This is a genomic window from Nitrospira sp. Nam80 (genome assembly GCF_965152575.1).
Window position 1 is genome coordinate 1,317,038 of record NZ_OZ224216.1, and the last position, 57,671, is coordinate 1,374,708.

Annotated in this window: 52 protein-coding genes and 4 pseudogenes (2 of these 56 running past the window's edge); 35 read left to right on the forward strand and 21 right to left on the reverse strand. The window is 56.7% G+C overall.

The annotated features are described in order from the left end of the window. The 3 genes in view from ACWGXE_RS06165 to ACWGXE_RS06175 are tightly spaced (at most 13 nt apart) and all read right to left on the reverse strand, a layout consistent with a single transcriptional unit that may run on beyond the window. On the reverse strand, positions 1–528 hold the 5' portion of the coding sequence (locus tag ACWGXE_RS06165; RefSeq protein ID WP_447602170.1) for a ribonuclease Z. 489 nt of this gene lie to the left of the window's left edge; only the first 528 of its 1,017 coding nucleotides appear in the window; it begins with the start codon at positions 526–528; the stop codon falls past the left edge of the window. Positions 529–541: 13 nt separating this feature from the next. Then, positions 542–1,222: a CPBP family glutamic-type intramembrane protease gene (locus tag ACWGXE_RS06170; protein WP_447602172.1), complete on the reverse strand. Its 681-nt coding sequence runs from the start codon at positions 1,220–1,222 to the stop codon at positions 542–544. A gap of 6 nt (positions 1,223–1,228) precedes the next feature. Further along, positions 1,229–2,773, reverse strand: coding sequence for a TolC family protein (locus ACWGXE_RS06175; protein ID WP_447602174.1), 1,545 nt, complete (start codon positions 2,771–2,773; stop codon positions 1,229–1,231). A gap of 108 nt (positions 2,774–2,881) precedes the next feature. Between ACWGXE_RS06175 and ACWGXE_RS06180 the strand changes: the two genes are divergently transcribed. From ACWGXE_RS06180 to ACWGXE_RS06205, 6 genes are all read left to right on the forward strand, one after another. Beyond that, on the forward strand, positions 2,882–3,274 hold the full coding sequence (locus ACWGXE_RS06180; RefSeq protein WP_447602176.1) for a hypothetical protein: 393 nt from the start codon (positions 2,882–2,884) through the stop codon (positions 3,272–3,274). Between the two features lie 428 nt (positions 3,275–3,702). Next, positions 3,703–4,782, forward strand: coding sequence for a glycosyltransferase family 4 protein (locus ACWGXE_RS06185; RefSeq protein WP_447602177.1), 1,080 nt, complete (start codon positions 3,703–3,705; stop codon positions 4,780–4,782). Between the two features lie 35 nt (positions 4,783–4,817). Next, the gene (locus ACWGXE_RS06190; protein WP_447602179.1) at positions 4,818–6,101 is read left to right on the forward strand and encodes an MFS transporter; all 1,284 of its coding nucleotides are present in this window, start codon (positions 4,818–4,820) and stop codon (positions 6,099–6,101) included. A 401-nt stretch (positions 6,102–6,502) separates the two neighbouring features. Next, a complete protein-coding gene (locus ACWGXE_RS06195; protein ID WP_447602181.1) occupies positions 6,503–7,429 on the forward strand; it encodes a BON domain-containing protein in 927 nt (308 codons plus the stop codon). A gap of 153 nt (positions 7,430–7,582) precedes the next feature. Next, positions 7,583–8,815, forward strand: coding sequence for an MFS transporter (locus ACWGXE_RS06200; RefSeq protein ID WP_447602182.1), 1,233 nt, complete (start codon positions 7,583–7,585; stop codon positions 8,813–8,815). A gap of 139 nt (positions 8,816–8,954) precedes the next feature. Beyond that, on the forward strand, positions 8,955–11,120 hold the full coding sequence (locus tag ACWGXE_RS06205; RefSeq protein ID WP_447602184.1) for an amylo-alpha-1,6-glucosidase: 2,166 nt from the start codon (positions 8,955–8,957) through the stop codon (positions 11,118–11,120). 122 nt (positions 11,121–11,242) lie between these two features. Here ACWGXE_RS06205 and ACWGXE_RS06210 read toward each other — a convergent pair whose 3' ends face one another. Further along, a complete protein-coding gene (locus ACWGXE_RS06210; protein WP_447602186.1) occupies positions 11,243–12,754 on the reverse strand; it encodes a M20/M25/M40 family metallo-hydrolase in 1,512 nt (503 codons plus the stop codon). A 204-nt stretch (positions 12,755–12,958) separates the two neighbouring features. On the opposite strand from ACWGXE_RS06210, the gene ACWGXE_RS06215 reads away from it, so the two are divergent. From ACWGXE_RS06215 to ACWGXE_RS06230, 4 genes are all read left to right on the forward strand, one after another. Beyond that, complete coding sequence (locus ACWGXE_RS06215; protein ID WP_447602188.1) at positions 12,959–13,210, forward strand: hypothetical protein; 252 nt, start codon at positions 12,959–12,961, stop codon at positions 13,208–13,210. A 182-nt stretch (positions 13,211–13,392) separates the two neighbouring features. Beyond that, entirely contained in the window at positions 13,393–14,211 is an 819-nt protein-coding gene (locus ACWGXE_RS06220) for a hypothetical protein (RefSeq protein ID WP_447602190.1), read from the forward strand. A 377-nt stretch (positions 14,212–14,588) separates the two neighbouring features. After that, a complete protein-coding gene (locus ACWGXE_RS06225; protein ID WP_447602192.1) occupies positions 14,589–14,888 on the forward strand; it encodes an RNA recognition motif domain-containing protein in 300 nt (99 codons plus the stop codon). A gap of 130 nt (positions 14,889–15,018) precedes the next feature. Further along, complete coding sequence (locus ACWGXE_RS06230) at positions 15,019–15,570, forward strand: FKBP-type peptidyl-prolyl cis-trans isomerase (RefSeq protein ID WP_447602194.1); 552 nt, start codon at positions 15,019–15,021, stop codon at positions 15,568–15,570. Between the two features lie 10 nt (positions 15,571–15,580). On the opposite strand, the gene ACWGXE_RS06235 is transcribed toward ACWGXE_RS06230, so the two are convergent. The 3 genes from ACWGXE_RS06235 to lexA all read right to left on the reverse strand — a co-directional run bounded on the left by ACWGXE_RS06235 (position 15,581) and on the right by lexA (position 17,822). Further along, positions 15,581–15,775 (reverse strand): hypothetical protein, encoded by a 195-nt coding sequence (locus ACWGXE_RS06235; protein WP_447602196.1) that lies wholly within the window; start codon positions 15,773–15,775, stop codon positions 15,581–15,583. A 204-nt stretch (positions 15,776–15,979) separates the two neighbouring features. After that, positions 15,980–17,158 (reverse strand): DNA polymerase Y family protein, encoded by a 1,179-nt coding sequence (locus ACWGXE_RS06240; RefSeq protein ID WP_447602198.1) that lies wholly within the window; start codon positions 17,156–17,158, stop codon positions 15,980–15,982. 118 nt (positions 17,159–17,276) lie between these two features. Next, a complete protein-coding gene (lexA, locus tag ACWGXE_RS06245; protein ID WP_447602200.1) occupies positions 17,277–17,822 on the reverse strand; it encodes a transcriptional repressor LexA in 546 nt (181 codons plus the stop codon). 477 nt (positions 17,823–18,299) lie between these two features. Here lexA and uvrB point away from each other — a divergent pair, with 477 nt between their 5' ends. Next, positions 18,300–20,297, forward strand: coding sequence for an excinuclease ABC subunit UvrB (gene uvrB / locus ACWGXE_RS06250; protein ID WP_447602202.1), 1,998 nt, complete (start codon positions 18,300–18,302; stop codon positions 20,295–20,297). Between the two features lie 6 nt (positions 20,298–20,303). Here the strand turns inward: uvrB and ACWGXE_RS06255 are convergent, their stop codons facing one another. Next, entirely contained in the window at positions 20,304–20,564 is a 261-nt protein-coding gene (locus ACWGXE_RS06255) for a DUF4321 domain-containing protein (protein ID WP_447602204.1), read from the reverse strand. Positions 20,565–20,819: 255 nt separating this feature from the next. On the opposite strand from ACWGXE_RS06255, the gene ACWGXE_RS06260 reads away from it, so the two are divergent. The 12 genes and pseudogenes from ACWGXE_RS06260 (at position 20,820) to ACWGXE_RS06315 (ending at position 31,034) form a co-directional block, all read left to right on the forward strand. After that, positions 20,820–22,073 carry an ISNCY family transposase gene (locus tag ACWGXE_RS06260; RefSeq protein WP_447602206.1) on the forward strand — a complete coding sequence of 418 codons (1,254 nt, stop codon included), beginning with the start codon at positions 20,820–20,822 and terminating at the stop codon, positions 22,071–22,073. Between the two features lie 183 nt (positions 22,074–22,256). Continuing rightward, a complete protein-coding gene (gene ffh, locus ACWGXE_RS06265) occupies positions 22,257–23,606 on the forward strand; it encodes a signal recognition particle protein (RefSeq protein WP_447602208.1) in 1,350 nt (449 codons plus the stop codon). Between the two features lie 78 nt (positions 23,607–23,684). Further along, positions 23,685–23,972, forward strand: coding sequence for a 30S ribosomal protein S16 (gene rpsP / locus ACWGXE_RS06270; protein ID WP_447602210.1), 288 nt, complete (start codon positions 23,685–23,687; stop codon positions 23,970–23,972). A 22-nt stretch (positions 23,973–23,994) separates the two neighbouring features. Next, the gene (gene rimM / locus ACWGXE_RS06275; RefSeq protein ID WP_447602212.1) at positions 23,995–24,519 is read left to right on the forward strand and encodes a ribosome maturation factor RimM; all 525 of its coding nucleotides are present in this window, start codon (positions 23,995–23,997) and stop codon (positions 24,517–24,519) included. Further along, positions 24,519–25,313 (forward strand): tRNA (guanosine(37)-N1)-methyltransferase TrmD, encoded by a 795-nt coding sequence (gene trmD, locus ACWGXE_RS06280; protein WP_447603877.1) that lies wholly within the window; start codon positions 24,519–24,521, stop codon positions 25,311–25,313. Before rimM ends, trmD begins: the two co-directional genes overlap by 1 nt. Beyond that, a pseudogene (gene rplS, locus ACWGXE_RS06285) lies at positions 25,310–25,645 on the forward strand (50S ribosomal protein L19); the annotation flags it as partial. The gene trmD and the pseudogene rplS, both read left to right, overlap by 4 nt. A 162-nt stretch (positions 25,646–25,807) precedes the next feature. Beyond that, positions 25,808–26,488, forward strand: a complete 681-nt coding sequence (locus tag ACWGXE_RS06290; protein ID WP_447602214.1) for a ribonuclease HII — start codon at positions 25,808–25,810, stop codon at positions 26,486–26,488. Then, the gene (locus ACWGXE_RS06295; RefSeq protein ID WP_447602216.1) at positions 26,481–26,867 is read left to right on the forward strand and encodes a YraN family protein; all 387 of its coding nucleotides are present in this window, start codon (positions 26,481–26,483) and stop codon (positions 26,865–26,867) included. Before ACWGXE_RS06290 ends, ACWGXE_RS06295 begins: the two co-directional genes overlap by 8 nt. Positions 26,868–26,908: 41 nt before the next feature. Beyond that, positions 26,909–27,577, forward strand: coding sequence for a cell division ATP-binding protein FtsE (gene ftsE / locus ACWGXE_RS06300; protein ID WP_447602218.1), 669 nt, complete (start codon positions 26,909–26,911; stop codon positions 27,575–27,577). Beyond that, positions 27,574–28,473 carry a permease-like cell division protein FtsX gene (ftsX, locus tag ACWGXE_RS06305; protein WP_447602220.1) on the forward strand — a complete coding sequence of 300 codons (900 nt, stop codon included), beginning with the start codon at positions 27,574–27,576 and terminating at the stop codon, positions 28,471–28,473. The genes ftsE and ftsX overlap by 4 nt, the downstream gene beginning before the upstream one ends. Beyond that, positions 28,470–29,651, forward strand: a complete 1,182-nt coding sequence (locus ACWGXE_RS06310; protein ID WP_447602222.1) for a murein hydrolase activator EnvC family protein — start codon at positions 28,470–28,472, stop codon at positions 29,649–29,651. The genes ftsX and ACWGXE_RS06310 overlap by 4 nt, the downstream gene beginning before the upstream one ends. Before the next feature lie 24 nt (positions 29,652–29,675). Further along, positions 29,676–31,034 (forward strand): S41 family peptidase, encoded by a 1,359-nt coding sequence (locus ACWGXE_RS06315; protein WP_447602224.1) that lies wholly within the window; start codon positions 29,676–29,678, stop codon positions 31,032–31,034. On the opposite strand, the gene ACWGXE_RS06320 is transcribed toward ACWGXE_RS06315, so the two are convergent. Beyond that, on the reverse strand, positions 31,012–31,500 hold the full coding sequence (locus ACWGXE_RS06320) for a helix-hairpin-helix domain-containing protein (protein WP_447602226.1): 489 nt from the start codon (positions 31,498–31,500) through the stop codon (positions 31,012–31,014). The two genes, ACWGXE_RS06315 and ACWGXE_RS06320, sit on opposite strands and share 23 nt — an antisense overlap. A 155-nt stretch (positions 31,501–31,655) precedes the next feature. Here ACWGXE_RS06320 and thiS point away from each other — a divergent pair, with 155 nt between their 5' ends. The 11 genes and pseudogenes from thiS to ACWGXE_RS06375 all read left to right on the forward strand — a co-directional run. Beyond that, a complete protein-coding gene (gene thiS, locus ACWGXE_RS06325) occupies positions 31,656–31,877 on the forward strand; it encodes a sulfur carrier protein ThiS (protein ID WP_447602228.1) in 222 nt (73 codons plus the stop codon). 23 nt (positions 31,878–31,900) lie between these two features. Next, positions 31,901–32,683 carry a thiazole synthase gene (locus ACWGXE_RS06330; RefSeq protein WP_447602230.1) on the forward strand — a complete coding sequence of 261 codons (783 nt, stop codon included), beginning with the start codon at positions 31,901–31,903 and terminating at the stop codon, positions 32,681–32,683. A 151-nt stretch (positions 32,684–32,834) separates the two neighbouring features. Then, positions 32,835–33,470 carry a thiamine phosphate synthase gene (thiE, locus tag ACWGXE_RS06335; RefSeq protein ID WP_447602232.1) on the forward strand — a complete coding sequence of 212 codons (636 nt, stop codon included), beginning with the start codon at positions 32,835–32,837 and terminating at the stop codon, positions 33,468–33,470. 149 nt (positions 33,471–33,619) lie between these two features. Beyond that, complete coding sequence (gene arc, locus ACWGXE_RS06340) at positions 33,620–35,389, forward strand: proteasome ATPase (RefSeq protein ID WP_447602234.1); 1,770 nt, start codon at positions 33,620–33,622, stop codon at positions 35,387–35,389. Between the two features lie 14 nt (positions 35,390–35,403). Beyond that, positions 35,404–36,903 carry a depupylase/deamidase Dop gene (gene dop, locus ACWGXE_RS06345; protein ID WP_447602236.1) on the forward strand — a complete coding sequence of 500 codons (1,500 nt, stop codon included), beginning with the start codon at positions 35,404–35,406 and terminating at the stop codon, positions 36,901–36,903. Positions 36,904–36,916: 13 nt separating this feature from the next. Further along, on the forward strand, positions 36,917–37,747 hold the full coding sequence (gene prcB, locus ACWGXE_RS06350; protein ID WP_447602238.1) for a proteasome subunit beta: 831 nt from the start codon (positions 36,917–36,919) through the stop codon (positions 37,745–37,747). A 5-nt stretch (positions 37,748–37,752) separates the two neighbouring features. Next, on the forward strand, positions 37,753–38,439 hold the full coding sequence (gene prcA, locus ACWGXE_RS06355) for a proteasome subunit alpha (protein ID WP_447602240.1): 687 nt from the start codon (positions 37,753–37,755) through the stop codon (positions 38,437–38,439). Positions 38,440–38,570: 131 nt separating this feature from the next. After that, positions 38,571–39,947, forward strand: a complete 1,377-nt coding sequence (gene pafA / locus ACWGXE_RS06360) for a Pup--protein ligase (RefSeq protein WP_447602242.1) — start codon at positions 38,571–38,573, stop codon at positions 39,945–39,947. 2 nt (positions 39,948–39,949) lie between these two features. After that, positions 39,950–40,969: a M23 family metallopeptidase gene (locus tag ACWGXE_RS06365; protein WP_447602244.1), complete on the forward strand. Its 1,020-nt coding sequence runs from the start codon at positions 39,950–39,952 to the stop codon at positions 40,967–40,969. A gap of 345 nt (positions 40,970–41,314) precedes the next feature. After that, the gene (locus ACWGXE_RS06370; RefSeq protein ID WP_447602246.1) at positions 41,315–41,767 is read left to right on the forward strand and encodes a GNAT family N-acetyltransferase; all 453 of its coding nucleotides are present in this window, start codon (positions 41,315–41,317) and stop codon (positions 41,765–41,767) included. A 110-nt stretch (positions 41,768–41,877) separates the two neighbouring features. Beyond that, a pseudogene (locus tag ACWGXE_RS06375) lies at positions 41,878–42,293 on the forward strand (transposase); the annotation flags it as partial. A gap of 58 nt (positions 42,294–42,351) precedes the next feature. On the opposite strand, the gene istB reads toward ACWGXE_RS06375, so the two are convergent. The 3 genes and pseudogenes from istB to istA all read right to left on the reverse strand — a co-directional run. Then, positions 42,352–43,134 carry an IS21-like element helper ATPase IstB gene (gene istB, locus ACWGXE_RS06380; protein ID WP_447599474.1) on the reverse strand — a complete coding sequence of 261 codons (783 nt, stop codon included), beginning with the start codon at positions 43,132–43,134 and terminating at the stop codon, positions 42,352–42,354. Further along, positions 43,131–43,469 (reverse strand): Mu transposase domain-containing protein, encoded by a 339-nt coding sequence (locus ACWGXE_RS06385; protein ID WP_447603793.1) that lies wholly within the window; start codon positions 43,467–43,469, stop codon positions 43,131–43,133. Before ACWGXE_RS06385 ends, istB begins: the two co-directional genes overlap by 4 nt. Positions 43,470–43,570: 101 nt before the next feature. Then, positions 43,571–44,464: pseudogene (gene istA / locus ACWGXE_RS06390) on the reverse strand (IS21 family transposase); the annotation flags it as partial. Positions 44,465–44,537: 73 nt separating this feature from the next. Between istA and ACWGXE_RS06395 the strand changes: the two are divergent. Continuing rightward, positions 44,538–44,867 (forward strand): annotated as a pseudogene (locus ACWGXE_RS06395) (transposase); the annotation flags it as partial. Positions 44,868–45,322: 455 nt separating this feature from the next. Here the strand turns inward: ACWGXE_RS06395 and ACWGXE_RS06400 are convergent. The 9 genes from ACWGXE_RS06400 to ACWGXE_RS06440 form a co-directional block, all read right to left on the reverse strand. Beyond that, the gene (locus ACWGXE_RS06400; RefSeq protein ID WP_447602248.1) at positions 45,323–45,694 is read right to left on the reverse strand and encodes a pentapeptide repeat-containing protein; all 372 of its coding nucleotides are present in this window, start codon (positions 45,692–45,694) and stop codon (positions 45,323–45,325) included. A 342-nt stretch (positions 45,695–46,036) separates the two neighbouring features. Continuing rightward, complete coding sequence (locus ACWGXE_RS06405; RefSeq protein WP_447602250.1) at positions 46,037–49,174, reverse strand: TIR domain-containing protein; 3,138 nt, start codon at positions 49,172–49,174, stop codon at positions 46,037–46,039. Positions 49,175–49,331: 157 nt separating this feature from the next. Beyond that, positions 49,332–50,390, reverse strand: coding sequence for a hypothetical protein (locus ACWGXE_RS06410; protein ID WP_447602252.1), 1,059 nt, complete (start codon positions 50,388–50,390; stop codon positions 49,332–49,334). A gap of 26 nt (positions 50,391–50,416) precedes the next feature. Then, complete coding sequence (locus ACWGXE_RS06415; protein WP_447602254.1) at positions 50,417–52,108, reverse strand: trypsin-like peptidase domain-containing protein; 1,692 nt, start codon at positions 52,106–52,108, stop codon at positions 50,417–50,419. A 95-nt stretch (positions 52,109–52,203) separates the two neighbouring features. Beyond that, the gene (locus ACWGXE_RS06420; RefSeq protein WP_447602256.1) at positions 52,204–53,229 is read right to left on the reverse strand and encodes a pentapeptide repeat-containing protein; all 1,026 of its coding nucleotides are present in this window, start codon (positions 53,227–53,229) and stop codon (positions 52,204–52,206) included. 896 nt (positions 53,230–54,125) lie between these two features. Continuing rightward, a complete protein-coding gene (locus ACWGXE_RS06425; RefSeq protein ID WP_447602258.1) occupies positions 54,126–54,491 on the reverse strand; it encodes a hypothetical protein in 366 nt (121 codons plus the stop codon). Between the two features lie 88 nt (positions 54,492–54,579). Then, a complete protein-coding gene (locus tag ACWGXE_RS06430) occupies positions 54,580–54,735 on the reverse strand; it encodes a hypothetical protein (RefSeq protein ID WP_447602260.1) in 156 nt (51 codons plus the stop codon). Positions 54,736–54,997: 262 nt separating this feature from the next. After that, entirely contained in the window at positions 54,998–56,665 is a 1,668-nt protein-coding gene (locus tag ACWGXE_RS06435) for a hypothetical protein (protein ID WP_447602262.1), read from the reverse strand. 946 nt (positions 56,666–57,611) lie between these two features. Continuing rightward, on the reverse strand, positions 57,612–57,671 hold the 3' end of the coding sequence (locus ACWGXE_RS06440) for a hypothetical protein (protein WP_447602264.1). It continues 180 nt past the right edge of the window; 60 of the gene's 240 nt are visible here — the last part of the coding sequence; its start codon lies off the right edge, out of view; it ends in the stop codon at positions 57,612–57,614.

A 57,671-nucleotide genomic window follows, 5' to 3' on the forward strand; every position in this document is an offset into this window, starting at 1 on the left:
CTGCAGTGCGTAGGCCAATGACGGGATGCGATGATTCAGCGCGACGGCGGAGACGGTGAACATGGAGTCATCGAGCACGGGAAAAATATTGGACTTGCCGCTTCGTTCCGACGGGGCAGGTGGTTCTACCCGTCGGCAAAATCCTTCCGTCGCGAGAAAGGTTGCCGTCCTAATCTCGCTTTCATGAAATTCTCGGACCTGAATCGAGAGGGGATAACCATCGACCAAATTCCAGGTATACCCGTTTAGCTTTCCTTGGACGTTGGCGATGAGACCCGGCGGACCGTAAAGGCGCAATGTTTTGCCCCGACCCAACGCGACACGCAGCAGCGCATCGAATCCGATGAAGTGATCCATATGGGTGTGGGAGATGAAAATATCATTCGCGCGCAACAGTCTGGTCGGACCGAGGGCTTCGTTGTGGCCGAGATCGAACAACAGGGCGCGTTTCGACCAGCGCACCTCGACATAGACGCCCGGGTCGCCGAACACGTCATTGACGAGATACGAGGAAAAAGAAGGAGTCATGGCAATTCAATTTCTAGCTCAGCGCCGCTCGGACAAGAGAATACATAATGATGACCTCTACCGCATGGGCTGCAATCACGGCATAGAGATTACCAAGCCTGATCCACATCATACCCCAGACAATCCCGTCCCAGACGGCGATCCAATGAAGGTATTTGAATGTGGCCACCATGAACGGGTCGAACGAAAAGAGAAGCGCGCTGAAGAGCACCGCCAAGGGAGGAGGAACGGACAGGGCCAGCAATCGGCCCAGGATAAATCCCCGAAAGTTCAGTTCGACGAAGATCGCGATCACACAGACAAACCAGGGAATCATCAGCCATAAGGGCTGGCGGGCATGGGGTGTCTGCGTGAGAAACGTGATGTCGTATCCAAGCCACGGCACCACTTTAAGGATGACGAGGATATTGCTCGCCCCGAGTACCGTGCCGGCGGCGGCGCCCCAGACGAGCCCGGACGCCAATTGGTCTGATTGCAGGCCGAGCCTCCAAACCAGCCGGCCGTTCAGTCTTCCCCATACAAGAAACCCCACGTAGGACAAGGCCTGCGGTAGAAACTGCGCAAGGATGTTGTCCTGCAATCCGACCGGAGAGAGATAGAAGAACAGAGTCGAGAGAATTGGAAGGAGAACCAGGCCGGCTGCGCGCTCCGGAAGGAGAAGCGGGGAGGAAGCCCAACCTGTCAGCCCCGTCATGCGACACTATTGCAGCTGAAGGTTGTACCGTTCCAGGGTCGTCGCTTTATTCCGCGCCAGATTCGACAATGATTTGTTGTAATCGACAATCGCGCGTAACTCGTTGCCCTGGGCGGTCGCCAAATCGCGTTGGAAATCGAGCACGAAACGAGTCGTGCTCAGGCCGACCTTCAACCGCTCCTGTTCGGCTTGAAGCTGCTTCTCGGCCATGATACGGGCGGACTTTGTCGTTTCAATGCGCTTGAAGTCGGTCTGCACCCGGCGCACCGCTTCTCTCACGCCGACAATCACTTGTTGCCGCACGCTTTGCAGGGTGGATTGGGCATTGCGCGCTTCGAGCTGCCGCTTGTTGTACGTGCTGTAGGCGGAACGATTGCCGAGCGGATAGCTGAGGACCACGCCCGCGCCGTAATTATAAAACTCGCCGCCGAAGTTGCGGTTGAAAGAATCGCTGTAGTCGGACCCCAGGCCCGATAGACCCATCGTTCCTTGGACCGACAAGGTCGGCAAGAGCTGGTTCCGCGCGAATTTGACGTTTAACTCACTGGTATCGATGTTTTTGCTGGCCTGCAAGACTTCAGGCCGCCGTTCAATGGCGATATCGATGGTTTCTTGCAGGCTCAGCGGTTCCAGCGCCGTGACCGGCGGGTCGGTCGGCACCAGTCGCAAATCCTGGCGGAGGTCTTCCTCGCCGGGATTCAACAAGCGACGAACGAGATCTTCTTGATCGCGAATCGCTTTTTCAGCCACGATGATCTGTTCGATGCGGGACGCGACGGCGGCCTCCGCTTGGAGAACATCAACAATGGACATGACGCCGGCTTTGGCTTTAGCGCGATTGGTAGCCAGGAGTTCCTCCGCGGCTTTCAACGCCGCTTGCGCCACTTTGAGGTTTTCGTTAGCGAAGACCATTTCCCAAAAGGTCTGTTCCACGTTCGCAATGACCGTCATGACGCGGTCGAGAAAGACGTGCTGCTCCACCGTCGCATTGTTCTGGGCGATGTAGATGAACGTCTTATTGATATCAATGCCGAAGTTCTTGAGGAGAGGTTGAGTCGCGGTGAACGCCAAACCGCCGGTGTAGCCAGGGTTGAAGAGAAAAGTATTGGGGCCGCCGACAAATGTCCGCTGGGGGCTGTAGTTCAAATCGACGTTCGCGCCCGTATAGAGATTTTTCGTGATGTCGGCCGTGGCGCTCCAGACGTTCTGATCGAACTTGGTGATCTCTTGGAGATTCGCGCCGGTAAAGCCGAGCACCGGTCGATTGAGCGGCGAGACTTGGCGATTATATTGACTGTTGAGACTGATGGTCGGATCGAACTTGGCTTGTTCGATGATGATATCGGCCAACCGGCTGTCTTTGGTTTGGCGGCTGATGCTGATATCGAGATTGTTCTGCAGCGCCTTCACCACGGCATCGGCCAGCGAAATGGCCTCGCGCCGTTCGCCGGATGACTTGGCGGCATCGAGCGCCCAGGCGACCGGAGCCGGTGAAATTAGCATGCTGATCATGAAGACACAGAGAACGCTTACCCAACGTTGTCCGCGCATGCTAGACTCCTTGAACAAAGCATGAATGGCGCTTACTATATGTTCAAATCTGCGTCGGTACTACCATAATTTGAATTTTCTGTCCAAACTCAATTCATGGAGCGAAGCATGTTGATTCATCTGGTGCCGGCCATCGCGTTCACGGCCATTGTCATCCTGGCACCGACGGCGCAGGCACAGTCGGTGTCCGGTGTGCGTGCGTTCGGAGGCGGGGTCGCGCCGCTCTTTAATTTAGTGGGACCGGGAAATTTGTATCTCGATACACAGGGAACGCAGGGCTATGTCTATAATTTTGGGAACAACTTCGAATCGTTCAATTTCCGCAATCCGGCCACCGGTCAGGCATGGAACGGTGCCATGATGACCCTCGGGCCGCAACTTTCTATCGGACTCATTCAAGGGGCGAATCAAGCAGGGACTCCGCTCGTGTTGCCTCCCATTCCAAGGGACGTGCCTCCGCTTCCGCCGATCCAGTCCACGATTCTGGACGAAATTCCTTAAACGAACCGGCTCCATTAAAAGATTCGGTATGTGGCGGTTTAGCAGCTCGCGACAGAGCTGTCACATGCCGGTTGGACTTATCCAGCGGTTATCCACAGTTTGCACAGGTCGAGAATGCCTGTTTCTACCCTCGCATGTCGGATCGAAACCCGCAGAACTTAATGGAATGATCGCGCATTGTCTTCGTAACGCGGGATCAGGCTTCATGCGCGAAGATGACGGTATGTAGCTTGCTTTTGCTACGGAATCGTGACGACCACGATGGGAGGGGAATCAGTCCTGGACAAAAAGGAAGGCGTGCAATCAAAGATGTCAATTGCCTCTGACATCCGGAAGCAGGTAGGAAGTAGCCCACAACCGGGCCGGTCGGTCTGCATCAGCGCACTCACCTGTTAGACACCATAAGTCTTCTAAAAGGAGTTGTTCCGATGAAAATCGCGCAAGTGTCACCCCTCTGGGAAAGCGTCCCTCCGAAGTTATACGGCGGAACCGAACGCATCGTCTCCTATCTCACGGAAGAGCTCGTTCGCCAGGGACATGACGTGACCTTGTTCGCCAGCGGCGACTCAGTGACCGATGCCAAGCTTGAAGCTCCATGCCATCAAGCTCTGCGTCTCAACACCGGGATCTTCAATCGGGAAGCCCCGCTGATTTCGATGATGGAGCAGGTCTTCAGTTCGGCCGAACGGTTTGACGTGATTCATTCGCATCTCGATTTCCTGGCATTCTCGCTCTCCCGGCGCTCTCCGGTCCCGGTGGTCACCACCCTGCACGGCCGTCTGGATTTACCTGAATTGGTGCCGGTCTTTCGTGATTTCTCCGACCTGCCGTTGGTGTCCATTTCAGATTCACAACGTCGTCCCTTGCCCTGGTGCAACTGGATGGGCACGGTCTACCACGGATTGCCGGGCAATCTGTACACCGGTCATCCGGAGTCTGGTCAGTATCTGGCCTTCCTCGGACGAATTTCGCCGGAAAAGTGTCCCGATCAGGCCATCGAGCTGGCCAAACGGGTCGGCATGCCGTTACGCCTCGCGGCGAAGGTTGATCCGGCGGATCGGGCTTACTTCGAGCGAGTCGTCGAACCGCTCTTGGATCATCCCCTGGTGGAATTCGTCGGCGAAGTCACCGATGCCCAGAAGAATGATTTTATCGGAAACGCCCACGCATTGGTTTGTCCGTATGATTGGCCGGAGCCGTTCGGCTTGGTGTTGATCGAGGCGATGGCCTGTGGTACGCCTGTCCTCGCCTACCGGCGGGGCTCTATTCCTGAAGTCATTGAACATGGTGTGACTGGTCTGATCAGCGAAAGCCTTGACGAGATGACCGCGCAGGTTCAGGACATCCCGTCGATCGACCGCCGGCGATGCCGGGACATGTTCGACGAGCGGTTTACTGTCGAACAAATGGTGCGGAACTATGTGCAACTGTATCACCATATCTTGAACGAACCGAGCGCGTTTCCGGGGCACAAAGGCCGGCGGCTTGCCCTCGAAAAGGCAAGCTGAACGCGATACATCATCGCAGAAGGGATGACGACGGAATGGCTATGACGGAAGAGAGCGCCGCAGCTTCGGAATCCAACACATCCGGTTGGCGACTGCTGAGGACGAAAGATTTCGGGTTCCTGTGGGCCGGGCAGGCGGTGTCCCAGATCGGCGACGGATTGAATAAGGTGGCGCTCCTGTGGTTCGTGTATGAACTGACGGGATCCGCGCTCAAGATGACGGTCATCGGGCTCTTGCAGACCATTCCACCGTTGGCGTTTGGGCCGTTGATTGGCATCTATTTGGACCGCCTTCCGAAAAAGACGGTCATGATCGTGGTCGACCTGCTGCGAACGCTCACCGTGTTGCTGATCCCGCTCTTTTACGCGTTCGACCTGCTGACGCTCGAACGCCTCTATGTTCTCGTGTTTTTGAATTCCATTGTTTCGACCATTTTCGGGCCGGCCCTCTCCTCTGCCGTTCCATTGATTGTAGAGCGACCGCAACTTACGTCTGCCAACGCCTTGATTCAAAGTACGAACAATATTGGAGTGTTGCTGGGGCCTGCGTTGAGCGGCCTTGGAATCGCCTTGATCGGGGCGCAGAACGTGCTGTACTTCGATGCCGCCACGTTCTTTATCTCGGCGCTCTGCATCATTCCGATTTCCGTCCGGGACAATCGGGTGGCCCTCCAGGCTCTGTCTACCCCGATCATCAAGGACCTGGCCGTGGGCTTCCGATTCGTCTTCGTACAGCATCGCGTGGTGTTCGCGCTCATGATCACGGCCGTTCTCTATAATTTGGCCATCAGCGCGTTTGTATTTTTGCTGCCTGTGGTCGCGAAAGAGGTGCTTCAAGTCGGCCCGCTTGAGCTGGGCTGGATTTGGTCGGCGCTGGGAATCGGAATGTTAGCGGCTTCACTATGGTTGGCCTGGGTGCCGCAAGGCGATTTTCGCAATCGCATCGGCCGTATCGCCAAGTCGCTGGCCGTGGGTGGGCTGGCGGTCTGCAGCCTGGGCTTGATTCAGACGCCGGTTTTGCTTAACACCATGTTATTGATCATCATCATCGGCGGCACGACGTCGCTCTACTACCCGGTCGTGTGGGCGATGCTCCAAGAAGTGACCCCCGAACATCTCTTAGGGCGTGTCTTCACCACCTTCAGCACCGGTGGGATGGCGTCCGCCATGGTTGGGATGGCGGGATTCGGATGGGCCGCCGACGAAATCGGCCCGGCCGCAAGCCTGGTCGGTATTGGGTTGGTCCTATTGCTCACCGCAGTAGTGACGGTTCATGTCAGTCGCCGCGATTTTTCATTGTTGAAACCGGCCACCGCGTAGTGTAGTCCAGTGCCCGGCGAGCTACGCGCTGTTCCAGCGCGCAGGCCTCGCCGGGTGGTGTCGTCCGCTCCCTGGTTGCTTTCCCCCGCTTTCTCACGATATGTCTGGGTTTCTCGATAGCGAATCGAGTACCATGGCTTCGCCATGGCAGGCACAATAAGGGGAACTTCTCCGGTGCAGACTGCACCGGCCGTTTACTTCATGAAAGACGTGAAATCATGATCGCTTCCTTGTCTGCATCAAGACTATTCGTATCGATGGCGGTGGCGTGCAGCCTCGCCCTAGCCGGGTGGTCGGCGCGTGCGGCCGATGCTCCTTCGGAGTCGAGGTCCGATGCACCCGCTAAGAAGGAGTCGGAATCGAAGCCGAAAGAGTCGGACACCAAAGCGACGGATCAGAGAGTGAAGGACTCCGAGCCAACGACCAAGGAATTGGAACAGAAGCTCAAGGAACTGGAACAGAAGGTCAATCAACTGGAACCAAAACAGAAAGAGCCGGAATCGAAGCCCAAAGAGCCGGAGTCCAAACCGAAGGAGCCGGAATCCAAAACAAAAGAGGCGGAACAAAAGCCGAAAGAGCCGGAGCCGAAACCGAAGGAAGCCGAATCGCGTCCGAAAGAACCGGAGGTCAAGCCGAAGGAACCGGATTCCAAACAGAAAGAAGGGATAAAGGCCAAGGAAGCCGACGGTAAAGCGAAAGAGCCGGAACAAAAGCCAAAGGAATCGGAGGCCAAAGTACAGGAAGCGGAGGCGGTCGAGCGACCATGTCCTCAGCCGAACCAGCCCGCGGATAGTAAACCGGCGTTCGACGGACAACCGCCCGCGGAAACTCCGCCAGGAGACAAGCCCAAGGCGGCTGAAGCCGAGACGAAGAAGCCGATGCGCTCTCCCATGGTGACGGCCAAGTTGGCCTTGATGGCGGATGCCCGATTGTTTCCATACGAGATCGAAGTCGATACCAAGGACAAGGATCTGGTCCTTCTGGGCAAGGTCGGCAACGATATGGAAAAGCGCGCGGCGACCGATATCATCCGTTGTCTGGACGGGGTGCATGCGGTTGAAAATCGACTCAAAGTCGAACCGGACGCCTCTCACGGGCTTGTCGTTGAGCGCGACAAGATCATCACGCACCTGGTGAAAGAACGATTCGAAAAGAGCAAAACGTTGCAAGCGGTGAAGTTTGACGTGAAAACAGAGGAAGGAATCGTGACACTGACCGGTTCAACGAGATTCCAAGTCATTATCCTTGAGGCGGCACAGGCCGCCCGCCAGGTCCCCGGCGTGAAAGCCGTCCATACTGACGCCGTGCGGCTGGTCACAGGTGACTAAGCGATCCACATGGCCTCTCAGGATAAGAATTTCCCTCATGGCCCCTAACCCCCCAGGGAGCGTTGCGGAGTGAATGGAGCAGGGGCACGCCCGAAGGTTATCTGGTCGCCGCAGCTTCTGACTCGCGATTTTACGCTCGTGTGGTGGGGCCAGATGGTCTCGCAAGTCGGCGACGGCGTGTCCAAGCTGGCGCTGCTCTGGTTCGTCTACGCGATCACCGGCTCCCCGCTCAAAACGACGATCATCGGATTACTCCAGACCCTTCCGCCGATTCTGTTCGGACCCTTTATCGGGGTCATCGTCGATCGGTTACCCAAAAAGCTTCTATTAATCTGCAGCGACCTGGTCCGCGCGGTCGTCCTGGGTGTGATTCCTTGTTTGATCTCGGTGGAATCTTTCAGTATTGAACGGTTGTATATCCTGGTTTTTGTCCATGCTATCGCCTCGGCGATATTCGGCCCGGCGCTGACGGCCTCTATCCCGAACCTGGTGGCGCGGCATGAATTTACGGCGGCCAATGCGCTGCTGCAAACGACGACGAGCATCGGAATTATCATCGGTCCCGCCTTGAGCGGCGTCGGCATCGCGACGATGAGCTCCCAGGAAGTGTTGTGCGTCAACGCGGTGAGCTATGTCGTTTCGGCCGCTTGCTTTCTGTTCGTTCGGTTTCCGCAGTCGGAATCGATCTTCCAGACCCACCATTCCCTTGCCGATACCCTTCAGGATGTGAAAATGGGATTCCGCTATGTGCTGCTCGATCAGCGGATGATTCTGTTATTGATCGGCGCCGCGTCGATGTATACGTTTGCCTCCAGCGCGTTCAGCACTCTGTTTCCTGTCTTCGGCCAGAAATTATTGGACCTCGGTCCGATTGAAGTGGGATACCTCTGGTCCGCATTCGGCGTGGGACTGCTTCTGGTGTCACTAGGGTTGATTTCTTTGTCCGGCCGGCCGCTGTATCGGCGCATTCAGATCATGTCGGTGTCGAGTCTGGTCAGCGGGTGCGCCATGATCGGCATGGTGTGGACGTCGAATCGCTTTGTCGCCGCGTTGCTGATGATGGTGATCGGGATGGGGGCTGGGACGCTGACTCCAATCGCCTGGGGGGTCTTGCAGGAAATTTCGCCGGCGTCGCTGCTTGGCCGGGTGCTGGCGATCTATAATCTGGGAGCCATGACGTCGGCTATTGCAGGGATGACGTTGTTCGGGTGGACGACGCAGGAACTCGGCGAGCGTCTGAGCGTGGTTGGCATCGGGATCGGATTTCTATTAACGGCCCTGGTTGCGGCTCGCTTGGTCCGGTGGATCAGGGCGAACTGGACGGGAAAGACCGTGGCCGAAGAGCCGGAGCCGATCGCGCTGACGACGCAGCCGACAACGCACTGATCCATTCCTTGGTTGAGCCCGAGCCGGGAAGGGGAGTATAAGGCCCGTAAGAAGAGAGGCATGGCGTGACCGCCTACCGGTCAGGTCCCTGTCTTTTGAGTTTCTCTAGTTCAGTCCGGTGAGCGCCGGCGGAGGTACCGTGGAAGAAATTATCAGCGTCAATGATCAGTACTATATCCTCGCCAGTTCATCCATGGCGGATAATCGCACTCGTGTCCTCAAGCATGGAGAAACGTTCGGAGTATTCGATCGTTACGGCGACATCCAGCCGGTCGGGCGGGGAACGCAAGGTCTCTATCACGAAGGCACACGGTTCCTCAGCCGCCAAGAACTCTTTCTGAATAGTGACCGGCCGATGCTGCTCAGTTCGACCATCAAGGAAGATAATGCGTTGTTGGCCGTGGATCTGACGAACCCTGATCTCTATTACGAAGGCCGAATCGTCATTCCGCGAGGCAGCGTGCATGTCTTTCGTTCCCGCTTCCTCTGGAAAGGCGTGGGGTATGAGCGATTCCGTCTCTCCAATTTCAGCCTGGCCTCCCTCTCCATGCAGATGGGTCTCCGATTCGAATCGGATTTTGCGGACATTTTTGAAGTCCGCGGCACAAAGCGCCAGCACAAGGGCAAACGATTGCACCCGGTCGTAGAAAAGGATGTGTTGGTACTCCCTTACGAAGGTCTTGACGGTGTGCTCCGCCGGGCTCGCATCATGTTCTCACCGCCTCCGGCACAGCTCAGCGTGACGCAGGCGCTCTTCGAGATTGCCTTGGAGCCGAAGGCCGAGACAATCGTAACGATCACAGTCTGCTGCGATATCGGCGACTGCGAGCGGTCCTCTTTTGCGTACGACCAGGCAATGGCCGACGCTGGCACGGCAATCAGGAGCGAACAAAATCATGACTGCGTGATCCATACCTCCAACGAGCAATTCAATGAATGGTGGAACCGATCCTTGCTCGACCTGCGCATGATGATTACCGACACGGCGGAGGGGCCCTATCCCTATGCCGGGGTTCCTTGGTTCAGCACACCGTTCGGACGGGACGGTATCATTACGGCGCTTGAAGCGCTATGGATCAAGCCTCAGCTTGCCCGCGGGGTTCTGGGGTATTTAGCTTCGAACCAAGCGACAACGTTGGCGGTGGCGCAGGATGCGGAGCCGGGTAAGATCCTGCACGAGACGCGCAAAGGGGAAATGGCGGCGCTCGGGGAAATTCCGTTCGGCTTGTATTACGGAAGCGTGGATTCAACGCCGCTCTTTGTCATGCTGGCGGGAGCCTATTATGAACGGACGGGCGACTTGGCGCTGATGCGTTCCCTCTGGCCCAATATTGAGTCGGCGCTCAGGTGGATCGATCAGTATGGGGATCAGGACGGCGACGGGTTTGTAGAGTACATCAGAAAGTCCCGGACCGGGTTGGATAACCAGGGCTGGAAGGATTCGAACGACTCCGTGTCTCACGAGAATGGGGAACTGGCCGAAGGTCCGATTGCCTTGTGTGAAGTGCAAGGCTATGTCTATGAGGCGAAGCAGCAGGGCGCGATGTTGGCGACGGTGTTGGGATACCCGGAGCGCGCGAGCGAACTGCGCCGGCAGGCGGAAACACTGAAACAGCGCTTTGAAGAGGTCTTTTGGTGCGAAGAATTATCAACTTATGCCCTCGCCTTGGACGGGCATAAGAAGCCCTGTCGGGTAAAGACCTCCAATGCAGGTCATTGCCTATACACCGGAATCGCAAGCCCGGACCGGGCCGTCCGGTTGGCCGGCACTCTGATGAATGACGACGTGTTCAGCGGCTGGGGGGTGCGCACGCTGGCCGATGGAGAACGCCGTTATAATCCGATGTCATACCATAACGGATCGGTCTGGCCACACGATAACGCGCTTATTGCAGCCGGCCTGGCACGGTATGGACTGAAAGCAGGGGTGGAGAAGGTCATGACCGGTTTATTCGATGCCAGTCTCGTGGTGGATTTCCATCGGCTGCCCGAATTATTTTGCGGATTTGTTCGCCGGCAGGGACAAGGACTGACCCGTTATCCGGTGGCGTGTAATCCCCAGGCTTGGGCCGCCGCCTCGGCTTTCATGGGGCTTCAGGCCTGTCTGGGTATGTCGATTCGCGCGCCGGAGGGCAAGGTGCTCTTCACCTATCCGATTCTGCCGGTCTTCCTGCATGAGCTGCAGATCAAAAATTTGACAGTCGGGAAGGCTTCGATCGACCTGCTGGTCAGGCGGCATGAGTTGGATGTGGGCATCACCGTCATGCACCGACAGGGGGACGTGGAAGTGGTCGTGGTTAAATAAGCCGACCCTGGCGCTTCTCCGTTCGATTTTCCCGGTGGATCTACCAGTCCGGTTCAGATTTATTCTTGCCCGCCGAAGCGTTGTTCTCGCTACATCGATACATGCCGCCCCCGTCATCGATCTCAGGGGGCATTCGCCAGCTGCAGCGTCAGGGCCAGCGTATAGCGGGCCGCTTTGGCCAAAATCTCCGTGCTGATCGTGTCGACTCGGTCCGTCGGTTGGTGAAAATGACGGTGCGCTCCACCGCTCACGATCGTGAAGGTCGGGACGCCCGCTTCTTTGAACGGCACATGATCACCACCTGGGAAGAATCCGAACAGGTCCAGTTCGTCTACCATGCCGGCCAACCGCCCGGCTCCTCCCGCAAGGGATTTGTCCAATCCGGTCACTCCTACGGTCAGCCGACCGTTTCCAATCCCGGCATGATCCACATTGATCATCGCTTTTGTCTTGTCGAGTCGCCGTGCGGGGTGGCGGACGTATGACGTCGAGCCGATCAGCCCTTGTTCCTCTCCGGTGAACGAAACGAAGAAAATCGACCGTTTGGGCCTGACTCCGGCGCCGGCTATCGCTCTGGCCACTTCCAAAATGACGGCGGTCCCCGACGCATTATCGTCGGCACCCGCAAACAAGATGCCGGCTTGCCGGCCGAAGTGATCGCGGTGGGCGCCGAGCAGCACTGTGTCATCCGGCCGCTCCGTATCCGATCCGGTCAGCAGATATCCGACATTATGCAATGTGGCCCGCGTCCGCTTGCTGGTCCACTCAAGGCGGGCCACGACAGAAGTCACATGCGATTGGGGCGATAAATGATTCAAGCGTTGCTGCCTGCTGGAAAGCGCCTCGCCTCCCGCTGCCACGATCCGCTCCGCCAAGTCCGTGGTGACCCAAGCTCCGGCAAGACCCACTGCTGCCTGGCTATAGTAAGCCGATGGCTTGCCGCCGAGACCGCGTCGAACTTCATAGGCGTTGAGAATCGGTCCCGTCGCGGTGAGATAGGCGACCGCTCCTTTTTCATGCGCAATGCGGACCTTGTCTGCGTGGGAGCTCTGACCCGAATAGCCTTCCGGCTTGCCGCGCAGAAACAGCACGACATGATCTTTCACATCGATCCCCGCGTACTCGTCAAAACCACGTTCGTTATCAACGATGCCATATCCCACAAACACGATCGGCGCCTCAACACGGACCGATGGCGAATCGAGGACCGGCAGATAATCTTTCCCGATACCGGAGACCGTCCGATCATCGGATGGACCGGGAAACAGGAAGGCAAGGATCGGCTTAGGGGCAATTTCCGTCATGGTGATCGGCGGTGAATCGGGCATGACAACAGGAGTAATGGGAATGCTCGAAGCCAACTCCGTCATTTGCCGGGAGAAATATTCTGCGGCTCGCTCATCATCGGGAGTGCCGGCTTGCCGGCCGTTAAAAGATTCACTGCTGAGCAGTGTCACATCCGCCAGCATGCGTTCGGCCGAGATCTGATCGAGCGCCCGGATCATGGCCTGTTCTTCCGCCCGGGACTCTCCCGGCCATCCGGCAGCGGTCAAGAAGAGCGTGGCGGTGCAGAGAATGCAGAAGGCGAAGCGGTATTGTTTCACCGGCGAGCGGCTCCGTTTACGAGCCGCCATGGAGACTTGCTCAGCTTCGTTCATTAGACGGACAATCAGCGGCGGCGGTGACAAAGCCCGAACTATACCATAGCTCGATGTCTCGGTTGCAGAGCACTGAATGCTCCATGTACTATCAGCCGTCTCATTTGCGGCGCGCTGTTGTTTCGAATTCATCGACCGCCGAAGCGCGCATGGCGCGGTCGCACAACATTGAGAGCCGGCATGGCGGATATGAGCGAGCAAGGACAAGGTCTGTACGATTACCAGTACAAGCGTTTCCGGGAAAACCGCGTGGGACACGACGGATATGATTTTCAGCATGCTCCGGTAGGAAATCAACCGCCGCCCCGCGTGTCTTTTCGAGAGAAATTACGATGGTGGACGTGGGATCGATGGAAACGCAGAAAGACGCTGCTGGCCGAGCGTGACCGCCTTCAACGGGAGATTCTGGATATCAAGAAGAGACCGTCTTGACCGTGACGACCTTCCGGTTCCTGTCCATAAGAGCCGGAATGTTCAGTCGCGCATCATGGACTCGCCCGTCTTCATTTGATGGGCATCTCCAAAGTAAAGGCTTGCTGTCGGGTCGTCTGGAACGCCGTTTGGGTCCGAAACTTTTATCAGTTCATATCATCAATCTATTCAGGAGAAGCATCGTGCGGCGACATCATCTTATGGAAAAAGGGCGGCTGGGTCGTCTCATCGGTCAATGGAGGCGACAGAACCGCAGGCGACCGAAGACGCTGTATAGAGTCATGATGGCGATAAGCCTACTCCTTGTATGTCAACCCGCATTGGCCATTCAAAAAGAAACGACGACCGAAAAGGCGGAAAATTTGGAGAAACAAGTAAAGGGCGGCCTCTTCAATTTTTGGACGTTCGACCGCCAGTCTTCCGGACAATTACCGGAAGGGTTTGTGACTGCAATCTACGGCGAAGGCTCGAAAGGAATGTGGACGATCGAAGCGGTCCCGACTGCTCCGTCTTCTCCGAATGCCGTTGCGGCCGTGTCGGACTGTGCCGCCTGTTCTCAGCTTCTGATCGCCCAGGACTTGCAGTATGAATATCCCGATTTGTCCGTTCGCCTGCATTGGGGAGGAGGCGAAGGATATATCGGAATTCTGTTCGGGCTCAAGGACCCGATGAATTTCTATGCCGCGCTCGTTGATCTGCCCCGCAAGACGCTTCGCGTCATCCGTGTGATTGCCGGGACGGAAACTCTTCTGGGCGAAGCCCCGTTAAAAGCCAAGCCCGTTGAGTGGCATACCTTGCGCGTGCAGCGCAACACGATTATCAGCAAGGACTTCATCGAGACCTTTTTTGACGGGCAGATCACGCTCTCCGTCGAAGATAAACAATTGGGACTCGGACAGATCGGTCTCCTGGTGCGGGGAAACGTCTCCGTTCATTTTGACACTTTTAATGCGGCTCCGTTGTATTCGCACAGGCCCCTGTCGCCTCCAGCCGCCTATTGACCGGCATTGCAGCCCCCGCAGGGTCCCAGGTGTACGGAAACTCATGGTCCTGCTCGGAAGCCCCTTGGTGTATTGGATCGGCTTCCTGGCAGGGCCGGCGGCCGCGTCGAAGGCGGCCCACTTCCTAGAGACGGTTGGACAGTGTTTTCCGCCTTGCCTTTAGAAAAGGCCTGCGGTAGAGTGAGGCAGTTTTACCGCGATGGGCCTGGCGGTGAAGCTATTTATAACAAGGCCTGAATCGATGTTGTTTTGGGTTTTTCCCGGGAATTTCGGAAGCCAGACCTAAGCCGCCGCTGTGTTCGCGTCTTCGGGCCATTCCTTCCTTGCTCTGTTCTCGAGTCCCAGACAACACCATTTTCTTCAAAAGGAGAGTCTCGATGGGTTCGAAGATCTATGTTGGGGGCTTGCCATACTCGACGACGGAGCAACAGCTCAGTGACCTGTTTGCAACGCATGGGGCGGTGGCATCGGCGCGGATTATCACGGACAAGTTCACGGGGCAATCTCGTGGCTTCGGCTTCGTTGAAATGGCATCGGAAGACGAAGCGAAGACGGCAATCAACGCGTTGAATGGAACCCAATTCGGTGGCCGTACGTTGACGGTGAATGAAGCCCGCCCGCAGGAGCCTCGTAGCGGGGGCGGGGGCCGTGGCGGTATGGGCGGCGGCCGGTACTGATTCGGCGGTTTCTTTTCGACTTTGAAGGAGGCCGCCGGCGGCGGCCTCTGGTCGCTCATAGGGCGGGTAAGGGGTTGTTCCGTCCGGGGAGTGGTCTGCATCATTGATGTTCTTGCAACCGAGGAATGCCGTGTTGAGGAAGAGAGACCTCGAAAGATCCGTTCGAGTCGCGCTGAGGGTCTGCGCCGTCCTCATCGCTTTGCAAGCGCTGGTGACGACGGCCCAAGGGGCCGGTGACTTGAGCGTCGCGGATGGCTTGAAAGTTACATTGGAATATACGCTTTCTCTTTCTGACCAGAGCGTCGTCGATTCAAACGTCGGTCAGACTCCATTTACGTTTACGCAGGGGGCTCACGAAATCGTCCCTGGTCTGGAAAAATCCCTTGTCGGGATGAAAGCCGGCGAGAAAAAACATGTGGAGGTGCCGGCGGCCGAGGGATACGGTCCCTACGATAAGAAAGCCCGAACCACCGTAGAATTGACCCGCCTTCCTCAAAACCTCAGAGTCGGTGATGTGTTGCAGGGATCGGATGGCCGGCTGGTCAAAGTACTGGAACTGAATGAAAAGACCGCGGTCCTCGACCTCAATCATCCGCTCGCCGGGAAAAATCTCACCTTTGATGTTACTGTAGTCAATGTTGAGAAGCCGCCCGCCGATTCACCCGCCACGCCACGGCCCTAGCCCACATTATTCATGAACGCTTCTGTTGCAATCGCGGATCCTCCGCTGCGACAAGCCATTCGGTGCCGTGGTCATCGTGGTGGGCGGCAGCGCGGCGATCATCTCGTCGAATGATTCCCATCGCAGTTTCAATCGTTTTCAGTCCGCCCCGCAATCCGACGGCGCGAGCCAGGCGATAGACATCGATATCGGGCGTGCTCGTCACCCAGGTCCGGCCCCCTCACGATTCGGCGGCGCGTACAGGCGTGGCGTTCGTTATTCCTCGCGTCGTGCGCCCCTGGACATAGTACGCCTCGGTTTCTCGCGGCTCGCTTGGCGACTCCACGATTTCTGATGAACCGTCATGGATAATGTGGGCTAAGTTTCCCGTCCATACATCGCTCCATTCCGTGCCGCCGATCCCGCAATTTCAGGTGGTGCGTCCATACCGGATAATACGGTCTCCGTATCGTTCTCTGAGACGATCGAGCGCGAGCGACAGCCGCTGTCCGCGAGCCCGTCGCGTCGATTCAAGCGTGGGTTCGAACAGCGAACATTGTTCGGCCGGCGGAAGCAAGCGGGTGGCGGCGAGCATCATGACCTCGATTCGAATACGGCGTGTGAAACAGCGCTCGAACAGCTTGCATGCGGCCGGCGCGAGGTCCTGCTCCCAGTAGCTTCCCGGTTCGAGCCGTTCCTGTCGCACGACGTCGGTGTGATCGCTATACCGGAGAGTGAGGGTCAGCTCATGACAGGCACGTTGCCGACGCCGAAGAATCCGGCACAATTGTTCGAGTAAAGTAAACAGAACGTGTTTCACCGCGTGGTCATCAATCTCGTTCGGTTCCAGAATGTGTGAAAGCTCCACCCGTGGTCGTGCGGGCGGAGGCAGCACAGGCGATGAATCGATACCTTGCGCCCACTGCAGCAAGGGCCCGGTCCACTTGCCGAAGACCGTTTCCAGAGCAGTCGCGGGGATATCCGCCACGTCGCCGAATGTGCGTAGATTCAAATCTCTCAGCCGTTCACGCACCGGCTTCATGCGGGGTTGCTTCAACAACGGAAATGTTTCCAGCGAGAACGACGCCATGAAATCCCGCTCCGAACCCTGCCGTACTTCGTAGAGTTCGGCCGGCTGAACCAGCGTCGCCGCCGTTTGCGCGACCAGCTTGTTGCTGCCGATGCCCAGGACGCCGTCAAGGCGATGCTGCCGGAAGACATCCCGCTGAATGCGGGAGGCCGTATCGGATGGAGCGCCAAGGAGCCGGGTGGTCCCGGTGAGGTCAAGGAAAAAGGAACCGGTCCGCATCGGTTCCCACGCCGGGGCATAGCGTTCCATGATATCGAAGAGAGCCTGCTGAGCCTGAGCGAGGCGAGACGGATGAGAGATAAGAATTTGGAGGCCGGGACACAACTTCATGGCGTGACGGATCGGCATGCCCTCGTGGACGCCCTCGCTGCGAGCTTCCGGCGAAACTTCATGGAGCAAGGCCCGCGGTTGATTCAACGACGCAATTCCGATCGGTCTCTGCCGGAGCAGAGGGTCGGTCAGGCGGGCGAGGGAAATTTCAAGCGATGGAACGGCAAAGCAGACGATGTGGCGATCCATGACTGGACGATTTGTGATTGGTGATTTTTGATGTGGTGATTGAGAGGCACCGAGTTGCCAAAAACAATCTATGCAACCCTCAAATCAGCAAATCACCAAATTACCAGATCATAAAGTCCTATTTGACGCAGTACCGAATTACGCCAATGACCAGGCCTGCGATGCGAAAAGAGTCCGCCGGTTTCACAATGATGGGTTTCATCGCCTCGTTGGCCGGCCGTAACTCCACAGTCGTGTCCTTGCGGTAATAGGTTTTGATCGTTGCTTCGTTATTGATGAGCGCGATGACCGTTTGGCCGTTTCGCGCGGTCGATTGTTTCTGCACGATGACCAGGTCCCCGGGCAGAATGCCTTCATCCCGCATGGATTCTCCCTTTACCCGCAGCGCAAAGGTTTCGCCGCGCCCCATCATGCCCGGCGGCACCTCTACGACTTCCGTTTGGGGAACAGGCTCGATAGGGTCTCCGGCCGCGACGATACCGCTCAACGGAATCCGGGGTGCCGATGTCAAATGATCGACAGCCAACCGGACGGCAAAAGGAACCCGGTGAGTGCCGATCTCATACCGGGCGATGGTTTGGCGAGTGGTTTGAAGCCGTTCAGCCAGTTGTTCCTGCGTGAGTCCCAGGGTTTGACGGGCTTTTTTCAAATCAGCGGGTCGCATGTTATGGATTGTCCGAATGGATGGTCCTCTGCCTTCGCAGGCTATTTCTCAGGCGTCCGCACTTGAAAGCCAATGCGGGACTGCGTGGGAAGTCCGGCTCCATAAGCTGTCGGATAGCGTCAAATAATGATTTGATCTGTACTACTGTGCGTTCGAGTTCATCCAGTTTGGACGCCAGCGCCTTATATGCCGCCGCGATAGCACGAAGTTTGACAAAGGTGCGACGTAGTTTCCTGATACCTCCCCAACGTGATGTTCCAAATTGGGACTTCAAGTTATTGAATTCCGAAATAACCCTTGCGACCTCGCAGAAGGAAAATAACGCGTTGAATATGTTCAATTGATGTGACTCATTGAGATGTAGTATTGGATGTAACGAATCGTTACATGAAAGGACGGCTGGAGTCAAGGAGCATTGAGGTCCATTGACATTTCAGCCAGAGAGCACCGATATGATAGGATCTCTAAATTAACTCTATGCCTTCCTTCAAGCTCGACGCCCCATTCAAACCCTGCGGCGATCAACAGCAAGCCATCGACAAGCTGGCGGCCGGGGTTCTTGCCGGCAAGCAACATCAGGTCCTGCTCGGTGTGACCGGCTCCGGCAAGACTTTCACGATGGCCAACCTGATCGAGCGGGTGCAGAAGCCGACCTTGGTATTAGTCCACAACAAGACCTTGGCCGGACAGCTTTATCACGAATTCAGGCAGTTCTTCCCGCAGAATGCCGTCGAATACTTCATCAGCTATTACGATTACTATCAGCCGGAAGCCTATATCCCCCAGAGCGATACCTACATTGCGAAAGACGCCTCGATCAATGACGCGATCGACCAGATGCGCCACGCCGCTACCACGTCGTTGCTACAGCGCAACGACGTGCTGATCGTCTCGTCGGTTTCCTGCATCTACGGCCTCGGGTCGCCGGAGGTGTATCACGACATGTTGGTGTACGTGGAGGAGGGCATGGAGATCCGGCGCGAGAAGATCCTGGCAAAGCTGGTCGATATTCAATATGCGCGCAATGACGTGGATTTTCATCGCGGTACGTTCCGCGCCAGGGGTGATGTGATCGAGATTTTTCCCGCCTCCTCAGGAGCGAAATCGGTGCGCATCGAACTCTTCGGGGATGTGGTTGATGCCATCCATGAGATTGATCCGCTGACCGGCAAATCGCTGGGTAAATTGCCTAAGATCGCCGTCTACCCGAACACGCACTATCTCATCGCCCCCGATCGGTACGAGCGGGCCATCACCGGCATTGAAGAAGAATTGGAAGCGCGGGTCCTCGCATTCAAGAAGGCCGGCCAGCATCTGGAAGCGCAACGAATCGCCCAGCGGACGAAGTTCGACCTGGAAATGATCCGGGCCATGGGATACTGCCATGGCATCGAGAATTATTCGCGCCATTTAAGCGGGCGCGCACCGGGGGAACCGCCGCCGACATTATTGGATTACTTCCCCAAGGACTTTCTTTTGATCGTCGATGAGTCACATGCCACCGTTCCGCAGGTGGGCGGCATGTATGAGGGCGACTATTCCAGAAAAAAGACGCTGGTCGAGTATGGATTCCGGTTGCCGTCTGCCGTGGATAATCGCCCGTTGAAGTTCGCCGAGTTCGAGCGGGCGTTGAACCAGGTGGTGTATGTCTCTGCGACGCCGGGACCCTACGAACTTGACCATGCAGGCGGCGAAGTCGTGGAGCAAATCATCCGGCCCACGGGGCTGACGGATCCGGTCATCGACGTGCGCCCTGCCAAGGGGCAGGTCGATAATCTGCTGGGAGAGGTGCGCGCGGAAGTCGGCAAAGGAAACCGGGTTCTGGTGACCACTTTGACCAAACGCATGGCGGAAGACTTGACGGAGTATTATCACGACCTTGGAATCAAAGTGCGCTACCTCCATTCGGACATCAAGACGTTGGAGCGAGCGGAAATCATCCGAGACCTTCGCCGGGGGATCTTCGACGTACTGGTCGGCATTAACCTTCTACGGGAAGGATTGGATATTCCCGAGGTGAGCCTGGTGGCAATTTTGGATGCCGACAAGGAAGGGTATCTTCGATCACAGCGATCGCTGATCCAGACTGCCGGGCGCGCGGCGCGGAATGCGGAGGGACGGGTCATCTTATATGGGGATGCCGTCACGAATTCCATGCGACTCGCGATGGATGAAACAGCCCGCCGGCGCCGGATCCAGGAATCCTACAATCGGGAACATGGGATTACCCCCGCCACGATCAAAAAAGGCATTCCCGCCTTGGAGTATGCGACGGCTGAGCTGGACTATGTTCAGCTTGAACTGGCGGCGGATCCACGAGCAGCGTACAAGGACGAGGAGAACACGGATCAGCTGATTCGGCAACTGGAGGCCGAGATGAAAGCCGCGGCGAAAAATCTGGAATTTGAACGGGCCGCCGACCTGCGCAACCGCATTCGGGCGCTTCGGATGCGAGGACTTGAAGTAAAACAGTAGCCGGAGTTACATCTGCTTGTAGAGATAGGCGCCCAAAAACATACCCAGGATGCTCAGCAGGTTGATCTTGATGCTGAAGCCTAACGTCAGCTTTATGATGACCAAATCGATTGTAAGCGGAGGATTGATGCCGGGAGAGAAGTAGCTGGAAAAGACGTTTTGAATGGCGCCGTTAGGGGCCATCACATGGAGAATCTCGCCAAAAATTCCGCCGAGCATTCCCCCGATCAGGATGAATATCAGCAGAACGCCGACCGATTTTCTCATCCAGACTTCTCTTGCCCGTCCCTGCGTAATTGTCCCATATCGAGTCTTCGCACCTTATCGAAAGCTCTCCACGATGTCAACAAAATGCATGCCACGAGCCGAGCCGCCGGTAGTGGGTCTGACCCGTTACAAAGCTGCCCATTGCCTGTAATCGCAAAATGATAATGTCCGCTTTGACCAAGATAGAAATGTCCTCTTCACTGCTAGACTGCCGGCCCTCACAAGGAGGGCCGGATGGTCGGAGAGGACAGGGTCATGATGAGTGGAAAGGAGTTGAGGCGGGTGCATGTGATTCGCCAGGTCAGGGAAAAGCGCATCACGCAAGAGAAAGCCGGTGATCTGTTGGGGCTGACAGCCCGCCAGATCCGGCGACTGATCAAGCGGGTGGAGCAGGCGGGGGACCAGGGGCTGGCGCATCGGGGACGGGGCCAGCCGTCAAATCGCCGGATCGCGGAGCCGGTCAAGGCGCGGGTGCTCCGGCTGTATGAGAAGCGGTACGGGGATTTTGGCCCGACGTTGGCAGCGGAGAAGTTGGCCGAGCGGCATGGGATCGCGGTGAGCCCGGAGACGTTGCGGGGCTGGCTCCTCGAGCAAGGGGTGCAGCATTTTCAGCGGCGCAAGCGTCCGCATCGGGCGTGGCGGGCGCGCCACGCGCACGTGGGCGAGTTGCTCCAGATGGATGGCTCGCACCAGGACTGGTTGGAAGGGCGCGGCCCCCGCGGTGTGCTCATGGCCTACATCGACGATGCAAGCAGTCGCGTCTATGCCCGATTCTATGAGTACGAAGGGACCATCCCGGCGTTGGACAGCTTTGGGCGCTATGTGAAGCAACATGGCCTTCCGCTGGCCGTCTACACGGACAAGCATACGACCTACAAGTCGCCGGCCGAGCCGACGGTGGACGACCAGCTTGAAGGCCGCACGCCCCAGAGTCAGTTTGAGCGGAGCCTCGTGGAGATGGGCGTCACGGTGATTCCTGCCCATTCGCCGCAGGCCAAAGGTCGAGTGGAGCGGCTGTTTGCCACCTTCCAGGATCGGCTGGTCAAGGAACTGCGCCTCGCCGGGATCACGACGCTGGAGGCCGCGAACCGCTTCTTGGAGGAGTATCTGCCGCGGTACAACCAACGCTTTGCCGTGCTGCCCGCGCAGCCCGCCGATCTGCATCGACCGGTTCCGGCCGGCCGAGATCTCGATCGCATGCTGTGTCTGAAGACCCCGCGGGTCCTGCGCCGCGATTGGACTGTGGTCCACCACGGGCAGCTCTATCAGGTTCAGACCAATGTCCGGGCGACCCACGTGCTGGTGGAAGAACGCGTGGATGGGACGCTCTGCATCACACATCAGGGCCGGAGGCTCGACCATGCGGCTATCGCCACGCGTCCGGTGCGTGCCGCTGATGCCCCAACAGTCCACCGCCCTCAGCGCCCAGTCAAGCCGGCAGCGGATCATCCGTGGCGCAAACGGCTTCTGCCTGAACAAGAACGCCACGCGGCGGAGGCCCGAACATAAACCGGACATTTCTACTTGGGGAAGAAGAGGACATTTCTACTTGGGGTTGACATGGGGTTGACATTGCCTTGACTTCCCCTAACCTGTGAATTACACTGCGCGATACTCTTTTTTCAGATTTTTCGAGGCGATCGGAGATCTGTCCAAGGAACCTCTTCGATTGCCTTTTTGTTTGGTGGCGCAATGCTGGATGCATTGAGTGAGAAATTTGAACGGATTCTGAAACGGCTTCGCGGTCACGGCGTTCTTTCTGAAGAGAACATCACGGAAGCGTTGAAAGAGGTGCGGCTTGCGCTTCTCGAGGCCGATGTCAATTTCAAGGTCGTCAAAAGCTTTCTTGACCGGGTCCGTGAAAAGGCCGTTGGGCAGGAGGTGCTCCAGAGCCTGACTCCGGGCCACCAGGTCGTGAAGATCGTCTGGGACGAGCTGCGGGACATGATGGGGGGGGAGCGGGCAGGCCTGAGCCTGTCCTCTCGGCCTCCGACAGTGGTGATGATGATCGGGTTGCAGGGAGCGGGAAAGACCACGACCTGCGGCAAACTGGCTCGGTTGTTCAAGGGGCAGGGCAGGCGCGTGCTCATGGTCGCGGCCGATCCGAGGAGGCCTGCAGCCGGCGAACAATTATCCAGCCTCGGTCGGGATCTCGCAGTTGATGTGTATCGCGCGGATCAAGCAGACGCCTCGCAAGCCGATGTGGTTCGGATTTGCCGGCAAGGAACGAAGCGCGGGCAAGATCAAGGTTATGACTTGGTCATTTTGGACACAGGCGGCCGTCTGCACATCGATGAAGAACTGATGGCGGAATTGACGGCGGTCAAAATGGCAGTGAATCCACAGGAGGTGTTGCTCGTCGCGGATGCGATGACCGGCCAAGACGCCGTGAACATGGCGACTCAATTTGATCAGCAGGTCGGGTTAACCGGGGTGATCTTGACCAAAGTCGAGGGCGATGCGCGCGGAGGAGCGGTTCTCTCCATCCGTGCAGTCACAGGCAAGCCGATCAAGTTTTTGGGGATGGGTGAAAAGCTAGACGCCCTCGAATTATTTCATCCGGACCGCATGGCCTCCCGTATTCTCGGCATGGGCGATGTCCTATCCCTCATTGAAAAGGCGCAGGAGACGTTCAGTCGCGAACAGGCCGAAGCGGCACAGAAAAAGCTGACGAGCAATACGTTCAGTCTTGAGGATTTCCGGGAACAGCTAGGCCAAGTCAACCGGCTGGGCTCGTTCGAACAGATTCTCAACATGCTGCCCGGCGCCCAACGGTTGAAGGATATGGCGGGCGGCGGCGCTGTTCCTGAAAAGGAAATCAAGCGGGTCGTGGCGATGATCGATTCCATGACGCCACGTGAGCGACGCGACCATACGGTCATTAACGGCAGCCGCAAGAAACGCATAGCGAAGGGAAGTGGGACGAGCGTGACCGAGGTCAATCGGCTCATCAAGCAGTTCTTATCCGCCAGGAAAATCGCCAAGGCGATGACCGGCACGGGCGGCAGGCGACACCTGGCTCAAATGTTACGGGGGATGTAACGACGCGGCACCGGCCGGGAATGTGGTTCGCGGCTTGTCACGTGAGTAGTTCAGATTCTTCATCAAGGGAGGCGCACAGTGGCAGTTCATTTACGTTTGACACGCACGGGACGGCATAAGCGACCGATGTATCGAGTGGTGGCGGCGGATTCGCGGATGCCGCGAGACGGGCGATTCCTCGAAATCTTAGGCATCTTTGATCCTCTCAAGAACCCGGCGGTTCCAGAACTGAAGCAGGAGCGGGTCTTGACATGGTTGCGGCACGGGGCCCAGCCGACGACGACGGTGCGGACGTTGCTCAAGCGGTCTGGAATCTGGAAGCAATTCGAGAGCGAGAAAGCTCAAAAAGCCACCAAGCAGTCCTGAGAGGGATTGGCGGAGCCCGGTGATGCCTGAGCAACCGGATCTCGTGACGATCGGGAAGATCGAACGACCGTTCGGCGTCCGAGGTGAAGTCAAGGTCCAATCGCTGAGCGACGTACCCGATCGATTCGAAGGGTTGCAGCAGGTCACGCTGGTATCCCCGAGCGGATTAATCCTGAATACGAAGGTTGTGCAAGTCAGACCGGGTGGGCGGTCCTATATCATGCGATTCGACGCATTTTCGACGCCGGAAGAAGCGGCGCGCTTCCGCGGCGGGGTCTTGCAGATTCCGCAGGCGGCCTCGCCTCCTCTTGCCGAAGACTCCTATTACGAATACGAATTGATCGGGATGACGGTCCAAGACGAACAGGGCCATGTTCTCGGGACATTGGAAGAAATCTGGCAATTGCCGGGGAACCCAATCTTTGCCGTGCGGCAGGCTGGCCGGGAAGTTCTCATCCCGGCGACCAAAAGAGCCGTTGCTTCCGTAGATCGAGCAGGGCGACTCATGACCGTGCGGGCCAGCGAAGGCGTTATGGAGCAGTCGTGATGCGGTGTATCGTTTTGACCCTCTTTCCCGAGATGGTCGGAGCCGTACTTGGCCAGAGCATGCTGAAACGGGCTCAGGACAAGGGACTCCTTGAAATCCGGCTTGAGAATCTTCGAGACCACGCATCTGATCGCCATAAGACCGCCGATGACGTGCCGTACGGCGGGGGCGCAGGCATGGTGATGAAGGCGGAACCGATTCTGCGGGCGATCGAAGCGATGAATCAATCGGAACAGGGTCAGATAAACGCGGGGCTGCGGATCATTCTCCCTTCCCCGCAGGGCCGGCCGTTCACTCATGAGTATGCCGTGAATATCTCACTCGAACAGCGACCGATCGTTTTTCTATGCGGGCATTACGAAGGGATCGACGAGCGGGTTACAGAACTGTTGAATCCCGAAGAAATTTCTTTGGGCGACTACGTGTTGACTGGCGGGGAATTGGCCGCAGCGGTGATCATCGATGCCGCCGCTCGTCTGATCCCGGGTGTGTTGGGCGACTCGACATCAACCACCGAGGAGTCTTTTGCGGAGCCCCTTTTGGAGTATCCACAGTTCACCAGACCGGCGGAGGTGCGGGGTCTTGCGGTGCCGGATGTGCTGTTATCCGGCAACCATGAGGCGATCCGCCTGTGGCGGCGCAAAGAATCGCTGCGCAACACGTACCGGAAGCGGCCCGATCTCCTTCGAGATCGTGCGTTAAGTGAGGAAGATATGCGATTGTTGAATGAAGTCGTCAATGAATGCATCACGGTCATATCAGCGCCGGACGCAGGAGGAGGGGTGAGAGTATGAATCGGTTAGAACGGATCCAACGGTCATTGACCAAGAAGACGGTGCCCATGTTCGAGATCGGGGATACCGTTCGCGTGCATGTGAAGGTCGTGGAAGGGGAAAAAGAGCGTATCCAGGTCTATGAAGGCACCGTGATCGCGAGGAGGGGAACGCTCAATGCCGAGACATTTACGGTCCGGAAGGTGTCGTACGGAGTCGGTGTGGAACGGATTTTCCCGATCCATTCGCCCAACGTCGCCAAGGTCGCCGTAGTCCGACAAGGGAAAGTCCGCCGTGCCAAACTGTACTATCTTCGTTCCAAGAAAGGAAAGTTCGCCAAAGTCGAAGACCGCGAATTTTCCGCCGAAGGACGCTCGCAAACGACGGCGCCGAGCATCGAGGAAGCCAGTCCGGCTCTTGCGGCGCCTGCATCAAGTAAGGCATAACTGTTTCGTTGTATCTGACTGACACCGCGACGAGGGCACTCGTTGGTCGTCGATCAGGAGCCGAGTAGGGTGGGACCCACCGATATTTTCGAGGTGGAAGCCCGGCGTTGCGGGTACCGGTACATTGCCGGTCTTGACGAGGCGGGCCGGGGTCCGCTCGCGGGCCCGGTCGTCGCGGCGGCCGTCATTCTTCCCCGCTGTTGCCGCCTTCCTGGATTAAACGATTCCAAGCAACTGTCCGAGGCCGAGCGCAACCGTTTGTATGCGGCGATTACAACGAAAGCCTGCATCATCGGGGTCGGTTCCGCGAGCGAACAGGAAATCGACGGAATCAATATTCTGGAGGCTACACGCCTGGCCATGCGGCGGGCAATCGTGTCAATGTCCCTCGTCCCGGACTTTCTCTTACTTGATGCGCTGACGATTCCCTTCGTGTCGATTCCACAGCGAGCCATCATCACAGGCGATTGCCTTTCTCAGTCGATCGCCGCCGCGTCGGTAATCGCCAAGGTGACGCGGGATCGCATGATGGCCGAGTACCATCGGGAGTATCCGGAGTATAATTTTCTCTCCCATAAGGGCTACTGTACGCCCGAGCATCTCAGGCTGCTGAAGCGGCATGGGCCTTGCGCCATCCACCGCCGCACCTTTTGGCCGGTGCTCATCCGATTGACCCGGCGCACATCGTCGTCATCCGAACATGGTGCGGGCCGAACGAGGCGGTGGCCGGCATTGGACGTCGATGCGTGATGCACGACAGCAGTTGGGTCGAGAAGCAGAATCGCTCGCCGAGCGATTTCTGCGCAGCCGCGGGTATCATATCGTTGCACGCAATGTCCGGTCTCCGTCTGGTGAACTGGATTTAATCGCGGAAGACGACGGGGTTCTGGTCTTCGTCGAGGTCAAGGCGCGCCGGACCGATGCCTTTGGCGGGACTCCGTATGCTGTGGACCCGAGGAAACAATCACGGATTGTGAAACAAGCGGCGCAGTACTTGGCTCGTCACCGGATCCAAGGTCGTGCGTGCCGGTTCGACGTCGTTCTCTTGCGCTCAGGCGCCGGTCCAGATTGCGCCGTCGAACTCATTCAAAATGCGTTTGAAGTGTCGGACGGACACGTATTGCCGTAGAGACCCGACGCTCTTTTCGCCTATCATCGAATAGTGACGTCATGATCCAGTTGTTCCATGTCACCAAATACTATGATCGCCGGCTGGCTCTTTCGGATATTACGTTGGAAATCGACAAGGGGGAGTTTATTCTGTTGATGGGGGCGAGCGGGGCCGGAAAATCGACTTTGCTGAAATTGTTGATCGGTGCGGAGCAGCCGGACGAAGGACAGATTTTCGTCCAAGGGCGCAATGTCTCCAAGCTGTCGCGGGCCGAGATTCCCATATTGAGAAGACGAGTCGGCATCGTATTTCAGGATTTTCGCCTCTTGCCGAAGAAGACGGTGTTTGACAATGTCTCATTGCCGCTGTTGGTCCAAGGGCAGTCGAACGGTGAGATTAGGCGAAAGGTCATGGAAGCGCTCAAGGCGGTGGGATTGGATTCCAAACGCGAGCAACTTCCACCGGCTCTCTCCACGGGCGAGCAGCAGCGGGTCTGCATTGCTCGGGCAATCGTCAATGGGCCGATTGTCTTGCTGGCGGATGAACCGACCGGCAATCTGGACCCCGATTTGACGACCGAGATCATTGAATTATTCAAGCTCATCAACGCGCGTGGAACCACCGTCATGGTGGCGACGCATGATCCCCAGGTCATGAAGCAAGTGAATCGCCGGGTTCTTTCCCTGTCTCGCGGGAAACTCGTTCAGCCATCGCAGGGCATTCTATGAGGCGGGCATCCTATTTGGTGCGCGAAGCCGTGGCGAATGTCCTGACAAACCGGACGACGACGATGGTAGCGGTGGCGACCACCGCGTTTACGTTCGCTTGTGTCGGGGTATTTCTCCTGCTCTATGTCAATTTGAAATCGATGGCCGCCTCCTTGGAACATGACATACAGGTTCTCGTGTATCTTCAGGATGATCTCGGGCCGGAAGCGATCGCCAATCTCGAACACCAGCTGAAATCGGACCGCGCCGTGGCCGCTGTCTCGTATATATCAAAAGATCAGGCGCTGGCGGAATTTCAGAAGCAATTCCCCATGGACTCCCATCTCCTGCAGGGACTGGGACAGAATCCCTTGCCGGCCTCATACGTGGTGACGGTGGCCCCGTCGTTTCGGACATCGGAAGGCATTAAGCGGTGGGCTGAGCGGGCGCGGACCATTACGGGGGTCGGCCAGGTTCAATATAGTCAGGACTGGATCGATGCCTTGACCAACATGGTCCGCTATATTGAAGTCGCCGCCATGATCGTCGGCGTGATTCTGTCCGCCGCCTCCGTCACCATCATCGCCAATACGATCCGGCTCACGCTCTACGCCAGGCGCGAGGAAATTGAGATCCTCGGCATGATCGGCGCCACGAAGACCTTCATCCGTGTTCCATATGTCCTGGAAGGCGCGGTCCTGGGCTTCTTGGGTAGCGCATTGTCGCTCGCCATCCTCAAGGCGGGCTTTGAACTCTTTCGGCACGAAATCCGTTCAACCAGCCGGTTCCTTGGAGTTGATTCGCTGCTGGTCTTTTTCCCGCTTCCCATGTGTCTGCTCGTAGTCGGGGTGGGGATGTTCCTCGGATTTACCGGCAGTTATCTGTCTCTTCTGCGATTCGCCGAGGGCCGCGCGTGACAACGTGGTCCGGCATGGCGGCGGCCTGTATTGCCGGGGCGGTGCTGTCCACCGCCGTCCCCTGTTACGCCGAGCGCAAAGACTCGTATCGCGACAAGATTGAGCAAGAACGAAAAAACCTGGAGAAACTTCGGGGAAGCATCGAGGAAAAGAAACGAAGGGCCGGCGAAGCCGAGAAGAAGCGCGAATCGGTATTGCAAGGTATCCAATCCCTGGATGAACGATTGGTGCGCCACCGCCAGGACCACCAGGAGATCCGGAGAAAGCTCAAGAAAAAAGACCGCGAAATCGAGGAGATGAACAGCCAATTGAAGGCTCTCGAAAAAAGTATTGCGGAACGTCATGATGCGATTGCCGCCCGGCTCCGCGTGCAGTATGTCGAAGGCCGGTTCGGGCATCTGAAGAGCTTGCTGGCTTCAGCCTCGTACGGAGATTTCCATCGGCGATTTCAGTATCTCTCTTCCATGTCGCAACGTGAATTCGCCATCATGGAGAAATACCGAAGCGATGCCAAACGTATGACCGAGATGGAACGCGAGCGAGAAGAGGCTCGTCGCAGGATTCTGGCATACAAGATGAGTACGGAGCACAAACTGACGCAGATTCAGAGTTTGAAGAAGGAAAAGCGGGTCTATCTCGCAAAAATTACTCAAGAAAAAGAATCGTATGATCGCGCTGTTGAAGAATTGGAACGGTCCGCCGCTCGGGTCGACAGTCTCCTCCGAGAATTGGAGGCCAGGCGGCGGGCGGTCCCCAGACCACCCGGAAGCGGACTTCGGGCGCTGAAGGGCACCCTCTTGTGGCCGGCGGACGGACAGGTGGTGTCTCGCTTTGGTCGGCAAAAACACCCGACCTTCAATACCTATATTCAACGAAAGGGTATTGAGATTCGGGCGGTAGAAGGGAGTATCATACGGGCGGTTCTCCCCGGCACGGTGGTCTATGCGGACTGGTTGAAAGGCTACGGACTCGTTATAATTGCGGATCATGCGAATGGAATCTTCTCTCTCTATGCCCATGCGTCGAAGCTCCTGACGGAGGTCGGCGCCCGGATAGAGGCGGGTCAGACGATCGGCGAAACCGGTGATACCGGAATGACTGGAGAGAACACGCTCTATTTTGAGCTGCGGGAAGGAGCCGAACCGGTGGATCCTCTCCTGTGGCTCTCAAAACGGTAGGATTGCGAAGGAAGGAAGCAAGCCATGGAACAGCAGTATCGCCGGCGTTGGTTGTATCTGGTCCTCATGGTGACCCTCTCGCTTGGGATCGGTGTCCTCATTGAAAAAGGGTGGGAACGGACGGGGCACGCATCCGAGACGTATGAGGAACTGAAGACCTTTTCGGAGGTCTTGACCCAGGTTCAGAAACACTATGTCGATGACACGAAAGTGAAGGATCTGGTGCAAGGCGCGATCCGGGGGATGCTGTCCACGCTTGATCCGCATTCCGCCTATATGACGGCGGATATGTACAAAGAGATGCAGGTCGAGACCAAGGGAGAATTCGGCGGAGTCGGCATCCAGATCGGCGTCAAGGAAAACCGATTGGCAGTCATTGCGCCCATCGAAGGCACGCCGGCTTACCGGGCGGGGATCAAGGCGGGAGATTTCATCACAAAAGTGAATGACGAATCCACGAAAGATCTCACGCTCATGGATGCCGTTCAGAAAATGCGCGGTCCGAAGGGCACCAAAGTGCATCTGACGATTCAGCGGGACGGCGCGACGGATCCGATGGTGTTTTCATTGGTGCGGGATACCATCAAGATTGAAAGCGTCAAATCCAAGGTGATCGACAACACCATCGGTTATATCCGACTGACTCAATTCCAAGAAGCGACCGGCCGCGATTTGAGCCGCGCCCTGAAACAATTCCGGGAGCAGAAGGTCCAAGGCACCGTACTTGATCTGCGGAACAACCCGGGTGGTCTGCTGACGGCGGCCGTCGATGTGTCGGAACAGTTTGTCGGGAATGGAAAGCTGATCGTCTACACGAAGGGGCGAGAAGGGAAGAAGGACGAATGGTTTTCCAAGACCAAGGAATCGTTGGAAGACTATCCGATGATTATTCTGGTCAACGAGGGATCGGCCAGCGCGTCGGAAATTGTGGCCGGCGCGCTCCAGGACTGGGGTCGCGCGGTCATCGTGGGCACGACGACCTTCGGCAAGGGCTCCGTGCAGACCATCTTACCGCTCGGTGACGGCTCGGGGTTGCGCCTGACGACCGCTAAGTATTATACCCCCAAGGGCCGGTCAATTCAGTCCACCGGAATCACCCCCGATATCGTCGTGAAGCTGCAGAACCAAACCGTCGCCAAAGCGGGTGAGAAAGAAGGCAAGGAAAAGGAGGCCGATCCAAAGGCTGTGAAGCCGTCCGCTCCCAAAGAACCGGCACCGGGTCAAAAGTCGGGCGAGGACCCGGCACACCGAAATGGCACGCCGCCGGCGCCGCTTCCGATGGACACGGGCGGGGAGTTCTCCTTGGAAGACGACATTCAATTGCAAAAGGCCGTCGAACTGTTGAAAAGTTGGAAGATATTCAAGTCTCTGGCCCCGGCGTAGGATCGATCGCACGGCGATGGACGGCGAGCGCTTCGATCAGCGCGTCTTCGGTTCCGGTAAAGCCGGGCATGGTGCGCAAGAGGTGTGATCGGACCAGTGTATCCAAATCGTCGAGCGTCCGAATGCCCAATCGGAAATACAAATAGCTCACGATTGATTCCGACATGCCCGGGAGAGCGGTCCAGTGAGAGATCTCTTCGGGGAGAGGCTTCTTCAATTCCTCGTAAGACCGGATCATCCCGGTGTCTAAGAATTCAAGAATTTTCTCCGCAAGGTCCCGCCCTATACCGGGGATCTGCTCCAAATCTTTTCGTCCGTTCAAATCCGCGATGTCCTGTTCAAGAGCGAGAATGGCTTCGGCGGCTTTGCGATACGCCCGCACGCGATATGGATTGGCACGGCGCGAGGCCAGGAGGTTGGCCATTGATTGAAATATATTGGAGAGTTGTTGGTTGCGTTCCGGCATGGGGTTGCTCAAGTGCTGTGTCTAGTATGGGCGGCACAAGGGCCGGCTCTCGGCGCATCCTCGACTGTCTGGATTCTGCCGGGCTGATGGAGTGTCTATCGTCGCGGTGTCCTATCGGTTGACAATATGTTTCCGCGTCACCTAGGATAATTCCCATGGGTTCGGCGCTGGTGACGATTCAAGTGAATGGTGAACCCCGCGGAGTCCATGAGCAAACCACCGTGTCAGAACTGCTCCGTGAACTGAACATCAAACCTGATCGGGTCGCCGTGGAGCTCAATCTTGAAATTGTCGAGCGACAGGCCTTCGATACCCGCGCTCTACGCGAAGGCGATCGACTTGAAATATTAAGCTTTATCGGTGGAGGAATGGAATAGGGCTCTATCGAAGGAACCATGCCATGGAAACCGTCATGAATGATCGACTGCGCATTGCCGGCTATGAATTCAAGTCCCGTCTGTGGGTGGGGACCGGCAAATACAAAGACTTTATCGAAACGCAAAAGGCCATCGAAGCTTCGGAGGCCGATGTCGTGACCGTGGCCGTGCGACGCGTCAATGTCACCGACCGCTCAAAAGAAAATCTGCTGGACTACATTGATCCGAAGAAATACACGATCCTGCCCAATACAGCGGGGTGCTACACCGTGGAAGACGCGGTCCGCTATGCCCGGTTGGCCCGCGCCGCCGGCGTATCCGACCTCGTGAAGCTGGAAGTGCTTGGAGATGAGAAGACCCTGTTTCCGGATACCGTTGGACTGCTTGAGGCGGCCAAAATTTTGATCAAAGAGGGATTCGTCGTGTTGCCCTATACGAACGACGATCCCATCGTCGCAAAGAAGTTGGTGGATATCGGTTGTCCCGCCGTTATGCCGCTCGCTGCGCCGATCGGCTCCGGACTGGGGATCCGGAATCCCTATAATCTGAAGATTCTCATGGAATCGGTCAACGTCCCCGTCATTGTGGATGCGGGCGTCGGAACCGCATCTGATGCCGCCTTAGCGATGGAATATGGCGCGGACGCCGTTTTGATGAACACGGCGATTGCCGGAGCGCAGTCTCCGATTGCAATGGCGGAAGCGATGAAATATGCCGTCTGGGCGGGGCGATTGGCATATAAGGCGGGCCGGATTCCGCGCAAGCTGTACGCAACCGCCAGCAGTCCCATCGAGGGCATGCTCTAAACAGTAATTCTGAATGCTTAATGATGAATGGATTAGGAAGGCCAATATGAAGTTCGGAGAGAAACGATGAAGCGCAAGCCCGCGCTGTTTCACTCAGAAACTCAGAACTTCCATTCCTAATTCATCATTCAGAATTCACAATTTCTTCCGGATGTCTTCCGTTGATTTTCGTCTGTATCTGGTGAGCGATGGTCGCCAGGTTGCACACGGAACACTTCTTTCGGTTTTGGGTCAATTCATCAGTTCCGGCGGTCCGGCTATCCAGCTGCGCGAGCGCGATATGGGCACTCGAGAGCAACTGGAGTTGGCGCGATCGATTCAGGGATTGATCCGATCGACCGGAACAAAGCTCTTGATCAATGATCGTGCCGATCTCGCGAGGATCATCGACGCGGACGGAGTACATTTGCGTGAAACCAGCTTGCCGGTGCCGGCTGTGCGCCGGATCGTAGGCGGGGAACGACTCATCGGTGTGTCGGCCCATTCTGTCAACGGCGCCGTGCAGGCCGCAGCGCAGGGCGCGGACTTCGTGGTCCTTGGTCCGATTTATGAGACGCCCTCGAAGCGCGAATACGGGCCGCCCTTGGGATTGGAAGTCCTCGGGCTCGCGTGCCGCCGAGTTCATATTCCGGTCTTTGCCATCGGAGGAATAACGATTGCGCGCGCGCGTGAGGCGGTGAATGCCGGCGCGTTCGGTGTCGCGGTGATGTCGTCGATTCTCGCAGCGCCGGATGCCGCCGCTGCGACACGAGACTTCTTGAGCATCATCGATCGGCCGAATGAATGACGCGGAGTTGTTTCGTTCGACCATCGGACAAAAGTGAATGCTCCATGTGCATCGTGTCCAGTTGACCGCTCTATAGGTGGATGATAGAATCCCGAATATCTTGGACTGCGAGAACTGGCGAGGCTTTCCAACGATTCAAGAGCGATGCGATGGCCGAATCCAAAAAGGGTCCAGGCCGACTCCGGTCTTTACGAGATTCCGTCAAACGAATCACCAAGAAACTGTCCGACGGAGATGGGGTCGTGATTCATAAAAACGAAGAGCAGGCCCGCGAAGTCGAAAAGCTGCGTGTCCAAATTCAATCGATGGAGGAGGAGATCCGCCGCCTCTACCAATCCCGATATCAGCTCGATCAGGCGACCAAGCAAAACGAAAAGCTGGTCGAGACTCTTCAAGAAGCCAAATCCCAAATCGAAGCCTTGCGCGCCGAAGTCGAAAAGCTGACGGCGCCTCCATCCACGTACGGAATTTTTTCTAGCCTCAACAAGGACGGCACCGCCAACGTCTATGTGTCCGGGCGGAAGATGAAGGTCAGCCTCCATCCGTCGATCAAAGCCAAGGAATTACGCAAGGGACAGGAGGTCATTCTCAACGAAGCCCTCAATGTCATCGAAGCCAGAGGGTTCGATGTGCAGGGCGAAGTGGTGCGGCTCAAGGATGTGCTGGAAGGCAATCGAGCGTTGATCACGCTGCATTTCGACGAGGAAAAAGTGGCGGAATTGGGGCAGCCGCTCCTGAGCGAACGGCTGAGCGTTGGCGATCACCTCTTGTATGATCCGCGTTCGGGTTGCGTGATCGAAAAACTCCCCAAATCGGAAGCCGAAGAGCTGGTCCTCGAGGAAGTACCCGATGTCGATTACGAGCATATCGGCGGCCTTCAGAAGGAGTTGGAGCAGGTTCGGGATGCCGTCGAACTGCCGTTCCTATATCCCGATATCTTCTCCAATTTCAAACTCAGCGCGCCGAAAGGCGTGCTGCTCTATGGCCCTCCTGGCTGCGGAAAAACGTTGATCGCCAAAGCGGTGGCCAACTCCATCGCCAAGAAACTCGGCCACCTGACGGGGAAAGAGGTTCGGAGCTATTTCCTGCACGTCAAGGGACCCGAATTGCTGAGCAAATACGTAGGCGAGTCCGAACGCCAGGTTCGCGAGGTGTTCAAGAAGGCGAAAGAACGCGCCGACGACGGTCATCCGGTCATCGTGTTCTTTGATGAAATGGATGCCCTCTTCCGTACCAGAGGGACGGGGATTTCCTCGGATATTGAATCGACGATCGTGCCGCAATTTCTCTCCGAAATCGACGGCGTGGAACGCCTGAATAATGTGATCGTGATCGGCGCGAGCAACCGCCAGGACCTCATCGATCCCGCCGTGCTTCGCGCCGGGCGACTCGACGTCAAGGTCAAGGTGGGGCGGCCCGACGCGGTCGCGGCGCGCGATATTTTTTCAAAATACATTACGGTCGGATTGCCCTTCTCGGACGATGATTTGAAGCGGCACGGCGGAGAGATCGGCGCGCTGGTCGATGCGGTGATTCAAAAAACCGTCGAGACCATGTATGCCACATCGGAAGAGAACAAATTCATCGAAGTAACCTATGCCAACGGGGAAAAAGAAGTCTTGTACTTCAAGGATTTTGCCAGCGGCGCCTTGATCGAAGGGATTGTGTCGCGGGCAAAAAAATATGCGGTGAAACGAGCCATTGCACAGGAGGGACACGGGCTGCGTTCAGAAGACCTGATCCGAGCCATCCGCGAGGAATTCAAGGAGCATGAAGACCTGCCCAATACAACCAATCCCGACGACTGGGCCAAAGTTGCTGGAAAGAAGGGCGAGAAGATTGTCCACATCCGGACCATCAGCGGCGGACCGGCAGAGTCGCGTCAAATTGAAACGGTCACCACCGGTCATTATCTCTAGGCTGTCATTCATTCATGCATAACACGAAACTGCCCATTACCCCCCGTGTTCTCGGCACGGAGACTGAATTTGGTATTGCCAGTCGCGATGCGGCGGCCGTGGATCCCGTCGCCAACTCCATTCATGTCATTGGCGCGTATCCCGGTCTCCCGGCTCCGCATGCCGTCTGGGATTACGAAAATGAAAACCCGCTGCTGGACGCCCGTGGATTCGAAGTCGATGGAGAGCGCGAGAGGCCCGGCCCGGATTACAACCGCCAACTCAATAAAGTTCTGGCCAATGGGGGCCGGTTGTACGTCGACGGCGCGCATCCCGAATATTCCACGCCCGAGTGCACCAACGCGCGCGAATTGGTGGCGTTTGAGCGCGTCGGCGAACGCGTCATCGCGCAAGCGCTGGATCGGATCACGGAGAGCCGCGGGCGGGAGCAGTTTGTTCTATACAAGAACAATTCCGACGGCAAAGGGAACAGCTACGGATACCACGAAAATTACGTCCTCTCTCGAAGCGTGCCGTTTGAGCGCATCATCGCAGTCTTGACGCCCTTCTTGGTGACCCGCCAGATATTTGCTGGGTCCGGTAAGGTGGGTGCCGAAAATCAGACCAACCCGGTGGATTATCAACTTTCCCAGCGGGCGGATTTTTTCGAGACGCTCGTCGACTTGAACACGATGATCAAGCGACCGATCATTAATACACGCGATGAGCCGCATGCCGATCCCGCCAGATACCGCCGTCTCCATGTCATCGTGGGCGACGCCAACATGGCCGAAGTCTCCACATACTTGAAGGTCGGGACGCTGGCCATTGTTCTTGATCTCTTGGAAGCCGAGGCGGGATTACCGAACATTGAATTGGCCGATCCAGTCAGGGCGATCAAACAGGTGTCCCGCGATCTCCAAATCAAGGAGACCCTCAAGCTCGCGGACGGCAACCCCACGACCGCGCTTGCGATTCAACGCGCATATTTGAGGGCATCTTTGGACTTTTATGCCTGCCACGATGTGCCACAAGTCACCAAGGATATTTTGGTTCGATGGGAAGAGACGTTGGACAAACTGGAGCGGGATCCCATGCTGCTCGTGCGTGAATTGGATTGGGTCGCCAAACGCCATCTCATGGAGTCTTACATGGAGCGAAAGGGCTGTGGGTGGGACGACTCGCGCATCAGGTTGATGGATCTCCAATATCATGATGTGCGGCCGGGGAAAGGATTGTATTATACGCTCGAACGAGGCAACCTGATCGAACGCGTCGTGCAGGACAGTGAAATCGAACGGGCTGAATTCTCGCCTCCGCTCGGAACGCGCGCATATTTCCGGGGTCGATGCGTCAACAAGTACGCTAAGTCCATTTATGGAGCCAGTTGGACCTCGGTATTGTTCGACGTGGGCAATACCACCATCAAAAAGATTCCGCTCATGGAGCCCTTGCGGGGTACGGAATCCCTGACCGGTGAATTGCTGGCCGGCGCGGAATCGGTTGAAGCATTGTTGGCCAAGCTCTCCGCATGAGCGCTGCATCTTCATGAAGAACGTTCCGTTTTTTCCTCATCACGACGGCTCCAGCTTCTTCGATTTTCTGAATCGACACTATCCCGACATCGCCCCTCTTGCGAACCGCGACACAGGCTCATGGCAGGCGGTTTCACAACGAGAATCCTGGCCGCACGGCTCCGCGGCTATTCCGTATGGAACGACGGTCCTGGCCGTCAAATACCAGGGTGGGGTCGTAATCGCCGGGGATCGACGGGCGACGGAGGGATTCCAGATCGCCGATCGGCGCATCGAGAAAGTGTTCAAGATCGATGAGTACTCGGCGATGGCGATCGCCGGCGCCGCCGGGCCCTGTATTGAAATGGCGAAGTTGTTCCAGACAGAGCTGGAACATTACGAAAAGCTGGAAGGCGTTCAATTGTCCGCCGAAGGAAAGGCCAATAAACTGGGTCAGATGGTGAAGGCCAATCTGCCGATGGTCTTTCAAGGTTTGGTGGTCATGCCGCTGTATGTCGGGTATGACCTGCGGCGGCAGGAAGGCCGGATCTTCAAGTACGACATCACCGGCGGGCGGTACGAAGAATCCGAGTATCATGCGATCGGATCGGGAGGAAAGGACGCGCGAAATACGATCCGCGAACACTACCGGGCCGGACTGTCTGAAGACGAAGCGCTGAAGATCAGCCTCCTGGCTCTCTATAACGCGGCCGATGAGGATGTCGGAACCGGCGGACCCGATCTCATCCGCGGAATTTATCCCACGGCGAAGACGGCCGGCGCCGACGGCATTGTCGATGTGACGGACGAACGGATTCGTGCGGTGTACGAGGCTATGATGGCGGGCCGCTCGAGGAGGAAATAGACAGCATGCCGCTGCCCTACTACGTCTCTCCCGAGCAGATGATGCAGGATAAGGCGGAGTATGCCAAAAAGGGCATCGCCAAGGGTCGCTCCCTTATCGTAATGGAATATGCGGACGGTGTGCTGCTGGCGGCGGACAATCCCAGCGCCTCACTTCATAAAATATCCGAGGTGTACGACAACATCGCGTTTGCCGGGGCGGGAAAGTACAGCGAGTTTGAACACCTCCGCAAAGCCGGCATCCGGCATGCCGACCTCACCGGCTATATGTACAGCCGCGAAGATGTCAGCGCCCGTTCGCTGTCCAATGCGTATTCTCAGAGCCTCGGCACCGCCTTCGGACAAGAAGTGAAACCGCTGGAAGTGGAAATCCTCGTTGTGCAGGTCGGGGATAACGGCCATTCGAGCGAAATCTATCGGATCTCGTTCGACGGCAGCATCGTCGATGAAAAACGATTCGCCGTGATCGGGGGGCGTTCGGACAATGTGCAAGCCTATTTGAAGGACCGCATCAACTCGGAACCACCGGCCTTAAAAGCCGCGCTCGCCCTCTGCCATGCCGCGCTCGAGCAAGCGGCCAATCAAAAAATTCCCTCCGAAAACTTGGAAACGGCGGTATTGGACCGCACACGCAGCGGAAGAAAATTCCGCCGCCTTTCCGTCTCGGAAACTCGCCAGTTGCTCGCTTCGTAGTCTTCGCTCATCCGTCGCACGTCGTCCGTATTCTGAGTCCTTGATTCGGTTGAAGGCAGGGCGGTCGAGGTGTATCCTGAAGACAACCGGTGTATGCTGAAGATAAATCAATGATGCGGCGCTGATATCCGATGCGACAACGAATCTTCGGTCTTGAAAATGAATATGGGTTGATCTTTTCCCCCAACGGCAGGATCTATCTGCCGATGGAGAAGGTGCTGGGCTATATCTTCGAAGGGCTGATTCCCAACAGCTGGCCGTCCAACGCCTTTCTGGTGAACGGGGCCCGCTTTTATCAGGACACCGGCTGCCATCCCGAATATTCAACTCCGGAGTGCGACAATATCCTCGACCTTGTCGTGCACGACAAAGCCGGCGAACGCCTGCTCGAGGCCTGCTTACCCGCCGCGGAAGAACGGTTGCGCGAAGAGGGATTGTCCGGCGAAATCTATATTTTCAAGAACAACACCGATTCGCTCGGCAATACGTACGGCTGTCATGAGAACTATCTCATGCGTCGGGACGTCGATTTTTGGAAGGTCACGGAACAGCTGATTCCATTTTTCGTCACCAGGCAAATCTATTCCGGCGCGGGGAAAGTGCTCAAAGTCTCGGGCAAACCCCAATACTTTATTTCACAGCGGGCGCAGCATATTCATGAGAAAACATCGTCCTCCACCACGTCCTCGCGCAGCATCATCAACACGAGAGACGAGCCTCATGCCGACGCCGAGAAATACCGGCGCCTGCACATTATCGTGGGCGATTCGAATATGTCGGAATATGCCACCTATCTCAAGGTCGGGACGGCGGCGCTCGTGCTGTCCATGGTGGAGGCGGGATATTCGGTGACCGGGATGGAATTGGAAGATCCCGTCAAAGCGATTCGGGAAATTTCGCGGGATCCGTCGCTCAATAAGAAAATTCGATTGGATGACGGACGGCAAATGACCGCTATCGAGCTCCAGCGCGTCTATCTGGATCGTGCGGGCGATTTTCTCGCCACTCACGACCATGAGCCGGCGCTGGACGACGTGTTGGCCAGATGGGCTTATGTTCTCGATCGATTGGAAGATGATCCGATGGGGCTCGTCCGTGAAGTGGATTGGGTCATGAAAAAACATCTAATCCAGTCCTACGTGGAGAAAAAGGGTTGCGGGTGGGACGACCCGCGCGTGTTCTTGTTGGATTTGCAGTTTCATGATGTCAAACGCACCCGCGGATTGTATTATCTGATGGAGAATCGCGGTGTAGCTGAACGGGTGGTGGACGAGGATGCCGTCCAGCGCGCGATGTCGGTGCCGCCTCAGACAACGCGAGCGAAGGTGCGCGGGGATTTCATCCGGTTCGCGCGAGCGAAGAACCGTTCGTATACAGTGGACTGGACCTATCTCAAACTGAACGGGTATTGGGAAGAAACCATTCTTTGTATGGATCCCTTCAGCGCCGTCAACCGGCGGGTGGAGGAATTGGTCTCCCAGGTGTCCGGATTACGCTTCTATCGCTAATCATGCCGATATCATTGAGACAACGGTACGACTGCCTGTCCCGACTCGACCGGCTCGTGGTGATGGGCATTCTGCTCCTTGCCAGCGTCTTCCCCGTCGAACTCTTTCCCAACACGATCGCTCCGCCGAAAGGCGCGGACGGGCAATACAGCGCCAAACAAGGGCAGGTCGCCGTGATCCGGCTTCCGGACGTCCCCGCTGCCACCAAAGTCGTCGGCCACTTCCAAGGACGCACCATCCCGCTGTTTCCGGATCCGGATCGCAACGGGGAGTCCGGTTATATCGGTCTGCTCGGCATCGATCTGCAAGACGAGCCGGGAACTCACGAACTGAAGGTGGACATTCAGGTGGGCGAATCCATGCGCCGGCGAAGCATCAATGTCCTCGTCGTCAAGGAGCAGTTCGCCGTTGAGCATCTCAAGCTGCCGAAGGACAAGGTGGATCTGGATGAGAAGGCGGCCGCGCGATGGAAGACGGAACAAGAACAGATCCGGAAAACGTTGGCCGAAGAATCGGCGATGCGTCTCTGGCAGACAGGGTTTGTCGAGCCGGTGCGCGGCAAGCGGACCGGGATTTTCGGCAGCGTACGCATCATGAACGGCCAGGCGCGCAATCCCCATAGCGGCGAAGATATCGGTGCGCCGACCGGCACCGACGTGGTCGCCAGCAACGACGGCGTGGTTCGATTGACCGTCGATCATATCTTCTCCGGACGCGGAATCTATCTTGACCATGGGCTGGGACTCTATTCCATGTATTTCCATCTGTCGGACGTGCTGGTGCGGGACGGTGATCTCGTGAAAACCGGGCAGGTGATTGGAAAGGTCGGCGCGACCGGCAGGGCGACCGGTCCTCATCTCCATTGGGGCGCGAAAATCAACGGCGCACGCGTGAATCCGTATGCGCTCTTGAATCTGCCGTTTCCACGGAACAACACCATGACCGAACCGGTATTTGCCTCTCCGGCAATCCCTGCAAGAGAAGATTCAAGTCCAACCGCCACCGGCGACGACAGCCGCTGAATCCACGCCATCTTTCGCTAGCTGCTGTGAAGTCATAGACTTTCTCGTTTACGGTTCCTCTAGCCTTACTGGGCGGACCTTCTGGAATTTCCTTCCCTAACTGTCGGTGCATCGTAGTGGCTCGGTCAGTTCCAGCTTTCTTTCCCCGCACAGTCTCGATAGGTACCCCGCTCCTCCGATGATGTCGGTCGAGTAGGCTGCCCGCACTCCGCAGAGGACTTAATACTTGAGTCAAGAGAGAGCTGCGGGATGTGCCCAGGGAAGCCGAAAGTTAGAAAGATCGGTTGGTAGATAGTATCATCAACACGTCATTTCACATGGGAAGTGGCTTTGGCGAAGCATCGCATGGCACCGAGAGTTGAACTCGTCGATTGGACAGAGAGCGAGTGGATCATTCGAGTGGTCCGCGAGGTCGTCTTCATCGCCGAGCAGGCGGTGCCCGAGGAGTTGGAATGGGATGGACTCGATCCGGTCTGCACGCATGTGCTCGCCTGGAATGAGATTGGTAAGGCCATCGGCACGGCGCGCATGCAAGCGGACGGAACAATCGGCCGGATGGCCGTGCTCAAGGACTGGCGCGGTCGCGGTGTCGGAGCCGCGCTTCTTCGGACGTTGCTGGACCTGGCGGCGAGGCAAGGCCTGTCGCGCGTGACCTTGGCGGCTCAAATCCATGCCATAGGGTTCTATGAACGAGCCGGCTTTTACATGGCCGGCGAGCCATTTATGGACGCCGGTATCCCGCATCGGATGATGGTGAAAGATTTGCTGTTGCCGGATACTGATTCAGGGAGGTCATGATGCCACTCTTGTCCAGTCGCATTGAATCAGGTTCCTCATGCTTATCCGGTTGTTTCAGCAGACCGCTACTGATAGTGTAGCGGCGTGGCCCGCCCCTCTTTCCTACGAGTCTGCGCCAGTTTCAGCTTGAGTTTGCGAGTGAAGAAGCCTGTCAGCGGTATCTGGCCGCCTGTCGGTGGCCTGAGGGCTTCGTGTGTCCTCGGTGCGGGCACCGGCGGGCTTACCCAGTGGTGAAACAACGACGCTGGCAGTGCGCGGCCTGTCGACACCAAGTCTCGCTGACATCCGGGACGGTCCTTCATAACACAAAGACCCCGCTGGTGCTTTGGTTCTGGGCGGCCTATTTGATGACCACGGATAAGCGTGGCGTCTCGGCACTCCTGCTCCAGCGCCAACTGCGGCTGGCACGGTATGAAACCGCGTGGATGATGCTCCGAGACCTGGGTAGGGGGAACTCAGGCGGGGTTGCGGGGGAGCCGTCAACTCAAGGGGGCGGAAGGCGGCCCTCGTCATGGTCGCTGTTGAGACTTGTCAAGGGTCACCCAAATTTCCCCAGTTATGGTCATCGAAAAGTCCCCACCCAGTTAGGTTGTGGTTGTGGCTTCTTCGGGTCGCACCAAGCCGGCTTTGAGCTTCTCCTTCAGGCGGTAGGAATGGCCGCGGATATTGATCGTGATGGCGTGGTGCAGGACCCGATCCAGGATGGCGGTGGCCAGCACCCGATCGCCAAACACCTCCCCCCAGGCGCCGAAGCTCTGATTGCTGGTGAGAATCATCGGCCCTTTCTCGTAGCGGCGCGAGATGAGCTGGAAAAACAAGTTGGCTCCAGTGCGGTCAATCGGCAGATAGCCGATTTCATCAATAATCAGTAACCGCGGGATGGTGTAGAGCTTCAACTTGTCCTCCAGCCGATTCTCCGTGAGCGCCCGGGTGAGCGTGGCAATCATGGCGGCCGCCGTCGTGAACAAGACCCGGTAGCCCTGCGCAATGGCTTTGAGTCCTAGCCCAATGGCCAGGTGGCTTTTGCCCACGCCGGGCGGTCCCAGGATCACGAGATTCTCGCCGTGTTCGATGAAATGACAGGTCGCCACCTGCTGAATCTGCTTCTTATCCAAGGAGGGTTGGTACGCGAAGTCGAAGGCGTCCAGACTCTTCACAAACGGAAACCGCGCGAGACTGGTGCGCATGGTAATGTTCTTTTCGGCCTTGGCGGCGACTTCTTCACTGAGCACCTGGTCGAGGAAGTCCGCATACGAGAGGTCCTTCGCCGCGGCCTCCTGTAAGAGCGCGTCGAGTCGTTCGCGGCTTGTGAAAAGCCGCAAGCGCGTCAACTGTTCGCGGAGTCGTTCGAGCTGGGCGGGGTTCATGGCTGCACCTCGTGCGCGTTCACGCGTCCGCACAGCGTCTCGTAGCAGGCCAAATCCCGGATCTCGACCTCCGGCAGGACCGCCGCCCATGGGGCCGACTCGCCTCGTGTCGACCGGCGCTGGCGTGCGATGCGCGCGATGGCCCCAGGGCCGTGTTCTGGCAGGATGCGGAATTGGTGGGTGCCAGCGAGGACGGGATGGCTGGCGACCTCGCGGTCGCGATGGAAGATGTGCACCATCTCGCCCCGTCGCTGTACCTCGACTCGCTGGCCGATGAGCCGGAAGGGCACGGAGTAGCGGTTCGTGTCCAGGCTGACGAGATAGTCTTCGGCCACGATGGCGAGACGCGCGCTTCCTGCTGGAAGCTGCGCTGCCCTGCCAACGGCACCAATTGCCCGCGCTCCCGCTCGAACCGCGTGATCGGCGGCTCATGTGTGGTCCCATGCAAGCGACGGTCGGCAATCGTCGCATTCCATTCGTCGAGCTGGGCTTGGAAGTCGACGACATCGACGAACGTCCGCCCCGGCAGGAAGTTCCGCTTCACATACTTCACGCCCGATTCGACTTTGCCCTTGGTCTGTGCGCGGTAGGGCCGACACACCCGCGGCTCGAAGCCCCAGTAGTCGGCAAACGCTTTGAAGGTCGGATTCCAGAGGCGCCGTCCGGTGTCATCCGCATAGCAGACTGTCCGCGGCCGGTCATACAGATGCTCACGGGTATGCCCGCCGAAATGGGCAAAGGCCCGCTCGTGGGCCTCGAGAAACTGCGCGAGTCGCTCGTCAGCACAGGCGTAATAGAACCCGCGTCGGCTGAAGCCTAAGGTGAGCACGAACACGTGCACGACCGAGGCGCCGGCGCGAAAGGGGACCAACGCTTGCCCCCAATCAATCTGACTTTGCTGCCCTGGCGGCGTCTCAAAGCGCAGCAGGGCCCGCTCCGCTTGCATCTGCACCTCACGCAGTGGTGCCACACACCGCTTGACCGTCTCGTAACTGCCGGTGTAGCTCCGGCTCGCCCGCAGCTCCTGGTAGAGAATCCGTGCGGAGTAATTGACCTGCGGGGCGCGGGCCCGCACAAAGTCGGCATGGGCGGTCAAGAGTGTCTCGGCGACCGCCACCCGGCGATAGGGCTGCCACGTCGTCTGCCGGACACTGCGACGCACGGTCTTGCGATCCAGGTCCAACCGCCGCCCGATCTCCGAAATGGATACCCGTTCCTCATGAAACAACCGTCGGATCTCCGCCCACCGCTCCTGATCCACCATGCACGCCTCCCCAAGTTGGTCCTGGACGCGCATGATCGTCGACGCTCCCGTCTCGTCAAGTCCCATCTCTCTCCTCCTTCGTTAGGATGGGTGGGGAGAATTCAATGACCACACCTGGGGATTATTGGATGACCCCTGACAGAAGCGGGGCCGCGTGTCCGGGCGTATTCGGATGGCGGTGATCCCTGACTTCAAGCCCACTACGCTGAACGCCTTCATCAAAGATCATGTGGCTCCCGGTTCAACAGTCTTCACCGACGGCCTTAAAACGTTCACGGGCTTGCATGAGGCTGGGTTCGCCCACAGGCCTCACACGCAGCCTCTGCGAATCGAGCTGCGGAAGGGCGCGAAATCGGTCGTGCCATTGGCCAATCGCGCTGTGGGTCATCTGCAGCAATGGTTGATCGGTACGCGCCACGGCGTAAGTCGCGCTCAGCTCCAGGTCTACCTGGACGAGTTCGTCTGCCGAGATTTATTTTCTTTGCCAAGGCAACCATTTGTTCCGAATTTCTGCAAGCTCTGCTTCAAATTTATTAACCAAATCGTTCGGAGGACCAATCACCGCGGTTGAAAGATCAGCCATCAACTTCTCTTTGGTACGTAGATATATGGAGCGAGCATAGATTTCATCATCAGGAAACTGTCACCCATTGGCGGCATCTCGGCTGACTCATGAAGAATCGGTTGAATGGGGAGCGCAGGTAAAGCCCTCAAGATGATTGTTAATTCCTGCAAGACTGATTTAGCCTCTGTGAGGTCGGCAATGACAAATCGAGTTATGTGGGCCAGCGTGGAGAGGGTCTTGCCTGTCGATTCGGAAGGTAATGGGTCGATCTCGAACATTATGGGCAGTAGATTATGCTGATTTTTCAGTTTCACGGATCGCATGAAGTATAGCTTTGCGTCTTTTTGTGAACCGACCGATTATAAGAACGCCCTTCTTCGGACTGTATCGATAACGTCCCGGATTTTGTCATTGTGTAGCTTGTCATGTTGAGATCCCACGCAGAGGCTCCGTATACTCGACAGCGTGTAAATGTTGCCTTCGAAATCTGTCCCAACAAGTATGGTACGTTCGAGGTTTGCATCGGTAAGATCTGCTCCGGTGAGGTCTGCACGGTCGAGATTTGCCCGGTGGAGGTCTGCCCCGCGGATCTGCGCATCGCAAAGATGCGCACGACAGAAATTTGTGCCAATCAACTTGGCATTGGTAAGGTCAGCCCCACAGAGGTTTGCATCGTGAAGGAATGCGTGAGTAAGGTCGGCCTCTTTGAGATTTGCCTGATGCAGGTCCACTCCATCTAAGCGGGCAGCGCAGGTCTGCTTTGGTGAGCTCAGGTCGTATCCTCGGATTATCGTTTCGCCATTGCTTCCAGGCCTCGATGCCTTCCATAAGGATGTTGATCTGTTTGCCGTCCGCCATACTTTATCCCTCAGGGCCAATAAAGGGTCCGATCGCTTTAAGCCTATCCGTGCGAGAAAACAATGAGTCGTAGAGTTTGTGAGACCAATCCTATCTAACCGGTTCAGCTCCTGGCGGCGATCCTGACATAAAAAGCTTCATCCAATTGGCACGGCCAAGATTTCGAGGGGCGCTCGCGACAGGATGCTTTCCTGACCACCCCATTTCATGCCTCCCTAGCTATAAGCGGGAAGTGCGCGTTGATCGAACTCCCGTTGCGCGTTTTCCGGGTCGTCTCGCAGATAACGCATCCATCCTCGTACTGCCGGCGTTCCTCCTGTGGTGTAAACTGACTCAATGATCTCCCCACCTCGATAGGGCCAAGACGGGTAGGTACCATTTGCGATATAGGTATCAATTCTCTGGAGCATTGTTGGGTCATTGCGAAAGAATTGTTTCTCGCACCAGACAGCGAGGGACTCATTCAATGGCCCAGCCGTCTCCCATCGCTTCGGATGTTCTATTCCCAAAGCGGCACGGCCCATCTGATCGAGCCCCGTCGCAACGGCGGCGTGAAAGTGCTCGTGGATGAGTATGGATAGAGAGAATCGTTGAGCCAGTTCACGTGCCTTATTTTCATCCCATCCAGTTTTGACCAGCTCATCTTGGAAGCGATCGACCGCTCCCATACACAATAGAACCTTATGCTGTCCTGGCAGCGCCGCGTTCTCTGGCCAACCACGCTGGGACAGAAATTGGATCAATTGCCCCTCCGCGCGCGGCACAAAAGCCGGCATATAGATACCATGAGTCGAAACTGCCGTATTCAGTAACTCCGTAATCCATCCACCATGGCCTTTTGATAAGATGGACAACAACATCGCTGAAAGCTGTTTGGCGCATCCTTCATAACTGTTGATAGGCATCTCCAAGTATACCTGTAGTACGTCGTCTCTCCAGCCTGGTGCAGTGCGCGTGATAAGGATCTCAATGTCAGGCATAGTCCTCTGGAGCCACTGCATAGCGGACTCCGGAATTGAGTACCCGACGTCTATAACTGCATCGGGTCGCTTTGCCTTTGCGATCTTGATATAGCCGAGCCAGTGGCGGACCAAGTCCGCAAGGTACGTCGGGAATGTCTGGTGATGTCTCAGGGAGTGCGGTGCGGTCCTGTGGAAGAACTCGAAGACCCCGTATTGGTCGGCAAGCCGGGGAAGGTCACTTGCCAGCAGCCGAAGGGCCGCGGCCTTCTTCTCTGAGTCATTGAAGGACTTCAATCCTTCAAGCACCTTAGGTGTCACCGCGTTGGATTGAGCCGCCTGTTCCGCGGGGCTTGCCCGCTCCAGCGTTTGTCGAACCAGCTCGGCCGCATCGTAGCCGGATCCACCATTGACAGTCGCTTCGAGAAGTTCCTTCAATGACTTTCGGGCTTGTCCTAAAAAGTCCTTTCCCGCCAAATGATCTCTTATAGGGCGCGCGAACACCCATTCCGCCATATGAACGACATGATCGTAATCAGCTCGTGACTCGTTACTATAAGCCTCAAAGAAGGCCGCGCGTTGGTCGCACCCCATCTCGGGATCAACCAGCTTTCCCACGTGGAACCCGAGCGCGAGGGCCTGCAGAATTTTCAGTACAGGTTCAAGCGCATCTTCGCCGTCGCCGGAAGAGTCTGTGGTAAGGACTTCGCGCGTAGCCTGCACCACATGCTCATCGACGAGAAAGGTGACGGGTGGGAAGTAGCGCACGCCGAGCAAATCTTCGAGGAAAGGTACCACCTCCGCCATCCGTTCTTGCAACCACGGTACCCAGCTCGAGCCCGAATCAACTGTCTCGATGATAGGAAAGCTTGCCTTCAGCCGTACTTCCAGACTAGCTGTTGAGACCGGTCTAGCCATCCCAGTCTCGGATTGATTCACCTGCAGCGCCCCGGTATCGAGGCGCGAAAAGTTAAGATGCGAGAGCTCATTCGGCGGTTGCGGCATCGGGTCTGCCCAGTAGAGGGGACGGATGAAATCGCTGGTTCGTGCCGAAGCAATTTCCTTCGCCAGCCTCCACTCGTTAGCAACTTCATCTGAGTTCGCAGCCGCTTCAGACCAAAAGAGCTGGAAGAGATCATGGTCCGCGATACTGCGCCGAAGGACATCGCGCCATATTTGTCCGCTAAGGATGTCATCCTTGTCAACAAAGAGCTGAATCCCAAGCGCTCGATACGTCGCCTTACACGCACGAATAATTCGCTCGTCCTTATGCGAATAGGAGGCAAAGACCCGAGAGATCATTTCCACTGTGCGTGGCTGAACACGGGACTCACCGGCTTCTATCTGAATAGACACCGGTATCTGCGCCAGCAAAAGTCCGCCCGTTGAGATGTCGATGAACCCGCTGCAAGGAGGAATTGGCGTCTGCTCCGTGCCGACGTAATAGACCCGGAACGATAGCTCTTCGATGGCACCGGTCCAGGTCACCCGCTGCTGCGGGGGATTTGCACTGATAAAGTTAATCCGCGGAGTGACTTCGAGCCTGGTGCCGACGGGAATTCTCTGGTTGGACTCTGCATCTCCTTTTCTAGGGTAGCCTCCAAACTGTTCGGAATCCTGCTCCAATCGCTTCAGCACCTCCTGTAGCTGAGTTTCGATGTGCACATACACCCGAAGAAGATAGTCATGCCTAGGCATGATCCTACCGGGATAGCCCGATGTGAACTTCACCCGGTCTCGATTAGCTACCTCCTCTTCTATGCTGTGCGCCTCGCCCTTGGCAGTCTCCAAGTAGCGCTCGGCCCGAGCCCGATTGGCAGAATAGGTTTTGGAAACATCTTTCGTGGCTTCCCGGAGATCCTCGCTGCTCATCACCGGCTGATAAGTGCCCCCTACGCCGCGTACCACATCCCGAGCGAAGGTTTTGCCCTCCTCTGTTGGGTCAATCAATAGCATGGATAATGCGAGCTGACGCTCGACACATCGTCGCGCCGCAGCCATGGCCTCCATGCGATCCGATTTCCCGTCGGAAATGAGAACCAGCTGGCTCAGGGAAGAATGGGCAAGTGCTTCTTTGTAATCAGCAGCAGCGTTCAGAGCTGCGGCAATATCCGTGCCGTTATGTGGATTCAGCGTTCCGAGTACCCGCTCGATAGCCTGGAGATCCGATACAGGACCGTCGTATACAAGCTTCGCTGCATCGGTGAACGCAAAGATCGCAACGACCATGCTCGCATCAATATCCTTCAGTTCTCGAATCTCTTCTCTTAAGACCTCTTTGGCCGCTTCCAGCTTGGACTCGACATCCACCACTCTCGTCCGACGTGACGAGTCATCAGACGCCTCGAAAGGATCTCCCATTGAGCTTGAGTGATCAAGAAGAACAATCCACATGTTTGTTTCCTATCTCTCTACGAGAAGTCGAACGTTGTGGCCAATAAAGAGGTCCAATTCTTTTCGGCTTTCCCAATAGCTTCTTGCTTCCCGTTGACGATGTTGTGTTTAGATCGTAGTCGATCCCGCACGGAGGTCTAACCAGCCGAGCGAGATCTTACTCTCTTAGCGCTCTTGCAATACGCTTCATTGCGGATTGTGCGAAACTCTTGTGCGCTACAGCCTCTCTTTGTACTTCCGGGTAGGCAGATTCGACCGCTTTGGCTAGTGCATGCATGCGCGCTTCAAATGCCTCCATGTCTCTTGCCTTGTCCCCGTACAGTAGCTTAAGCCCGCGAATATCACCTGCTGATAATTCGATGCCATCTCCCGTCGGCGCACAGGCACTGTTTTCTGTCCGATAGAACAGGGATGGGAATCGATAGAGCATCACTGAACCGGGATCGAAGGGACCTGCGACCGCACGGGGATCTTCCTGAGTGAGCAAGTTATGGTCCACTTTTGCTCTCGACCAAAAATTGGGAAAGCCTGCTAAATACGTATATATGCCAGGACGGCGTCCCTGGGTGTCGGAGATATATCTGCCGTCGGCATCACGAGTGGGCTGATACCCGAAATCGTCTTCCCACCGGAAGGCTTCGGCACAGGGCCCGCGGATGTTCTGATGCTCATGCTGGAAGGCCAGCGCATGAAGAAACTCGTGTCGTACGACACCTCTCCAGTTATCCGGCCGGTGACTGGTGAATCCTCCCAGGTTTAAGCTTCGCTGGTGCGGCCGGCCGCCAACATCATCCAACGGTGAACCAATTGCGCCATCGACCGAGTCCGTGCCGACCAATGACCAGAAGCCGCTCTTATCAAAACTCACGCGTATATCCGCCTTGTAGTCCGCATCCTCCTCGGACCAGGTCCGGTGTGATCCGGTCGTCCGGTCGACACCAAAATCCAGGGTGAGATGGCAGATATCGGTGATGACTTTTGTAGCTGCGGCGATCTCGCGGTGTAGATCGTTATCGCCGTTCAGGAAGGCAACGGTGACGGTTTCTCCCGGTCGCCATCGCTGTAAGTCCGAAAGCACAAACTCAAGCCCTCCCGAGTCCGGTGGCAATCTATCAAGAAACCGCCTACGTACTTCAAGGCTTGCTTGCAACGAGTCTGGTAATGCGTCCAAAATCACATCGTCATCCCGAAGACGTGATAGCCAATGAGTACCCATGCCTAGCCTCCTTCAACTGGAACGTGCTATCCCAACAGCTGTTGGAGATCCTTTTGAACTTCTTCTCGAATCGCGAACACGGAAGAGCCCTGGTTGGCCTCGTGAGTCCCCTCGCTACTAAGTCGCTTCAAACTATAGCCACCACGGTGATGAACCGCGACGAGCTCCCAATTGGAATTGAAGACAGGGCTACCCGAACTACCCTCCACCGTCGGTGCTCGATATTGAAGATACTGTTTGTTTTGGTCTACCAGGCGGTTGTCGCCGAGCGAGAAGGAAAGTGCACCTCCCTGAGCATGTCCGAAAATGAGCACCCGTTGCTCTTCATGGCTCGGCGGCTGTTGGGCCCAAGGGACAACAGGTAAGGCACTGGTGTCCCCATCAAGGCGCAAAATGCTGACGTCCAGATCTCCTTCCGGCCTTGACCAGAGGATGGTTTGGACGCCAAATTTCCGAATGGAATTATCGTCGGCGCGAAACGTTACAATTGCGCGGTTGGGTCGCAGCGCGCGGTAGTCTCTGTTGCTGACGACATGGTCACAGGTCACCAGTAAGGGCTGGCCGCTCAGTCTGGGGTTGAGATTTACTCCATCGATCAAAAACCCCGTACCAAAATGCTCTTCAGCAGAGGGCCCGATGCGTGCCACAGCCTTCCCCCGGCTGACTCCATCACAATAAGCGCGAAACGAGAGAAATTGGCCGCCGAATAGCCTTTCCAACCTGTCGGCTTGTTCAGATAGAAACGCCGTGCTAATTGGTTCCGATTCCGAAACTTCAAAATTGAATCCCAGCAGATCTTGCAAACGAGTGCGCAACAATGGCAGCAGCAAACTACCTGGTTCTTTGACGACGGTGAGCCGCCAGACCTCCTCCAGTTGACGAAGGGTTCCGGCAACTTCGAAGGCATCAATTTTCAGTGCTCGCGCCGCACTAGGATCAACGTATATCTTCGCCCAATTATAGGCGTCATCCCATTTCTCTAGGGCAATACTTGCCTCCATTGCGTTAGATGCTGCCCAAATGTCAATCGCAGCATCACCTGCCTGCTGCCTCTCTTTTACTTCTTTAAGAATGGTCTCAGCAGTGCCAAGGACATCGAACTGCTTCGTGACTTTGACACCGTGCTGCTTGGCAAGTCGAGCCAGGGCGACCGCATTGATGCCATGCCAGTGGCGTTCTGTCATCAGGTCTTGGTTATCCGTATAGCAATCGTAGTAGTGCGTGATGGCGCAATTGATGACTATTTGGTTTCGTTCCACGTCTGGGGCTCGTGCGTTCACGTAGCGATCTTTTTGTACACGTCCCAAAAGACCACAGGCCTCTGCCCACTGCTTATCGGCTTCGTATCGTTCATTTAGCCTCTTGGTTGTATCGCGCGATAGCGCCGCGGTATCAGTCTTGAGCAGGGTTAACACATCCTCCGCCGCAGCCAAATAGCCAAGGTCAACCAATGCCTGCGCATAATACTTGCGAATCAGAAACGTCGAGCAGCCATTATTAAGAAAGCCGTCGGCTGCCTTCCTCATCTCCTCAAAGAACCGGCGACGTCGAAGAATATAGAGAATCTGCCCGGCTTTTTTCGGATCATAAGGGTTATGGTTGGTATAGACGTATGTGGCTAGGCTGCGAACTAACTCGCGCACTATGGATTTGTTATTCGAGGCAACGGCATCCTCCAGCTTGGCAAATGACTGGTTAGGGTCCCATTGTTCAGGCATACTTTTCCCCTTCCCAATTTCGAGCAGTCGGTGCTATAGGCACCTCGGGTGCCTAACGGCATGTGATAAGCGGCAGGCGAAGCCCGTCCGCTTCATCACTGGGTCAGGCTGCGTTGCTGCATTTTCCTCTTATGTTGTGGCCGAGTGTTGCTTCCCCGCAGAGCCGTGCTCGCCGGACCATATGAGAACGATGAGGTCATGGTTAGAGTGACAGGCCTTAGTCTCTGGATCAGGTCATCGATCGTTCGATATCTTATCGTTGCCAGAAACCACGGATACGGTTTGAAGAAGTCGATCATCGGTGGCTCACACTGCGAGTCAATGATGATGGGCTGCACAGTGAGGCTTGGGCTGGTGGGCACGATTGCCTGGAGTTCCTGCAGCACGCTTTTCGCATCACTCATATCAGCGATGATGAACCGCGCCATCCGCGCCAAGAGGGTTATGGTTTCCACTGTGGTTTGCGCCGGCTTGGTGAAATCAAAGATGACTGGCACATAGCCTGAGGCTTCATGAAGATGAGACTTGAGCTTGTCCAAGATCCGTTTGCGCTCCGGTGTGAACCGGCCAAGGATCAAGACAATCTTCGACGTAAGGGTGTCAATCACACCTCGCAAGGTCGCATTGTTGACCAGGAGGTAAATGAACTGTGCCACTGCGAGATTGTCGACAACGATCTGTGGTTCGTCCTCAAGCGTGATCACCAGGTTGGATTGATCCTTGGGATCTCCGACCAACCCCCATGCTGCGATGCCGTACACATTGCATCCGGTGAACTGAGCGCCTTGAACGATAGTGCCTTCGTTCATGGAACAACTCGACAAGATGGCCCCGCTCAAGTTGGCACGAGTGAGGTCGGCTTTGCACAAGTTTGATCCCACCAGAATGGCTCCCCGAAGATCAGCTCCCCTGAGGTTGGCGGCGTAGAGGTGAGCCTCGCGAAGGAAGGCACCCTTGAGATCTGCGTCATGAAGATCCGCACGCTGCAGTATCGCGGACAACAGATGAGTACCGCCAAGACGTGGCCTGACCCGTGGGTTCGTTTTTCGCCAGCGGTTCCACTCGTCCACCGCTTTAAGATCCCGGCGTTGTAGCAATTCAGTCGGTGGATTTGCCTTCACCGTCGCGGCTCCGCGCTTCGTAGGCCTAAGTATGGTGATACCGACCAACAATACTACGCCAGGCAGACGGATACTGACGCCCTGATTCTTACGCTTGTTCAATCACTTGTCGCACTCCGCGGGTTGGCCGGCGTGCTATGCGTACTATGCCGACCGGCAGTTCTCTTATAGCCGCCAAGTGCTATCTTTCCGCCCACCTCATCGTCTCAGCTTCGTGCTCCTCCGCTGCTGGGGTTCTGGTAGTTCGCTTCGGTAGAAGAAGCAAGCCGAATGCCAGTGGGCGGATCTGACCCATATGGTCAGATGTTGCTTGTAACCTCGTGACTGGCAAGGAGTGCGCGTTCGATGACTAAAGGACAGACGTGCACAACACCATCCCCGAAGACTGCGCCTGTATCTGAAAGGATTCAGGGGTGTATCCATTTCGATGGTGAACAGAAAACCACAGGGAACATTTTATAGGGTCCACGAAGGTAGGGCGAAAAAAGCCCCGACATATGCGTCAGGTGCGCAGTGAATCGGCATTCTCCCACCTACCGTGATTTCTGCAGCATCGGAGCCGTTTTGTGTTCCGGCGTTGCCGAGGCAAAGGTCCCCCTTAAGTGCGTGGCGGGGACCTGGCGAAAACAAAAGCAGTCAGCCCGTTCAATTTCTAAGCGGAAGGAAAGGGAATAAGAAAAAAGACCGGGGGCAAGCGAGTTGGGGCGCCGACATTGGTGAAGGAGCGGAGTACCCGCTGAAGTTTGTCGTGCAGGAAAACCGGAACCGAGCACGGAACCCCAGAAAGGGGCGCTCCGAGAAGTGCGGAGGCGTCCGGCTCGACTTGCCCCCAGTTGCTACATTTACGTCCGGGTCAGGAATTATTCATTGGACTCAAGGGACAGGACACTAGCGTTTCACACGTTCGCCTCAATGCTCGACGCGGTCTTATTCAGCACCGTCGCCGCGGCGCGGGACAAGGCGGCGTAATGCTCATGATCGTGCGCGTAGATCCTAAACTGCACGAGGCGGGTGGGCAGCAAATCAAGAAATTCTTCCAGCGGCTCGGCGGAAATCTTTTTCGTGCTGTGATCGTATACATAGAGCGGGATGCCCCGAGTGTCTTTGGAGTCCTGCTCAAATTTAAGGGCGCGACCACGTTGTTTTATTCGCCTAACGTTGCGGGATTCAGCAGCCCTCTCCGCTGTTGACCCAGTATTGCAGGAACTCACTGACGAGAACCGGCTCCGATCCAGAACAACCGGGGGTAAACCAGGTGTCATACACCTGATTGGGAACCTTCATTTCAATGTACGACAAGGCCTCTCGCCAAACCGTTTCAAGGCTCATAATTCAATCACTTATGACTGGTCACAGCTTTATCAACAAGCTGACCATGCGCCCGGCGCCAAGGGCGCCGGCTTCGCCAAGGTCATGAGTCCACAGCTGTGTTACCTCGATAAGCGCGTCCCGAAACGATTCTTGCTTTCGACGAATCTGAGCCAGCTTCTCTTTCGAAATTTGCATGGTGTTCGCTTCAGTTTATCGATCCAACGGTGGGGCTAGTCTGCCTAATCATTGAGTATGCAGACCGGCATAGTAAGCCCAGACAGACTAAAACAGGCGCCTGATTCTTGCGCGCCTTAAATCAATTGTCATCGCTATCCATGGCGCCGTGTTGGGGTGCTATACAGATCGTACCCGACTTTGGCGACTGGCCCGGAGGACAAGTACGTTCCGACCTCCTCCATTGCGTTCCAGTCTCCTTCCGCATCTTCCGTGACTCTCATCACCAGTGGAACGGCTTCAGATCTGGGCCTACGAGGGCGCCGCCATGCCCCGGGGTGTGCCGAAAATGCCCCGCATACCACAGGACCACGTCACGGTCCTCGGTCACTTCGCCACTGACGAAACGATCGATATTCGCACGTGAAAGGGCCGGATCGGTCGTGAAGCCCTGGCCGTCGTCATACTCTGACGATCCGCGATAGCGGACGACCCAGAAATCCCCCACGCCGTATGCATCCCGTGCGCCGTCGTTCGCGCCGGGCACGAGTAAGTAGCTTTCGTCGGTCGAGAGATTCCGAACGCGCCAGTGCCGGTTCCTCGATGTGTCGCGCGGTCTGCGGATCTCGTACCGTTTCGTGTGCCAGTTCGACCCTCCCACGATCGGCGGATTGTTGTACTCCTCCACCACGTTGTTTCCCGCTGTGCGGATATCGAAGTCGAGTCTCCAGTAGACGTGGTGATGATGGTCTTTGCAAGTGCACGGGTTGTTCGCCGCCGCGAAGCCGAAGCGCGGACGGATGGTTCCATCCACGTGGAAGCGCCACTGGCTGATGTAGCGATACCAGCCGGCCTGCAGTTCGCTTACAAGCACGACCTCCTGGCCTTGGACGAAGATCGCGACGCCCCGGAAATTACCCCCATCGGTACCGCTTTCGATAATGGTCTGTGCCGGCGCGGGACAAAGTCGGAAGCCTGGAATAACATCAGTTCCGTTGGCCTGGAAGCAGGTCTCCGAATTCTGCCAATCTCGGTACGTCGGACCGCAGCCGGCATTGATGCCATCCTGGTAATACTGAACGTTCAAAATCGGCACGTGCGCCTGGTAAAGCACCTGTTTGCCGCGATAGTACACACCACGTAGTTCGATGCCTGAGCCGTTAGTAGCCGACGAAGCCGCCGGACGTATCGCGTCGAATTTCCAAAGAGTCGTGTTGCCCTGGGTGACGGTCACCGAGACGCGACCGGTATTGCCGGAAGAGGGACAACTCGTGGAGGGTGGCGGCCCGCACTCATCATTCGAATCGTGGGCCGTACCTTCGAGGTGATGCAGGACCTCTCGTCGAATCATATTGACGCCGACCAGGTGATGCCGGCCACGCCCGCCACGTGAGACGAGCCCCACGGCAAGGGTCCGCTCAATGCGACCCTCGGGCGTCTCCATGTCTACCAATGGCGGCATCGGACGATACGCCAGCAGTTCGCCGCTGTGGATTGCTGGACCGTACTCCGACTGGTTCGCCAGAAGTTCCACTGCCGCTTCGAACTCCTCATCGCTCGGCAACGGCTGTGCCGTCGCTTCTACAATGCTTGCGCGATCGGGCTGGTCGATGCTTCCGCTGATGCGGAGCGTGCGATTGTTTGTGTAATCGTAGACATGTGCGAGGAAGCGATCAGACATGGCCGACCGGTCCTTGTCGCCATTGTCTGCTATTTGAACCGAGAGCACGCGAAGGTCCGCTGCCGATGCTTCGTGCCGCAACCGATCGGCAGTTAATGCCCGCGCAATCCGTGCCATTGTCCCCGGGCTCGGCCCGCGCGGGACTACATCGACCGTGATGTCCTGGTTTGACAGCATCGGCCTGCCGAAGCGGTCGATGATCTCTCCACTCTGATCCTGTCTATTCACGTCCTGTCTGCCGTCAGAATTATGATTATCGTTGCTCGTCATTGTTTGATCCCCTCCCTATAAACAATTGCATGCATTTCCTGGTTCGGCGGCTGCTTCACTCCACTCTGCCGCTGCGTGAGCCCGAGAATGTTTGAAGACTGTTAAGATGAAAAGGCAAGTCGAATGCCAACCGGCCCATCTGACCGGAGCGGTCGGATGCACCCATAACTTCGTGGCCGACAAGGAGCGGGCTTTCGATGGCTGACGACGGATGCGTACAAGGCCAGTGCAACTGATCACGCGTGTATCTTAATGGATTCAGGGGTGTATCCATTTCGACGTTGAATAGAACTTAAAGAGGTATCACCGATAGGATGAGGAATATGGCCGAAGCATCGAAATCCTGTCTGTTAAGTCGCCCGTAACGCTTACCTTACCTTCTTCGAACCGCGAGGAATATCACCTGTCTCGGCTGGAACGGATGCGCGGTGAGGTGCGCGCCATAGCGTCGTAGCGAGCCGGATCATCCACGAACGGCCGGCGGGCGACGGCATGGCGCCACTGTGGCGCAGCTTCACAGGAACGCGCGGATGCGAGCAATGGCCCAGTAGTCGTCTATGATCATCGCATTATGGCGACACCGAAGCGCGCGCCGTTCGTCAGCCGAGGCGTCAGGCTGACGGGGCATTAGGGGAATCGAAGAACCGAATGGGTAGGCGATGGTCGGTTCATTTCGCGGCGAGAATCAGTTTTTCCGCTTCTTCAGGAAACTGAGCGCGGACACAATATGGTTCCCGGATAAAGGTAGTCTTCACCCGACTCGTCCATCACGCGAACGTAACCTTCCTTTTTCGAGCCTTCGTCCGGGAATATCTTGATCAAGGAGTGGATACCCGCCTTCACGGGCATGACGCAAAAGGAACTGACCCACTACCCGAATTGATGTTCCGTTGACTTCTCACCATGATTCCCCGGCGACATTGATTGTTTCTTTTTAAGTCGGTTGCTATGCGACGCTTTGCATTTTGGTCGCAAAGTCGCGCCCGGAAGTCGGAGGCGGTAATGG

Bases quoted from the DNA above. Each gene is read 5' to 3' on its own strand.
- ACWGXE_RS06170 (WP_447602172.1), bottom strand. From the start codon at position 1,222: ATGACGGGGCTGACAGGTTGGGCTTCCTCCCCGCTTCTCCTTCCGGAG.
- ACWGXE_RS06175 (WP_447602174.1), bottom strand. From the start codon at position 2,773: ATGCGCGGACAACGTTGGGTAAGCGTTCTCTGTGTCTTCATGATCAGC.
- ACWGXE_RS06180 (WP_447602176.1), top strand. From the start codon at position 2,882: ATGTTGATTCATCTGGTGCCGGCCATCGCGTTCACGGCCATTGTCATC.
- ACWGXE_RS06185 (WP_447602177.1), top strand. From the start codon at position 3,703: ATGAAAATCGCGCAAGTGTCACCCCTCTGGGAAAGCGTCCCTCCGAAG.
- ACWGXE_RS06190 (WP_447602179.1), top strand. From the start codon at position 4,818: ATGGCTATGACGGAAGAGAGCGCCGCAGCTTCGGAATCCAACACATCC.
- ACWGXE_RS06200 (WP_447602182.1), top strand. From the start codon at position 7,583: ATGGTCTCGCAAGTCGGCGACGGCGTGTCCAAGCTGGCGCTGCTCTGG.
- ACWGXE_RS06210 (WP_447602186.1), bottom strand. From the start codon at position 12,754: ATGGCGGCTCGTAAACGGAGCCGCTCGCCGGTGAAACAATACCGCTTC.
- ACWGXE_RS06215 (WP_447602188.1), top strand. From the start codon at position 12,959: ATGGCGGATATGAGCGAGCAAGGACAAGGTCTGTACGATTACCAGTAC.
- ACWGXE_RS06225 (WP_447602192.1), top strand. From the start codon at position 14,589: ATGGGTTCGAAGATCTATGTTGGGGGCTTGCCATACTCGACGACGGAG.
- ACWGXE_RS06240 (WP_447602198.1), bottom strand. From the start codon at position 17,158: ATGGATCGCCACATCGTCTGCTTTGCCGTTCCATCGCTTGAAATTTCC.
- lexA (WP_447602200.1), bottom strand. From the start codon at position 17,822: ATGCGACCCGCTGATTTGAAAAAAGCCCGTCAAACCCTGGGACTCACG.
- uvrB (WP_447602202.1), top strand. From the start codon at position 18,300: ATGCCTTCCTTCAAGCTCGACGCCCCATTCAAACCCTGCGGCGATCAA.
- ACWGXE_RS06255 (WP_447602204.1), bottom strand. From the start codon at position 20,564: ATGAGAAAATCGGTCGGCGTTCTGCTGATATTCATCCTGATCGGGGGA.
- ACWGXE_RS06260 (WP_447602206.1), top strand. From the start codon at position 20,820: ATGATGAGTGGAAAGGAGTTGAGGCGGGTGCATGTGATTCGCCAGGTC.
- ffh (WP_447602208.1), top strand. From the start codon at position 22,257: ATGCTGGATGCATTGAGTGAGAAATTTGAACGGATTCTGAAACGGCTT.
- rimM (WP_447602212.1), top strand. From the start codon at position 23,995: ATGCCTGAGCAACCGGATCTCGTGACGATCGGGAAGATCGAACGACCG.
- trmD (WP_447603877.1), top strand. From the start codon at position 24,519: ATGCGGTGTATCGTTTTGACCCTCTTTCCCGAGATGGTCGGAGCCGTA.
- ACWGXE_RS06295 (WP_447602216.1), top strand. From the start codon at position 26,481: ATGCGTGATGCACGACAGCAGTTGGGTCGAGAAGCAGAATCGCTCGCC.
- ftsE (WP_447602218.1), top strand. From the start codon at position 26,909: ATGATCCAGTTGTTCCATGTCACCAAATACTATGATCGCCGGCTGGCT.
- ftsX (WP_447602220.1), top strand. From the start codon at position 27,574: ATGAGGCGGGCATCCTATTTGGTGCGCGAAGCCGTGGCGAATGTCCTG.
- ACWGXE_RS06315 (WP_447602224.1), top strand. From the start codon at position 29,676: ATGGAACAGCAGTATCGCCGGCGTTGGTTGTATCTGGTCCTCATGGTG.
- ACWGXE_RS06320 (WP_447602226.1), bottom strand. From the start codon at position 31,500: ATGCCGGAACGCAACCAACAACTCTCCAATATATTTCAATCAATGGCC.
- thiS (WP_447602228.1), top strand. From the start codon at position 31,656: ATGGGTTCGGCGCTGGTGACGATTCAAGTGAATGGTGAACCCCGCGGA.
- ACWGXE_RS06330 (WP_447602230.1), top strand. From the start codon at position 31,901: ATGGAAACCGTCATGAATGATCGACTGCGCATTGCCGGCTATGAATTC.
- thiE (WP_447602232.1), top strand. From the start codon at position 32,835: ATGTCTTCCGTTGATTTTCGTCTGTATCTGGTGAGCGATGGTCGCCAG.
- arc (WP_447602234.1), top strand. From the start codon at position 33,620: ATGGCCGAATCCAAAAAGGGTCCAGGCCGACTCCGGTCTTTACGAGAT.
- dop (WP_447602236.1), top strand. From the start codon at position 35,404: ATGCATAACACGAAACTGCCCATTACCCCCCGTGTTCTCGGCACGGAG.
- prcB (WP_447602238.1), top strand. From the start codon at position 36,917: ATGAAGAACGTTCCGTTTTTTCCTCATCACGACGGCTCCAGCTTCTTC.
- prcA (WP_447602240.1), top strand. From the start codon at position 37,753: ATGCCGCTGCCCTACTACGTCTCTCCCGAGCAGATGATGCAGGATAAG.
- pafA (WP_447602242.1), top strand. From the start codon at position 38,571: ATGCGACAACGAATCTTCGGTCTTGAAAATGAATATGGGTTGATCTTT.
- ACWGXE_RS06365 (WP_447602244.1), top strand. From the start codon at position 39,950: ATGCCGATATCATTGAGACAACGGTACGACTGCCTGTCCCGACTCGAC.
- ACWGXE_RS06370 (WP_447602246.1), top strand. From the start codon at position 41,315: ATGGCACCGAGAGTTGAACTCGTCGATTGGACAGAGAGCGAGTGGATC.
- istB (WP_447599474.1), bottom strand. From the start codon at position 43,134: ATGAACCCCGCCCAGCTCGAACGACTCCGCGAACAGTTGACGCGCTTG.
- ACWGXE_RS06405 (WP_447602250.1), bottom strand. From the start codon at position 49,174: ATGTGGATTGTTCTTCTTGATCACTCAAGCTCAATGGGAGATCCTTTC.
- ACWGXE_RS06410 (WP_447602252.1), bottom strand. From the start codon at position 50,390: ATGGGTACTCATTGGCTATCACGTCTTCGGGATGACGATGTGATTTTG.
- ACWGXE_RS06415 (WP_447602254.1), bottom strand. From the start codon at position 52,108: ATGCCTGAACAATGGGACCCTAACCAGTCATTTGCCAAGCTGGAGGAT.
- ACWGXE_RS06425 (WP_447602258.1), bottom strand. From the start codon at position 54,491: ATGACACCTGGTTTACCCCCGGTTGTTCTGGATCGGAGCCGGTTCTCG.
- ACWGXE_RS06430 (WP_447602260.1), bottom strand. From the start codon at position 54,735: ATGCAAATTTCGAAAGAGAAGCTGGCTCAGATTCGTCGAAAGCAAGAA.
- ACWGXE_RS06435 (WP_447602262.1), bottom strand. From the start codon at position 56,665: ATGACGAGCAACGATAATCATAATTCTGACGGCAGACAGGACGTGAAT.